This is a genomic window from Pseudomonas sp. 10-1B (assembly GCF_000935045.1).
Lineage (GTDB): Bacteria > Pseudomonadota > Gammaproteobacteria > Pseudomonadales > Pseudomonadaceae > Aquipseudomonas.
In genome coordinates, this window is sequence record NZ_JYKS01000005.1 from 112,919 (window position 1) to 169,189 (window position 56,271).

Annotated in this window: 52 protein-coding genes and 1 tRNA gene (2 of these 53 only partly in view); 25 read left to right on the forward strand and 28 right to left on the reverse strand. The window is 63.4% G+C overall.

Annotation, left to right across the window (positions count from 1 at the left end; translation table 11 throughout):
* On the reverse strand, window positions 1-433 hold the beginning of the coding sequence (locus tag TZ03_RS04230) for a PLP-dependent aminotransferase family protein (RefSeq protein WP_051096124.1). It extends 962 nt beyond the left edge of the window; the window shows 433 of its 1,395 coding nt (coding positions 1-433); the start codon lies at window positions 431-433; its stop codon lies beyond the left edge, outside the window.
* A 240-nt stretch (window positions 434-673) separates the two neighbouring features.
* Here TZ03_RS04230 and ehuB point away from each other — a divergent pair, with 240 nt between their 5' ends.
* The 4 genes from ehuB to ehuA all read left to right on the forward strand — a co-directional run bounded on the left by ehuB (window position 674) and on the right by ehuA (window position 3,757).
* On the forward strand, window positions 674-1,528 hold the full coding sequence (gene ehuB / locus TZ03_RS04235) for an ectoine/hydroxyectoine ABC transporter substrate-binding protein EhuB (RefSeq protein WP_051095959.1): 855 nt from the start codon (window positions 674-676) through the stop codon (window positions 1,526-1,528).
* Window positions 1,529-1,590: 62 nt separating this feature from the next.
* Window positions 1,591-2,250 carry an ectoine/hydroxyectoine ABC transporter permease subunit EhuC gene (gene ehuC / locus TZ03_RS04240; protein ID WP_051095961.1) on the forward strand — a complete coding sequence of 220 codons (660 nt, stop codon included), beginning with the start codon at window positions 1,591-1,593 and terminating at the stop codon, window positions 2,248-2,250.
* A complete protein-coding gene (ehuD, locus tag TZ03_RS04245; protein WP_051095963.1) occupies window positions 2,247-2,903 on the forward strand; it encodes an ectoine/hydroxyectoine ABC transporter permease subunit EhuD in 657 nt (218 codons plus the stop codon). The genes ehuC and ehuD overlap by 4 nt, the downstream gene beginning before the upstream one ends.
* A gap of 59 nt (window positions 2,904-2,962) precedes the next feature.
* Window positions 2,963-3,757: an ectoine/hydroxyectoine ABC transporter ATP-binding protein EhuA gene (gene ehuA, locus TZ03_RS04250; RefSeq protein WP_177328434.1), complete on the forward strand. Its 795-nt coding sequence runs from the start codon at window positions 2,963-2,965 to the stop codon at window positions 3,755-3,757.
* Window positions 3,758-3,772: 15 nt separating this feature from the next.
* Here ehuA and TZ03_RS04255 read toward each other — a convergent pair whose 3' ends face one another.
* The 4 genes from TZ03_RS04255 to TZ03_RS04270 form a co-directional block, all read right to left on the reverse strand.
* On the reverse strand, window positions 3,773-4,792 hold the full coding sequence (locus TZ03_RS04255; RefSeq protein ID WP_051095965.1) for a transporter: 1,020 nt from the start codon (window positions 4,790-4,792) through the stop codon (window positions 3,773-3,775).
* Window positions 4,793-5,028: 236 nt separating this feature from the next.
* Window positions 5,029-7,449, reverse strand: a complete 2,421-nt coding sequence (locus TZ03_RS04260; RefSeq protein ID WP_053388400.1) for a TonB-dependent siderophore receptor — start codon at window positions 7,447-7,449, stop codon at window positions 5,029-5,031.
* 241 nt (window positions 7,450-7,690) lie between these two features.
* The gene (locus TZ03_RS04265) at window positions 7,691-8,635 is read right to left on the reverse strand and encodes a FecR domain-containing protein (RefSeq protein ID WP_051095967.1); all 945 of its coding nucleotides are present in this window, start codon (window positions 8,633-8,635) and stop codon (window positions 7,691-7,693) included.
* Window positions 8,632-9,135: a sigma-70 family RNA polymerase sigma factor gene (locus TZ03_RS04270; RefSeq protein ID WP_051095968.1), complete on the reverse strand. Its 504-nt coding sequence runs from the start codon at window positions 9,133-9,135 to the stop codon at window positions 8,632-8,634. The genes TZ03_RS04265 and TZ03_RS04270 overlap by 4 nt, the downstream gene beginning before the upstream one ends.
* Window positions 9,136-9,384: 249 nt before the next feature.
* Here TZ03_RS04270 and TZ03_RS04275 point away from each other — a divergent pair, with 249 nt between their 5' ends.
* The 4 genes from TZ03_RS04275 (at window position 9,385) to TZ03_RS04290 (ending at window position 14,260) form a co-directional block, all read left to right on the forward strand.
* Window positions 9,385-9,774 (forward strand): YybH family protein, encoded by a 390-nt coding sequence (locus tag TZ03_RS04275; protein WP_051095969.1) that lies wholly within the window; start codon window positions 9,385-9,387, stop codon window positions 9,772-9,774.
* Window positions 9,775-9,869: 95 nt separating this feature from the next.
* On the forward strand, window positions 9,870-11,369 hold the full coding sequence (locus TZ03_RS04280; protein WP_051095970.1) for a purine-cytosine permease family protein: 1,500 nt from the start codon (window positions 9,870-9,872) through the stop codon (window positions 11,367-11,369).
* Window positions 11,370-11,382: 13 nt separating this feature from the next.
* Window positions 11,383-12,813: an aldehyde dehydrogenase family protein gene (locus TZ03_RS04285; RefSeq protein WP_051095971.1), complete on the forward strand. Its 1,431-nt coding sequence runs from the start codon at window positions 11,383-11,385 to the stop codon at window positions 12,811-12,813.
* A gap of 229 nt (window positions 12,814-13,042) precedes the next feature.
* The gene (locus tag TZ03_RS04290; RefSeq protein ID WP_051095972.1) at window positions 13,043-14,260 is read left to right on the forward strand and encodes a DUF3422 domain-containing protein; all 1,218 of its coding nucleotides are present in this window, start codon (window positions 13,043-13,045) and stop codon (window positions 14,258-14,260) included.
* A gap of 158 nt (window positions 14,261-14,418) precedes the next feature.
* Here the strand turns inward: TZ03_RS04290 and TZ03_RS04295 are convergent, their stop codons facing one another.
* From TZ03_RS04295 to TZ03_RS04305, 3 genes are all read right to left on the reverse strand, one after another.
* Window positions 14,419-16,830 (reverse strand): DUF3772 domain-containing protein, encoded by a 2,412-nt coding sequence (locus TZ03_RS04295; RefSeq protein ID WP_051095973.1) that lies wholly within the window; start codon window positions 16,828-16,830, stop codon window positions 14,419-14,421.
* Between the two features lie 56 nt (window positions 16,831-16,886).
* Window positions 16,887-17,945, reverse strand: coding sequence for a bifunctional DNA-binding transcriptional regulator/O6-methylguanine-DNA methyltransferase Ada (gene ada, locus TZ03_RS04300; protein ID WP_051095974.1), 1,059 nt, complete (start codon window positions 17,943-17,945; stop codon window positions 16,887-16,889).
* A 146-nt stretch (window positions 17,946-18,091) separates the two neighbouring features.
* The gene (locus tag TZ03_RS04305; protein ID WP_051095975.1) at window positions 18,092-18,718 is read right to left on the reverse strand and encodes a DNA-3-methyladenine glycosylase family protein; all 627 of its coding nucleotides are present in this window, start codon (window positions 18,716-18,718) and stop codon (window positions 18,092-18,094) included.
* Window positions 18,719-18,889: 171 nt separating this feature from the next.
* On the opposite strand from TZ03_RS04305, the gene TZ03_RS04310 reads away from it, so the two are divergent.
* Window positions 18,890-19,405, forward strand: coding sequence for a sigma-70 family RNA polymerase sigma factor (locus tag TZ03_RS04310; protein ID WP_051095976.1), 516 nt, complete (start codon window positions 18,890-18,892; stop codon window positions 19,403-19,405).
* Window positions 19,392-20,348: a FecR domain-containing protein gene (locus TZ03_RS04315; protein ID WP_051095977.1), complete on the forward strand. Its 957-nt coding sequence runs from the start codon at window positions 19,392-19,394 to the stop codon at window positions 20,346-20,348. Before TZ03_RS04310 ends, TZ03_RS04315 begins: the two co-directional genes overlap by 14 nt.
* Before the next feature lie 8 nt (window positions 20,349-20,356).
* On the opposite strand, the gene TZ03_RS04320 is transcribed toward TZ03_RS04315, so the two are convergent.
* The 3 genes from TZ03_RS04320 to TZ03_RS04325 all read right to left on the reverse strand — a co-directional run bounded on the left by TZ03_RS04320 (window position 20,357) and on the right by TZ03_RS04325 (window position 23,151).
* Window positions 20,357-21,514: an MFS transporter gene (locus TZ03_RS04320; RefSeq protein ID WP_051095978.1), complete on the reverse strand. Its 1,158-nt coding sequence runs from the start codon at window positions 21,512-21,514 to the stop codon at window positions 20,357-20,359.
* 78 nt (window positions 21,515-21,592) lie between these two features.
* Complete coding sequence (locus TZ03_RS31200) at window positions 21,593-21,736, reverse strand: hypothetical protein (protein ID WP_177328431.1); 144 nt, start codon at window positions 21,734-21,736, stop codon at window positions 21,593-21,595.
* Window positions 21,737-21,936: 200 nt separating this feature from the next.
* A complete protein-coding gene (locus TZ03_RS04325) occupies window positions 21,937-23,151 on the reverse strand; it encodes an MFS transporter (RefSeq protein WP_051095979.1) in 1,215 nt (404 codons plus the stop codon).
* A gap of 191 nt (window positions 23,152-23,342) precedes the next feature.
* On the opposite strand from TZ03_RS04325, the gene TZ03_RS04330 reads away from it, so the two are divergent.
* Together TZ03_RS04330 and TZ03_RS04335 are read left to right on the forward strand one after the other, a co-directional pair.
* On the forward strand, window positions 23,343-24,266 hold the full coding sequence (locus tag TZ03_RS04330) for a FecR family protein (RefSeq protein ID WP_051095980.1): 924 nt from the start codon (window positions 23,343-23,345) through the stop codon (window positions 24,264-24,266).
* A 95-nt stretch (window positions 24,267-24,361) separates the two neighbouring features.
* Window positions 24,362-24,438, forward strand: a tRNA-Met gene (locus tag TZ03_RS04335).
* A 128-nt stretch (window positions 24,439-24,566) separates the two neighbouring features.
* Here the strand turns inward: TZ03_RS04335 and TZ03_RS04340 are convergent.
* Complete coding sequence (locus TZ03_RS04340; protein WP_051095981.1) at window positions 24,567-25,181, reverse strand: LysE family translocator; 615 nt, start codon at window positions 25,179-25,181, stop codon at window positions 24,567-24,569.
* A 244-nt stretch (window positions 25,182-25,425) separates the two neighbouring features.
* On the opposite strand from TZ03_RS04340, the gene TZ03_RS04345 reads away from it, so the two are divergent.
* Window positions 25,426-26,343, forward strand: a complete 918-nt coding sequence (locus TZ03_RS04345; protein WP_051095982.1) for a LysR substrate-binding domain-containing protein — start codon at window positions 25,426-25,428, stop codon at window positions 26,341-26,343.
* On the opposite strand, the gene TZ03_RS04350 is transcribed toward TZ03_RS04345, so the two are convergent.
* The 4 genes from TZ03_RS04350 to TZ03_RS04365 are packed head-to-tail and all read right to left on the reverse strand — an operon-like array spanning window position 26,283 to window position 28,836.
* Window positions 26,283-26,858 (reverse strand): D-Ala-D-Ala carboxypeptidase family metallohydrolase, encoded by a 576-nt coding sequence (locus TZ03_RS04350; protein ID WP_051095983.1) that lies wholly within the window; start codon window positions 26,856-26,858, stop codon window positions 26,283-26,285. The two genes, TZ03_RS04345 and TZ03_RS04350, sit on opposite strands and share 61 nt — an antisense overlap.
* Before the next feature lie 46 nt (window positions 26,859-26,904).
* Entirely contained in the window at window positions 26,905-27,546 is a 642-nt protein-coding gene (gene can / locus TZ03_RS04355) for a carbonate dehydratase (RefSeq protein WP_051095984.1), read from the reverse strand.
* Window positions 27,547-27,598: 52 nt separating this feature from the next.
* Complete coding sequence (rimI, locus tag TZ03_RS04360) at window positions 27,599-28,054, reverse strand: ribosomal protein S18-alanine N-acetyltransferase (RefSeq protein WP_051095985.1); 456 nt, start codon at window positions 28,052-28,054, stop codon at window positions 27,599-27,601.
* Window positions 28,051-28,836, reverse strand: a complete 786-nt coding sequence (locus tag TZ03_RS04365) for a hypothetical protein (protein WP_051096128.1) — start codon at window positions 28,834-28,836, stop codon at window positions 28,051-28,053. The genes rimI and TZ03_RS04365 overlap by 4 nt, the downstream gene beginning before the upstream one ends.
* A 459-nt stretch (window positions 28,837-29,295) precedes the next feature.
* Here TZ03_RS04365 and mksB point away from each other — a divergent pair, with 459 nt between their 5' ends.
* Genes mksB through mksF form a run of 3 tightly spaced genes read left to right on the forward strand, consistent with a single transcriptional unit; the run spans window position 29,296 to window position 34,110 of the window.
* Complete coding sequence (mksB, locus tag TZ03_RS04370) at window positions 29,296-30,585, forward strand: Mks condensin complex protein MksB (RefSeq protein WP_051095986.1); 1,290 nt, start codon at window positions 29,296-29,298, stop codon at window positions 30,583-30,585.
* Window positions 30,575-31,282: an Mks condensin complex protein MksE gene (gene mksE / locus TZ03_RS04375; RefSeq protein WP_051095987.1), complete on the forward strand. Its 708-nt coding sequence runs from the start codon at window positions 30,575-30,577 to the stop codon at window positions 31,280-31,282. Before mksB ends, mksE begins: the two co-directional genes overlap by 11 nt.
* A complete protein-coding gene (mksF, locus tag TZ03_RS04380) occupies window positions 31,279-34,110 on the forward strand; it encodes an Mks condensin complex protein MksF (RefSeq protein WP_051095988.1) in 2,832 nt (943 codons plus the stop codon). The genes mksE and mksF overlap by 4 nt, the downstream gene beginning before the upstream one ends.
* 126 nt (window positions 34,111-34,236) lie before the next feature.
* Here mksF and TZ03_RS04385 read toward each other — a convergent pair whose 3' ends face one another.
* The 5 genes from TZ03_RS04385 to rplU all read right to left on the reverse strand — a co-directional run bounded on the left by TZ03_RS04385 (window position 34,237) and on the right by rplU (window position 37,922).
* On the reverse strand, window positions 34,237-34,680 hold the full coding sequence (locus TZ03_RS04385) for a CreA family protein (RefSeq protein WP_051095989.1): 444 nt from the start codon (window positions 34,678-34,680) through the stop codon (window positions 34,237-34,239).
* A 22-nt stretch (window positions 34,681-34,702) separates the two neighbouring features.
* Window positions 34,703-35,821: a glutamate 5-kinase gene (gene proB / locus TZ03_RS04390; RefSeq protein WP_051095990.1), complete on the reverse strand. Its 1,119-nt coding sequence runs from the start codon at window positions 35,819-35,821 to the stop codon at window positions 34,703-34,705.
* Window positions 35,822-35,896: 75 nt separating this feature from the next.
* Window positions 35,897-37,123 (reverse strand): Obg family GTPase CgtA, encoded by a 1,227-nt coding sequence (gene cgtA, locus TZ03_RS04395; protein WP_051095991.1) that lies wholly within the window; start codon window positions 37,121-37,123, stop codon window positions 35,897-35,899.
* Between the two features lie 188 nt (window positions 37,124-37,311).
* On the reverse strand, window positions 37,312-37,569 hold the full coding sequence (gene rpmA, locus TZ03_RS04400; RefSeq protein WP_003247464.1) for a 50S ribosomal protein L27: 258 nt from the start codon (window positions 37,567-37,569) through the stop codon (window positions 37,312-37,314).
* Window positions 37,570-37,607: 38 nt separating this feature from the next.
* Window positions 37,608-37,922, reverse strand: coding sequence for a 50S ribosomal protein L21 (gene rplU / locus TZ03_RS04405; protein WP_003247466.1), 315 nt, complete (start codon window positions 37,920-37,922; stop codon window positions 37,608-37,610).
* 244 nt (window positions 37,923-38,166) lie between these two features.
* Between rplU and TZ03_RS04410 the strand changes: the two genes are divergently transcribed.
* From TZ03_RS04410 to TZ03_RS04420, 3 genes are all read left to right on the forward strand, one after another.
* Window positions 38,167-39,135: a polyprenyl synthetase family protein gene (locus TZ03_RS04410; RefSeq protein ID WP_051095992.1), complete on the forward strand. Its 969-nt coding sequence runs from the start codon at window positions 38,167-38,169 to the stop codon at window positions 39,133-39,135.
* A gap of 165 nt (window positions 39,136-39,300) precedes the next feature.
* On the forward strand, window positions 39,301-39,642 hold the full coding sequence (locus tag TZ03_RS04415; protein WP_009686103.1) for a zinc ribbon domain-containing protein YjdM: 342 nt from the start codon (window positions 39,301-39,303) through the stop codon (window positions 39,640-39,642).
* Window positions 39,643-39,726: 84 nt separating this feature from the next.
* Window positions 39,727-39,972 (forward strand): hypothetical protein, encoded by a 246-nt coding sequence (locus tag TZ03_RS04420; protein WP_003256316.1) that lies wholly within the window; start codon window positions 39,727-39,729, stop codon window positions 39,970-39,972.
* Between the two features lie 126 nt (window positions 39,973-40,098).
* On the opposite strand, the gene TZ03_RS04425 is transcribed toward TZ03_RS04420, so the two are convergent.
* The 5 genes from TZ03_RS04425 to TZ03_RS04450 form a co-directional block, all read right to left on the reverse strand.
* Window positions 40,099-40,716: an FKBP-type peptidyl-prolyl cis-trans isomerase gene (locus TZ03_RS04425; RefSeq protein WP_051095993.1), complete on the reverse strand. Its 618-nt coding sequence runs from the start codon at window positions 40,714-40,716 to the stop codon at window positions 40,099-40,101.
* Window positions 40,717-40,801: 85 nt separating this feature from the next.
* Complete coding sequence (locus TZ03_RS04430) at window positions 40,802-41,107, reverse strand: DUF6482 family protein (protein WP_051095994.1); 306 nt, start codon at window positions 41,105-41,107, stop codon at window positions 40,802-40,804.
* A gap of 136 nt (window positions 41,108-41,243) precedes the next feature.
* Window positions 41,244-41,732: a TIGR00645 family protein gene (locus tag TZ03_RS04435; RefSeq protein ID WP_012270428.1), complete on the reverse strand. Its 489-nt coding sequence runs from the start codon at window positions 41,730-41,732 to the stop codon at window positions 41,244-41,246.
* Window positions 41,733-42,017: 285 nt separating this feature from the next.
* Window positions 42,018-42,356 (reverse strand): hypothetical protein, encoded by a 339-nt coding sequence (locus TZ03_RS04445; protein ID WP_003247487.1) that lies wholly within the window; start codon window positions 42,354-42,356, stop codon window positions 42,018-42,020.
* A gap of 162 nt (window positions 42,357-42,518) precedes the next feature.
* Window positions 42,519-44,957, reverse strand: a complete 2,439-nt coding sequence (locus TZ03_RS04450) for a Lon protease family protein (protein WP_051095996.1) — start codon at window positions 44,955-44,957, stop codon at window positions 42,519-42,521.
* A gap of 254 nt (window positions 44,958-45,211) precedes the next feature.
* Between TZ03_RS04450 and TZ03_RS04455 the strand changes: the two genes are divergently transcribed.
* The 3 genes from TZ03_RS04455 to TZ03_RS04465 all read left to right on the forward strand — a co-directional run bounded on the left by TZ03_RS04455 (window position 45,212) and on the right by TZ03_RS04465 (window position 48,264).
* Window positions 45,212-45,700: a DUF3015 domain-containing protein gene (locus TZ03_RS04455; protein WP_051095997.1), complete on the forward strand. Its 489-nt coding sequence runs from the start codon at window positions 45,212-45,214 to the stop codon at window positions 45,698-45,700.
* A 73-nt stretch (window positions 45,701-45,773) separates the two neighbouring features.
* Window positions 45,774-47,627, forward strand: coding sequence for a DUF4105 domain-containing protein (locus tag TZ03_RS04460; protein ID WP_051095998.1), 1,854 nt, complete (start codon window positions 45,774-45,776; stop codon window positions 47,625-47,627).
* Between the two features lie 139 nt (window positions 47,628-47,766).
* Window positions 47,767-48,264 (forward strand): GreA/GreB family elongation factor, encoded by a 498-nt coding sequence (locus TZ03_RS04465; RefSeq protein ID WP_051095999.1) that lies wholly within the window; start codon window positions 47,767-47,769, stop codon window positions 48,262-48,264.
* 130 nt (window positions 48,265-48,394) lie between these two features.
* Here the strand turns inward: TZ03_RS04465 and gdhA are convergent, their stop codons facing one another.
* Complete coding sequence (gene gdhA, locus TZ03_RS04470; protein WP_051096000.1) at window positions 48,395-49,735, reverse strand: NADP-specific glutamate dehydrogenase; 1,341 nt, start codon at window positions 49,733-49,735, stop codon at window positions 48,395-48,397.
* A gap of 314 nt (window positions 49,736-50,049) precedes the next feature.
* Window positions 50,050-51,744 carry an energy-dependent translational throttle protein EttA gene (ettA, locus tag TZ03_RS04475; protein ID WP_152645369.1) on the reverse strand — a complete coding sequence of 565 codons (1,695 nt, stop codon included), beginning with the start codon at window positions 51,742-51,744 and terminating at the stop codon, window positions 50,050-50,052.
* A 147-nt stretch (window positions 51,745-51,891) separates the two neighbouring features.
* On the opposite strand from ettA, the gene TZ03_RS04480 reads away from it, so the two are divergent.
* The 3 genes in view from TZ03_RS04480 to TZ03_RS04490 are tightly spaced (each overlapping or abutting the next) and all read left to right on the forward strand, a layout consistent with a single transcriptional unit that may run on beyond the window.
* Window positions 51,892-53,157, forward strand: coding sequence for a site-specific integrase (locus TZ03_RS04480; protein ID WP_051096002.1), 1,266 nt, complete (start codon window positions 51,892-51,894; stop codon window positions 53,155-53,157).
* Window positions 53,154-54,740: a tyrosine-type recombinase/integrase gene (locus tag TZ03_RS04485; protein ID WP_051096003.1), complete on the forward strand. Its 1,587-nt coding sequence runs from the start codon at window positions 53,154-53,156 to the stop codon at window positions 54,738-54,740. Before TZ03_RS04480 ends, TZ03_RS04485 begins: the two co-directional genes overlap by 4 nt.
* Window positions 54,737-56,271: the 5' portion of a hypothetical protein gene (locus TZ03_RS04490; protein ID WP_051096004.1), read on the forward strand. 703 nt of this gene lie beyond the right edge of the window; the window shows 1,535 of its 2,238 coding nt (coding positions 1-1,535); its start codon is at window positions 54,737-54,739; its stop codon lies off the right edge, out of view. Before TZ03_RS04485 ends, TZ03_RS04490 begins: the two co-directional genes overlap by 4 nt.

Genomic DNA, 56,271 nt, shown 5'->3' on the forward strand with positions numbered 1-56,271 from the left:
TCTCGAAACCGGCGATCGGCCGGTAGGCATGGATCCACGGCTGCTCTTCCTCCACCGCCAGTTCGGCGCAAGTGTCGCGCCAGATACGTTCATGCACCTGGGTGTGCAGGATGCGGGTGATGGAGAAGTCGACCAGGGTGCGCTCGGGCAGGTCGATGATGTCATCCGACACACGGTCGCTCATGCGCCGGCTGACGAAACTGCCACGGCCGATTTCGCAGCGCACCAGGCCTTGCCGCTCCAGTTCCTTGTAGGCATTGGTCACGGTCTGCACACTGATGCCCAGGGCATCGGCCACCTGGCGCTGCGGTGGCAAACGCTGGTCGTGCAGCAGCACACCGCGCTCGATCTCACCGGTGACCACCTGGACCAGAATCTTGTATTTGGATTCGCCGATGCGGGCGGCGTCGAGGGCTGCCTTCCAACTGTGCATCATGATGTTCGCTTCGCTTGCCTTGGCCAGGGCCACAGCATCACCCTAACAAGCTGTCTGGGCAATTGTCCTAGTGCAATGCCATCGCCGTTTCAGCTTTTGTATGCTCCGTCCAAGGTCGACAACCCGCTGCCTGGCAGCCTCGAACAAACGACCGACCCTGCTTTCGCTGTTTTGCTCCACTGCCTCCTAACACAGAGCCGTCGGCGACGGTCTTTATAACAAACAGGAGATTCATTGATGAGCCAGCCTTTCAACGTTCCACGCCCGTTCCAGCGCCTGCTGGTGGCCTGCGCTACCCTCGGCGTGCTTGCCAGCGCCCAGGCCGCCAGCCTGGAGCAGATCAAGGAAACCAGCCGCATCCGCATCGGCTACGCCAACGAAACCCCATTCGCCTTCACCGAAACCGACGGCCGGGTAACCGGGGAGTCGCCGGAAATCGCCAAGGTCATCTTCGAGAAGATGGGCATCAAGCAGGTCGATGGCGTGCTCACCGAGTGGGGCTCGCTGATCCCGGGCTTGCGTGCCGGGCGCTTCGATGTGATTGCCGCCGGCATGTACATCACCCCGGCTCGTTGCAAGCAGGTGATCTTCACCGATCCGCAATACGCCCTGCCCGACACCCTGTTGGTGGCCCAAGGCAACCCGAAGAACCTGCACAGTTACGCCGACATAGCCAAGAACCCCGACGTGAAGCTGGCGATCATGGCTGGTACGGTCAACCTCGCCTATGCCCGCGACTCGGGCGTCACGGATGCGCAGATCCTCCAGGTGCCAGACACCACCGCCCAACTGCAGGCCGTGCGCGCGGGCCGCGCCGATGCCGCCGTGGGCACCCAGCTGACCATGAAGGGCCTGGCCAAGAAAGGCGGTGACAAGGTCGAGGCGATCAGCGACTTCAGCGATGACCCGGCCCACACCGGCTACGGTGCCCTGGCCTTCCGCCCCGAGGACAAAGCCCTGCGCGATGCGGTCAACGCCGAGATGAAGCAGTGGCTGGGTAGCGAGGAACATCTGAAGACTGTCGCACCGTTCGGTTTCGACCGCTCCAACGTGACCGACAAGACCGCCGCCGAGCTCTGTGCCCAGCAGTGAATCGAAGTGGCATGGCGCTTGCCGTGCCATTCCCTGTGTCATCCGATTATGCAGGTCGAACCATGGGTGAATTGATACCGTTGTTACTGCAGGGCGCCTGGATCACCATCCAGGTCACCTTCTTCGGCTCGCTGCTGGCCATCGTCGCCGCGATCCTCGCCGCCCTGGGCCGGCGCTCGTCATGGCGGCCATTGAGCTGGCTGTGCGTGGCCTATATCGAACTGTTCCGGGGCACCTCGTTGCTGGTGCAATTGTTCTGGCTGTTCTTCGTGCTGCCGTTGCCACCGTTCAACCTCGAACTCAGCGCCTACACCGTGGCCATCGTCGGCCTCGGGCTGCATATCGGTGCCTACGGCGCCGAAGTGATGCGCGGGGCGATCAGTTCGGTAGCCAAGGGGCAGTACGAGGCCTGCACCGCGCTGAACATGCCGGCCGCCACCCGCTTCCGGCGGATCATCCTGCCCCAGGCGTTGCTGGCGGCCATCGCTCCCGGTACCAACCTGCTGATCGAACTGCTGAAGAACACCTCGCTGGTGTCGCTGATCACCCTGTCGGACCTGAGCTTCCGCGCCCGCCAGCTGGATCAGGCGACGTTCCAGACCCTGGAGATCTTCAGCCTTACCCTGCTGCTGTACTTCGTCCTGGCGCAGGTCATCAACTTCCTCATGCGCCGGGTCGAACGGCGCCTGAGCCGTGGTCGCCTGCGGGGGAGCCTGTCATGAATGTCTGGGACTGGAACTACGTCGCGCAGATCCTGCCCGACTTGCTGCAGGCGTCACTGAAAACCTTGGGCATCACCTTGGTGGGCTTTCTGATCGCGGTAGTGCTCGGCCTGTTCCTGGCCATCGCCCGGCGCAGCCGCCAGGCCTGGCTGTCGTGGCCGGTGGCGCTGGTGATCGAGTTCATCCGCAGCACGCCGCTGCTGATCCAGGTGTATTTCCTCTACTACGTGCTGCCCAACTACGGGGTCAACATGACCGCCATGCAGGCCGGCATCATCGGTATCGGCCTGCACTATGCCTGCTACCTGGCCGAGGTGTACCGCGGCGGCCTCGACTCGGTGGCGCGCAGCCAGTGGGAAGCGGTGGTCGCCCTGAACTTCGCGCCGTGGACCGCCTATCGAGTGGTCATCCTGCCCCAGGCGATCCGGCCAATCCTGCCGCCGCTGGGCAACTACCTGATCGCCATGCTCAAGGACACCCCGGTGCTGTCGGCCATCACCGTGGTGGAAATCATGCAGCAGGCCAAGAACGTCGGCTCCGAAAGCTTCCGCTACCTGGAGCCGATCACCCTGGTCGGTCTGTTCTTCCTGGCTTTGAGCGTCGCTCTGGCCTACCTCGTTCGGCGCCTTGAAGTGCGCCTGGAGCTCCGCTGATGATTGCGCCTGTGACCCACCTCGCCACTGCCACCACCACCCTGCCGCTGGACACCCGCATGCCCACCCCGGCCATCGCCCAACCCATCGTCAGCTTCAAGGACGTGACCAAACGCTACGGCAACTTTACCGTGCTCGATGGCCTCAACCTCGAGGTCGCACCCGGCGAGAAGGTGGCGATCATCGGCCCCAGCGGCTCGGGCAAGTCGACCTTGCTGCGGGTGCTGATGACGTTGGAAGGCATCGACCAGGGCATGATCGAAGTCGATGGCGAATCGCTCACCCACATGCCTGGGCGCAACGGTGCGCTGGTCGCCGCCAGCGAACGCCATGTACGCAAGGTGCGGGCGAAGATCGGCATGGTGTTCCAGAGCTTCAACCTGTTCCCGCACATGAGCGCTTTGCAGAACGTGATCGAGGCGCCGGTGCAGGTGCTGGGGGTCAAGCCGGCCGAAGCGCGGGAGCGCGCTGCCGAACTGCTGGAAATGGTTGGCCTGGGCAACAAGTTCGAGCATTACCCCTCGCAGTTGTCCGGCGGCCAGCAACAGCGCGTGGCGATTGCCCGGGCGCTGGCGATGCGGCCAAAAGTGATGCTGTTCGACGAAGTGACTTCGGCGCTGGACCCAGAGTTGTGTGGCGAAGTGCTGAATGTGATCCGCCGGCTGGGCAGCGAGCACAACCTGACCATGCTGATGGTGACGCACCAGATGGGCTTTGCCCGGGAGTTCGCTGATCGGGTGTGCTTCTTCTACAAGGGGCAGATCCATGAGCAGGGTACGCCGGCGCAGATCTACGAGAACCCTCAGCAGGAGCGGACCCGGGCGTTCTTGAGCGCAGTGCGGGAGGCGAACTGATCGAGGGGCGCGGTTTCAGTATTCGCGCCACTTGCTGAACGCCCAGCGCCCCGCCAGAACGGTAAAGGTCGCCACCAGCGCCACCAGCCCCCAGAAACCATGGGGGTCGTCCGCCAAGGGCACACCGCCGACGTTCATGCCGAAGAAGCCGGCGATGATGTTGATGGGCAGCGCCAGCACGGTCACTACCGTCAGGGTGAACAGGGTGCGGTTGGTCTGCTCGGTGAGCTTGGCGGCGATTTCTTCCTGCAGCAGCTTGATCCGCTCGCCCAGGGCGGTGAGGTCGCTGATCACCAGGGTGAATTCTTCGGTGGCCGCGCGCAGCTGGCGTATGTCCTGCTCCTGCAGCCACTCGGGCGGCCGGTTGAGCAGGCGCAGCAGCGCGCCCGGCTCCAGCGCCAGCAGGCGCTGCAAGCGCACCAGCACCCGGCGCATGCTGCCCAGCTCGGCGCGGTTGTCGCTCAGGCGCTGGGACAGCATCTGGTCTTCGATGCGGTCGACGCTGGTGGTGGTTTCGCGCACGATCTGGGTCAGCACATCGCCCTGGTCGCGCAGCAGGTGCACCAGCAGTTCGATGGACGAATGGAAGCGCTCGCCATGCTTGACCGAGGAGCGCAGCTTGTCCACCGAATGCAATGGCTGCAAGCGCGCGCTCACCAGCAACTGGCTGCTGGCGCAGGCCCACAGCGTGGAGATGTCCGACGAGACCAGGCCGAAGTTGAACACCACGTCGTTGACCACCGCCAGCAGCGCCGAGTCGGCGTGCTCGATACGGGTCGAGCGCGAGCCTTCGCGCAGGGTTTCGAAGAACGCCTCGGGCAACTGCAAATGCGTGCGCAACCAGCGCTCGCAGGCGGCATGGGCCAGGTTCAGGTGCACCCAGAGAAACTCGTCGGGCTCCAGCGGCTGACCAAGCTTGTGCAGCAACTGCGCCGAGTCGATTTCGCGCCCGGGCTGGCCAGGCTGGAAGGCGAAGGCGTAGAGCAGGCCGAACAGGTCGTGGTCCTGGGGCAGATGCAGTGCGGGATGGCCCATTCGAACTCGCAATGAGGCACGGGGAGATGGCAGAAATGTTGCTGAATATTCGTTGCAGCCAGATGACAGCAAAGGCTGCCGACACCATCCCTGTGGGAGCGGCCTTGCGTCGCGATAGGGCTGCGTAGCAGCCCCAGGTTTTTAGCTTCGCAGCAGAGATTGCTGGGGCCGCTGTGCGGCCCTTTCGCGACGCAAGGCCGCTCCCACAGTGGATACATCCCCGCTGATGCAGCGTGTTACCAACGATAGGTCGCCGTACCCAGCACCGTGCGCCCATTGCCATAGATGCAGCGGGTAGCGTCATAACAACCCGCCACGTACTCCTTGTCGGCCAGGTTGCTGGCATTCACCGCAAAGCGCCATGGCCCGGTTTCGTAATGCACGGCCGCGTCCAGCAAGGTGTACGCTGGCACGTTCAGCGAATTGTCCGCAGCCCCTGGGTTGCGCCCGGTGTAGCGCACGCCGGCGCCGAAACCCAGGCCCTTGAGCAAGCCATCGTGCAAGGTGTAGTCAGCCCACACCGAAGCCAGGTTGCGCGGTGTCGGAATGCTGATCGGCGTCTTGCCATCGCTCTCGTCGTTGGCCTTGGTCACCTTCACATCCTGGTAGGTATAGGTGGCAATCAGGTTGAGTTCGTTGCTCAAACTGGCCACCCCTTCCAGCTCGATGCCACGCGAGCGCACCTGGCCAGTCTGTACTTTGTCGTTGGGGTTGCCTGGCGCGGTGGTTAGCACATTATCCTGGGTAATCTCGAACACCGCGGCAGTTACCGAACTGTTCGAGCCCGGTGGCTGGTATTTGATACCCGCTTCATATTGCTTGGCTTCGGTCGGCTCGAACGGCTGATTGTTGGCGTCGGTGCCCGGGTTTGGCGTGAAGCCTTCGCTGTAGCTCAGGTAGGGCGCCAGGCCGTTGTCGGCCAGGTAGACCAGGCCAACCCGGCCACTGAACGCCTCGTCACGGGTATGTATTTCGGGATCGGAGCCGGCAACGGTCCAGTTGCGGGTTTCGGAGGTGGCCCAGTCATAGCGGCCACCCAGGGTCAGCACCCAGTGGTCGTCGAAACGCAACTGGTCTTGCAGGTACAATCCGGTCTGCCGGCTGGTCTGGTGGCTGTAGCTCCAAGTGTCCGGGGTGAACTGGCTGGGGTCGACCGGGCCGTAATCCGTACCGCCGTAGAGGTCGACGGGGGTGGTCAGGATGTAGGCCTGCGGGTCGGAAGTCTGCTGGCGCTGCCAATCCACGCCGATCAGCAGGGTATGGCCGACAGCGCCGGTGCTGAAGTCGGCCTGTGCCTGGTTATCCACAGCCCAGCGGCTGTACTTGGGGTTCTCGATGCCGGCGTAGCGCAGCAGCGTGCGCTCATCGCCGCCTTCCATGCCGTAGTAGGCGGTGGTGCCGACGCCGAAGACCATGTTGTCGTTCAGGTCCAGGTGCGAGTAGCGCAGGTTCTGGCGCAATTGCCAGACGTCGTTCAGGCGCGTTTCGAATTCGTAGCCGAGGCTGTATTGGGTCTTCTCATATTTGGAGAAGTGCTTGTCGCCAGTGAAGGTATCACGGCCAATCTTGCCGTAGGGCGAATGGGACAGCGTGCCCACCGCCGGCAGGAAGTTGTCCTGGGCGTTGGAATCGTCCGCCAGATAGCTGCCCAGCACAGTCAGCCGAGTATCTTCGGACGGCTGCCAGGTGAGCGCGGCGGATAGCGCCTGGCGCTTGTCTTCCCAAGGGGTGTCGCGAATGTTGGCTTCATGGCCGATGGCGGTGACGCGATAACTCCATACGCCCTCGTCATCCAGCGCACCGGTGCTGTCGAAGCCCAGCTGGCGGCGCGCGTCGGTACCGTACTGGGCCTGGATTTCGTGGCTGCTGACAGTGCTCGGGCGCTTGGATACCTGGTTGATCACCCCGCCTGGGTCGCCCTGGCCATACAGTACGCCAGCCGGGCCACGCAGCACTTCGACCCGTTCGAGCATGTAGGGGTCGACCATCCAGCTGGCCAGGTTGATCGTGGTCGGCAATTGCAGGCCGTCGAGGTAGGTGGTCGGCGAGAAGCCACGCACTACCGTGTACCAGTCGGAGCGGTTGTTGGCACCGTAGGAGGAAACACCGGGGGTGTAGCGCAAGGCCTCGTTGACCGACTGCACGCCCTGGGCCTCCATGCGTTCACGGGTCACCACAGAGATGGACTGTGGGGTCTCGTGGATCGGCGTGTCGGTCTTGGTCGCGGTGATGCTGCGCTTGGCCACGTAGCTGCCCACCGGCCCCAGCGGGTTCTCTTCGCCCATGGCGGAAATGGTCTGCGCCTGCAGGGTGACTGTGCTCTCGGCACCCGCGCGTACCAGGCGCCAGCTGCCATCGCTGCTGACCTCGGCGGCCAGCTCGGTATTGCCGAGCAATGTGGCGAAGCCTATCTCGATCGGGTAATCGCCCGACAGGCCGCGGCTGCTCAGGCCGCGCGTAAGTGCCGGGTCGAAGCTCAGCAACACACCCGCCTGACGGGCATAGGCGTTAAGGGCATTTTCAAGGCTGCCAGCCGGCACTTCGAAGTGATGGCCCGGCGCGGCCAGCGCTGGGCTGCCCAGGGGCAGGCTGACGCTCAGTCCCAGCAGGGCGATGCGCAGGGCTCGGGCAAGCGGGGTGTAGGGGGACGACGCCATGGGGTTTCCTTGTTGTCATGAGCGGAATTGCAAGGAGGCCGAGCCACGGCGAAAAAACTGCAAAAAGAAACTGAAAATAATTTTCTTGGCATTTGTGTGGGCCTTTTCGCGGGCAAGCCCGCTCCCATAGGTACGGTGGTTTGCCTGTGGAACATTCGCTGTCGCGCAGAGAACACAGCCAGTTGGGGCGCCGCATATCCTGTGGGAGCGGGCGCGCCCGCGAAAAGGCCCACGCGCTTTGTCAGGCTGGCTCCAGTGTCACCCACCACCGGGTAAGGTACCGAGCCCGCACCGGCAGGCTATGCCCCAACGCCGCCAGCGCCCGATCTGTCTCGCCCACCGGAAACACCCCGGAAATCAGCAAATCCGCAACCGTCGGGTCACAGCGCAGTACCCCGCTGCGATAGCGCCCAAGTTCGGCGCACAGCCGCGCCAAAGGCCACTGCCGGACCACCAGGTATCCTTCGCGCCACGCCAGCGCATCGCGGTCCAGCGGTTGCGCCGCGAACACGCCCTGGCGATCAAAACGCGCCTGCTCCCCGGCATGGACGACTGCCGCAGTCTGCTGCCCGGCGCTCGGCCGCACCGCCACGGCCCCCTCCTCCACGGCCAGCAACACGCTGTCTTCGCCCAGGCGCACCGTGAAGCCGGTACCCAACGCCTGCAAACGGCCCATGGGCGTGTCGACCCAGAACGGCCGCTCAGCCCCCTGTTTACCGGTCTGGATCATGATCTCCCCGGCCAACAGCCGCACCCGCCGCTGCTGGCTGTCGAATGCCAGGTCCAGCGCCGTACCACTGTTCATCTGCAGCCAGCCGCCGTCGGGCAGCGCCAGGCGCCGTCGTTCGCCGGTGGCCGTGCGCTGCTCGGCCAACCAGGGCGTGCCATGCAAGCCCAGGCTGGTACCCCCGGCCAGCGCCGTGCCCCCCAACAGCAATGCCAACCCCTTGAGCACCGTGCGCCGGTCGCGGTAGCGCAGGGCCTGGCTTGCCTGCGGTGGTGGCATGCCACCCAGGCGCCCATCGAACACCGCCAGACGCTGCCAGGCTTGTTCATGGCTCGGATGCAGCCGGCGCCAGCGCACACAGGCTTCCAGTTCCTCGACCGGGGCCAGCCCGGACGCCAGGCGCACTCGCCAGTCGATGGCTTGCGCCACCACCTCCGCTGTTGGCTCGGCCAGGCTCACGAATACAGCACCCGATAGCAATGGCCGAACGCCTGGGTCATGTACTGCTGCACCGAACTGAGCGAGATGCCAAGCTGCTCGGCGATTTGTGGATAGGTCAGGCCGTCGAGCTGCGACAGCAGGAACGCACTGCGCACCTTGGGCTTCAGCCCGTCGAGCATGCGGTCGATTTCCACCAGGGTTTCCAGTACCAGTACCCGCGCTTCGGCCGACGGGGCTTCAGGTTCGGGCAGCGCGGCCAGGCTGTCGAGCCAGGCCCGCTCCAGGCTCAGGCGGCGGTAATGATCCACCACCAGCCCCTTGGCGACGGTTGCCAGAAACGCCCGTGGCTCGCGCAGCCCGTGCAGAGTGTCACGCCCCAACAGGCGCAGGAACGTGTCCTGGGCCAGGTCGGCAGCCTGGTGCTGGCATTCCAGGCGTTTGAGCAACCAGCCACGCAGCCACGAATGATGGCCACGGTAGAGCTCGCCGACTTGAGCGTTGTGGGGCTGCGACGACACGGAAGTACCTCGGGGCAGGGTTACGCGAGGGCGTTAATGGGAAGCAGTATTATTTAGAAGCAGGGGCATTTCAATATCCGCTCAGCAACGGAGCAGACCAATGGCATTTGCTTTTACTTGGTCGGTTACTTGGCCGCTGCCATCACTTCACAAATTCCTGAACTGATTATTTGCCGCCAGCGATTTTTCTCCTCGCCAACCGCCACCAGAATCGCTCACCACAATCACAAGAACCGTGAGGCCACTCCCGTGGACCAGACACTCCAGGTACGGCAAGCCGCCGCCGACCTCGTTGCCGCGTTCGCCAGCAACGATACCGCCCGCTATTTCGCCTGCTTCAGCGAAGACGCCACCTTCCTTTTCCACACCTTGCCGCAACCGCTGCTGTCGCGCCGTGCCTACGAAGACCTCTGGGCCCAGTGGCAGGCCGAGGGCTTTGCCGTGCTCGCCTGCGAGTCGGGCAATGCCCAGGTGAGCCTGCAAGGTGATGTGGCGATCTTCATGCACGAGGTGGCCACCCACATCCGCATCGCCGGTGAAGAACACCGATTGAGCGAGCGCGAGACCATCGTCTTCCGCCGCCAGGCTGAACAGTGGCTGGCCTGTCACGAGCACCTGTCGGTCATATCGCCGACCTGAGCGTACTTTTTTAGCGGCCCTGCCGCCCTGCCATCGCACCCACAAGAAGGCCCGCGCACCGCGCCGGCCCACAACAACCGCGCTGGAGCATCACCATGAGCCACTCGACCGGTATCGAGACCAACGGCGTCGAACAGATCCCCGACGATCAACGCGACGCCTCCCCGCTGGACCTGTTCCGCCTGATCTTCGGCGGCGCCAATACCTTCGCCACTGCCGTGCTGGGCAGCTTCCCGGTGCTGTTCGGGCTGTCGTTCCAGGCCGGCGTATGGGCAATTCTGCTCGGCGTTGGCCTGGGCGCGCTGATCCTGGCGCCCATGGGCTTGTTCGGGGCGCTCAACGGTACCAACAACGCCGTCTCGTCAGGGGCGCACTTTGGTGTGCATGGGCGCATCGTCGGCTCGTTCCTGTCGCTGCTCACCGCGGTAGCGTTTTTCTCGCTGTCGGTGTGGAGCTCGGGCGATGCCCTGGTCGGCGGGGCCAAGCGCCTGGCCGGCCTGCCGGAAACCGACCTGACCCTGGGCCTGGCCTACGGCCTGTTCGCGGTGCTGGTGCTGGTGGTGTGTATCTTCGGCTTCCGCTTCATGCTGTGGGTCAACAAGATTGCCGTGTGGGCCTCGAGCCTGCTGTTCCTGCTGGGCATCGTCGCCTTTGCCGGGCCATTCGATGCCGGCTACGCGGGTAGCGTCAACCTGGGCCAGGCGGGCTTCTGGGCGGCGTTCGTCGGCGCAGCGATCCTGGCCATGAGCAACCCGGTGTCGTTCGGCGCCTTCCTGGGCGACTGGTCGCGCTACATCCCGCGTGAAACGCCCAAGGCGCGCATCATGCTGGCGGTGATCGCGGCACAGGGCGCAACCCTGATCCCGTTCCTGTTCGGCCTGTGCACCGCTACCCTGGTGGCCACCCAGGCACCGGACTACATCGCCGCCAACAACTACGTCGGTGGCCTGCTGGCGGTAGCGCCAAGCTGGTTCTTCCTGCCGGTGTGCCTGATTGCGGTGATCGGCGGCATGTCCACCGGCACCACGGCGCTGTACGGCACCGGCCTGGACATGTCCAGTGTGTTCCCGCGCCTGCTCAGCCGCGCCGGCGCCACGCTGCTGATCGGCGTACTGGCAATCGCCTTCATCTTCATTGGCCGCTTCACCTTCAACCTGGTGCAGAGCGTGTCGACCTTCGCCGTGCTGATCATCACCTGCACCAGCCCATGGATGGTGATCATGATCCTTGGGCTGGTCACCCGCCGTGGCTTCTACCACGCCGACGACCTGCAGGTGTTCACCCGTGGCCAGCGCGGCGGCCACTACTGGTTCCTGCACGGTTGGAACTGGCGCGGCATGGGGGCGTGGGTCCCCAGCGCAGCAGTCGGCCTGTGCTTCGTCAACCTGCCGGGGCAGTTCGTCGGCCCACTGGGCGACCTGGCCGGCGGCATCGACCTGAGCCTGCCGGTAACCCTGGGGCTGGCCGGCGTACTGTACCTGGCGCTGCTCAGCCTGTTCCCCGAACCTGCCGGCGTGTATGGCCCCAAGGGCCCGCGTTGGGTGCGCTGCAAAAGCACTGCGCGCACGCCGGTGACCACCGCCGAAATGGCCTGACTGGAAATCGACCATGACCACTTCCCACTACATTGCCGGCCGCTGGGTCGAAGGCCAAGGCAGCGACTGCATCAGCGTCAATGACCCTGCGCTCGGGCAACCGTTCGCCGAGTTGATGGCCGCCAGCGTTGCCCAGGTCGACCAGGCCGTGGCCGCCGCCCGCGGCGCCCTGCCCACCTGGAAAGCCACCAACGCCAGCGAGCGCGCTGCCTACCTGCGCGGCTTTGCCGAACAGCTCGGGCAACGCCGTGAAGCACTGATCACCTTGCAGATGCGCAACAACGGCAAGCCGCGCCACGAGGCCGAGATCGACCTGGATGACGCCATCGCCACCTTCAGTTATTACGCCGAACTGGCCGAGCAACTGCCGTCGAAAAACCGTGACGTAGCGCTGGCCGCCCCAGGATTCAGCGCCCGCACCCGCCTGGAGCCGGTGGGCGTGGTCGGCCTGATCGTGCCGTGGAACTTCCCGCTGGTGACCAGCGCCTGGAAACTCGCCCCGGCCCTGGCAGCCGGTTGCAGCGTGGTGCTCAAGCCCTCGGAAGTCACCCCGCTGATCGAACAGGCCTATGGCCAGATCGCCGACAGCCTGGGCTTGCCGGCCGGCGTGCTGAACATCGTCAACGGCAAGGCCGAGACCGGCGCCGCGCTGAGCAACCACAGCGGCCTGGACAAGCTGTCGTTCACTGGCAGCAACAGCGTCGGCAGCCAGGTGATGCGCAGCGCTTCGGCGCAGTGCCGGCCGGTGACTCTGGAGCTGGGCGGCAAGTCGGCTATCGTGGTGTTCGATGATTGCGATGTGGACCAGGCGGTGGAGTGGATCGTAGCCGGCATCACCTGGAATGCCGGGCAAATGTGTTCGGCCACTTCGCGGCTGCTGGTGCAGGACGGCATTGCCACTGCGCTGCTGCCGCGCTTGCAGGCGGCCCTGGAAAAGCTGCGGGTCGGTAATCCGTTGGCCGAAGAGGTCGACATGGGGCCGCTGACCAGCCAGGCACAGTGGCTGAAGGTGGCCAGCTACTTTGCCACGGCGCGGGAAGAGGGTTTGCAGTGCCTGGCCGGTGGCAAGGTGCTGGACCGTGAGGGCTGGTTCGTCAGCCCGACGTTGTATGCCGATGTACCGAAGGACAGCCGCCTGTGGACCGAGGAGATCTTTGGTCCGGTACTGTGCGCGCGGCGCTTCGCTACCGAAGAGCAGGCGATTGCCGAAGCCAACGACAGCCGCTTCGGGCTGGTGGCGACCGTATGTTCTGCCGACCTGGAGCGCGCCGAGCGGGTAGCCGATGCGCTGGAGGTTGGCCATGTGTGGATCAACTCGGTGCAGGCGGTGTTCGTCGAAACCTCGTGGGGCGGCACCAAGGGTAGCGGGATCGGCCGTGAGTTGGGGCCTTGGGGGTTGTCGGCCTTCCAGTCGGTGAAGCATGTGACGCGGTGTTTGGGCTGAGATTTCCGGGGCCGCTCTGCGGCCCTTTCGCCGGCAAGCCAGCTCCCACCCCGACCGTGCCGACTTCAAGTCATGTGCAGTGCCTGTGGGAGCGGTGGTGCGGCGATCCGATTCACCCGCGAAGAGGCCGCACAGGCAACACAAAACTCTGCCCCGCGTGACTTTCCCTTTCTCCAACAAAGTCCCACTTCCTGGTACCCCACAATCACAACACCAGGCCGGACCACCCATGCATCCTCAACGCACCGCCTTGCACAACGAACTGCACGCCCGCCCGTCGCTGTATTTCGACGGCCCGGCGCATGTCTTCCACCTGGCCCTGCTCGGCGGTGATGCTGCCTGTGCGGCACTGCTGCAACGCTGCTGCCCGGACGCCCTGGACAACGCAGCCGCCCAAGGCATCACCTACCTGGATGGCCACCCGTTCAAGTGGGAGCGGCACACCGAATTCTTCACCCTGACCCTGGTAGTGCCTTGCACTGCCGCTGACAGCGAGTGGCAAAGCCTGCCGCCGGTGCTGGCCGAAGCCATTGCCCCGCAAGCGGCACAGGTGATCAACGCGGTGCAGGTGCTGGTCCGTGACGAACAGGGCCTGGACCTGCCCCACTATGGTTTCAAGGACCCGTGCGGCTCGTGCGTCGGTGGTGGCGATGCGGTGGTGTGGAGCGATTTCCGCCTGACCGAGGATGGCACCAACCGCTTCCTGTTCATCAACCGCCGCCTCAATGCCTATCGCCAGGGCCGCATGATCCGCCGCCTTCTGGAGATCGAGACGTACCGCATGATGGCCTCGCTGACCCTGACCACGGCCAAGGAGCTGAGCCTGGAGCTGGACACCTTCGACAAGACCCTGGTCAGCCTGTCCGAGCGCAGTGCCGGGGGCGATGGCCATGATTCCAAGGGGCTGCTGGAAGCCATTGCCCATCTGTCACGCCAGGTGGTCAGCCGCACGGTGAAAACCCGCCACCGCTTCGGCGCCACGCAGGCCTATGCGCAACTGGTGTTCGAGCGCCTGGGCGAGCTGCGCGAAAGCCATGTGGGTGATTGCCAGCGCCTGGGGGTGTTCATCGAGCGCCGGTTCAAGCCGACGGTGCGCTACTGCGCGGCCACGGAGCAACGGCTGGAGCAACTGACGAAGAACGTGGCCAACCTGGGCGACCTGCTGCAAGCGCGAGTGCAGGTGGAGATGGAAGAGCAGAACGCCGGGATCCTGCGCAGCCTCAATGCCCGGGCCGATGCCCAGGTGAAAATCCAGCGGGCGGTGGAGGGGCTATCGATCATTGCCATCACCTACTACCTGCTGAATTTGTTCAAGCTGTTGTATGGCGGGCTGAATGTGCTGGGGTTGGGGCTGACGGCGCGCGATGGGTTGCTGGCCATGGCGCCGCCGGTGTTGCTGGTGCTGTTGGTGATTTTGCTGAGGATCAGGCAGGCCAAGCAGCATTGAGGGCATGGGGTAATGCCAGTCAGTTAAGCAATTTGGGGCCGCTTTGCGGCCCATCGCCGGCAAGCCAGCTCCCACAGGGACCGCGCAAAGCTTGAGATCTGCGCGATACCTGTGGGAGCTGGCTTGCCGGCGATGGGCTGCAAAGCAGCCCCCAAGGCTCACACCGACTCGTCAGCCGGCCGCGCCCCCTCTTGCACCAACACCATGCTCTGCGGCGAAGACAGGGCTATGCCTTCATCACGCAACCGCCCAAGGATGGTGAACAGCAGGTCGCTACGGGTACCTGACACCTGCCGCGGCCCGGCCACGTAACCACTCACGCCAATCACCATGCCACTGGCCGTCAGGTCCTTGAACGACACCGAAGTGGCCGGCGCATCCAGAATCGCCTCATGCTCGTGGTAGGCCGCCAGCAGCAGTTCACGCACGCGGTTGGCATCGGTATCCAGCGGCAGGGTCAGGGTAATGCCAACCACACCCAGGGCATTGCCCATGGTCACGTTGCGCACGTTCTGCGAGATGAATTGCGAGTTGGGCACGATCACTGTCGAACGGTCGGACATCTGGATCTCGGTGGCGCGCACGTTGATGCGGCGGATATCGCCCTCGACACCCGCCAGGCTGACCCAGTCGCCCACTTTCACCGGGCGTTCGGTCAGCAGGATCAGGCCAGAGATGAAGTTCTGCACGATCTGCTGCAAGCCGAAACCGATACCCACCGACAGGGCACTGACCACCCAGGTCAGGCTGGTGAGGTTGATGCGCAGGGTCGACATCACCAGCATGGCCAGGAACAGGAAGCCCAGGTAACCGACCAGGGTCACCAGCGAGGCACGCATGCCGGCGTCCATGTCGGTCTCTGGCAGCAGGCGCTCACTCAGCCAGCGCTTGACCACGCGGATGGCGAACAGGCCGCCGAGGAAGATCGCCAGGGCCAGCAGGATGTCCTGCGGCACGATGTTCAGGTTGCCGAGCAGCTTGCCACCGGTACCGTCCCAGTCGCCCAGGCTCAGCAGCAGTTCGCTGGGGCTGGTGCCCGAAGGCATCAGCGCCAGCAACAAAGCCAGGAACAGCACCACGGTACGGCCGATGCCGGCGAGGATGGTGCTGGCCTGCGCCTGGTGGCGTGGGGCCAAGCCCAAGGTCGAGGCCAGCGCCAGGCCGCCGGGCTGGCGCGGCGACAGCAAGGTTTCGCACAGGTCACCGAGGAAGGTGGTCAGCAAGTAGGCACAGGTGACCACCAGGCTGACCCACAGCAGCTTGGCGGTGAGGAAGTAGGCGAGCGTCAGGTAGCCAGTGAGCAAGGCCAGCAGGATCAGCGCCAGCCATATGACCATTACGAACGGGATCAACCCGGCCAGGCCCATGGGGCGCGCCAGGTCATGCTTGCGCAGGGTATGACGGTACCGCAGCAGCGCGCCGGCGAAGGTGACCGCCACCACCAGCGCGGTCAGGCCGTTTACGGCCACGGTCAGCGCCAGGCTGGCACCGATCACGCTGTTGATACGCTCCATGGTCATCATGACCATCAATGCCAGCGCCAGCACCTTCGGGAACCAGCCCAGCGCGCTGGCCACCTCGTCGTGAATCGCCGGCAGGCGCCAGGACGGGCGCTGCAGCATCAACATGGCGCGGCCCAGGCCAGTGATGAAGGCGCTGAACACCACCAGGGCGAGGATATGGTTGGCCAGACTGGCGATATCCGAGCCCAGTTCGGCGCTGCTCTCCAGCCCCCAGCGCAGCAACGACACCGAACCGGCAATGGTGCCCAGAGTGGCCAGGCTTACCCCTAGGGCCAAGGCGCTGCGGCGCAGGCGCCCCTCGGGCAGCCAGCTGACCATGGCACTGGCCAGCAAGCGTTCGAGTACGCGGCGCATCAGGGTCCAGACCAGGATCGCCGCCACCAGGCTGGCCATGAACAGCCAGCGGTGTTCCGCGCTGAAGGCACTGGCGATGGCATCGGCTGCCTCGCCGCGCAGGTCACGCAGGCGTGCCACGTCGTCCTGGGTGGGGCGGATGATGCTCTGCCAGAACGCCGGGGTCAGCGGCGAGGCCGCGCGGCTGGTGATCTGCGAGTTGAACTGGCTGCGGCGCAGGTTGACGATTTGCGTGGACAGGTCGCGCGCCGACTGGGTCAGCTTTATGGCTTGGTCCTGCTGGGCTACCAACGCCTTTTTCTCGGCCTCCAGCTCTTTGCGCTGCTGAGTCAGGGTAGCGGCCTCGTCCGGCTGAGCCGGGCCGACGACCTTGAGCTTGTCGTCGAGTTTTTCCACTTCCGCGGTGCGCTGGGCACTCAACGCGTCGGCCTGGCGCTGCACCTGCATAGCCGCCAGGCGCAGTTGCGACAGCAGGTCGTCGTTGGCCTCGCTGGTGACACCCTGGCGGATCTGGTCAAGCCGGTCGCTCAACTGTTCGACGCTGGCGTTTTCGTCCAGCACCGGCATTTCTGCCACTGCCAGGTTGGACAATGGCGTAGCGGGAGCCGACCAGGCCGGGCTGGCCAGTGCCAGCATCAGGGCCATCAGGACCATAAGGCCTGGACAATAACGAGTAAGGCAGACACGCCTCATCGAATATTCCTCTTTACAATTCGATTTGGCGGGGAATTCTACGCCGCTTGAGGCGATCAGGAGAGTGCCGTTTCTCGTTTGAGCAGCTGCTTTTTGCGCTCTACGCCCCAGCGATAGCCACTGATGTCACCGTCACGGCGAACCACCCGATGACAGGGGATGGCCACGGCGATGTGGTTGGCCGCGCAGGCCATGGCCACCGCGCGCACCGCCTTGGGCGCACCGATGCGCTCGGCGATGTCGGTGTAACTGACCCGGCTGCCGGCCGGCACCTCGCGCAGGGCCTGCCACACCCGTTCCTGGAAGGCCGTGCCTTGCACATCCAGCGGCAAGGCCAGGCCCAGCGCCGGGGCCTCGACGAAGCCAACCACTTCGGCAACCAGCTGTTCGTAGGCGCTGTCGCCGCCGATCAGGCGGGCCTTGGGGAACTGATCCTGCAAGTCGTACAGCAGGGCCTCGGGGTCGTCGCCGAGCAGGATCGCGCAAATGCCCTTCTCGCTCTGGGCCACCAGGATCGCGCCCAGCGAACACTGGCCGAGGGCGAAGTGGATGGTCGCCCCGGCGCCGCCGGCGCGGTACTGCCGGGGGCGCATGCCCAGACGCTGGTCGGCACTTTCGTAGAAGCGGCTGTTGGAGTTGTAGCCGGCATCGTAGATGGCGTCGGTGACCGAGCGCTGGCCGTCTTCCAGGTGCGCGCGCAGGCGCTGGGCACGGAAGGCGGTGGCGTAGGCCTTGGGGGTGAGGCCGGTTTCGGCCTTGAACAGGCGGTGCAGGTGGAACGGGCTGACGGCCAGTTGCGCACTGAGCTGCTCGAGGCTGGGGGCGGGGTCACTGGTTTCGATCAGGCGGCAGGCGCGGGTGACCAGTTGGCTGTGGCGGGTTGCGCTGGCGCGTGTGCTGGCGGAGCAACGTTTACAGGCGCGGTAGCCGGCGGCTTCGGCGGCAGCGGGGGTGCCGTAGAACTCGACGTTGCTGCGCTTGGCCATGCGCGACTTGCAGCCGGGGTGGCAGTAGATGCCGGTGGTGCGCACCGCGTAGACGAAGTGGCCGGCAGCGGCGAGGTCGCGGGATTCTACAGCTTGCCAGCGTTGATCGAGGGTGGTGTAGGGTTTCATCGGTGAGTTTCCAGTTAGTTGTTGCCGGTGCCGGCCCTTTCGCGGGCTTGCCCGCTCCCACCTCGACCGCATAGGCTTCAAGCCCTGTGCAGTACCTGTAGGAGCGGGTTTACCCGCGAAAGGGCCGACACAGGCAGTGCAAAACCTCAGGCCCGCCACAAGTACCAGGCCGCCACCGTGCGGTAAGGCCGCCAGCCGCCGCCCAGCGAGCGCATCTGCGCTGGGGTCGGTGCCTTGTCCAGCCCCTTCATCCGCCGATACCCCTCACGCACGCCAAAATCGTCCACCGGCAGAATGTCCGAACGCTCCAGGCAATAGATCAGCAGCATCTCCACCGTCCACCGCCCTACCCCGCGCAGCGCTACCAGGCGTTCGATCAAGGCCTCGTCGGCCATGGCCAATGCTTCCTCTCGGATCGGTACCAGGCCGTCCAGACGGGCTTGGGCAATGCCCTGCACAGTGGCCATCTTGCTCGCCGAAAAACCACAGGCGCGCATCGTTTCCGGGGTAACCGCCAACAACTGTTGCGGCGACGGGAACGCATCCTCCGGGAACAGCGCCAGCAATCGGCCAAGAATCGCCTCGGCCGCACGGGCATGCAGTTGCTGGTAGGCAATCGCCCGTACCAGCGCCTCGTAGGGCTCGCGCCCCGGTGTGGCCTGGTGCAGGCAGGGCCCGGTCGCCGCAATCAGCCGCGACCAGTCAGGGTCGAGTGCAGCCAGGTACTCAGTGGCCTCGCGATAGGCCCCAGGCGAAAGGTCGGCCAGAATCATGGCGCCTCCTTGAAGTCGAATGCGGGTCCAGCTTAGCCCAGCCATTCGTCGGGCAAACGCCGGATCTTGCGCGGCTAATTCCTGGAATACCATTGCTCCGCGCTATCGCCCCCGCATAGAATTGAGAACTATTCACAATCACATAATTCACGGGACTGGGCCTTCGCGACGATGCAGATCAACGACACGCTCAAGCCAACCGAGGTCGCTCTGCTCTATCAGGCCCACCATGCTTGGCTTCGCGGCTGGTTGCGCAGCCGGGTCGGCTGCAGCGAGCACGCCGCGGACCTGGCCCAGGATACCTTCGTGCGGCTGCTGCGGGCTCGCCAGGTGTCACCACTGAAGGAGCCCCGCGCCTACCTCAGCAGCATCGCCCGTGGCCTGATGATCGACCAGTTCCGCCGTCGCGCCCTGGAACGCGCCTACCAGGAAAGCCTAGCTAACCTGCCCGAGGCTGAAGTGCCCAGCGAAGAGCACCGGCTGGTCATCCTCGATGCCCTGGAACGCCTCGACCGCGCCCTGCACCAGTTGAAACCGCGTGCCCGCCAGGCGTTTCTGCTGGCCCAGCTAGACGGCTTGAGTATCGTGCAGATCGCCCAGCGCCTGGAAGTTTCCCGGGCTACCGTCGAACGCGACCTGGCCAAGGCCCTGGGCGTCTGCTACCGGTTGCGTTATGCCGACGCCTGATGACACGCCCGCGCAGGCACAGGTCGACCAGGCGATCGACTGGCTGGTGAAGCTGCGCTTCGATCGTCCCAGCCCACGTACCGAACAGCAATTCCAGCACTGGCTGGCCAGCCACCCGCACAACCCCCTGGCCTGGCAGCGGGTCAGCCATCTTGGCGACGAACTGGCCGGGTTGCCCAAGGACCTGAGCAGGCGCACCCTGGACGCCAGCCAGCGCCAGCGCGTCAGCCGCCGCGACCATCTCAAGCTGCTGACGCTGCTGGCCGTTGGCGGTAGCCTGGGCTGGGCCGCGCGCGAGCCCCTGGGCCTGCCGCAGTTGCTGGCCGACAGCAGCACCGCCACGGGTGAGCAGCGCCAGTTGCAAGGTAGCGATGGCAGCCGTATCCAGCTCAACACAGCCAGCGCCATCGACCTGCGCTACAGCGCCGAGCAACGCGAGCTGCAACTGGTACGCGGCGAGGTCAGCCTGGACAGTAACCCCAACGACATTCGCCCGTTCCGCATCGACACCCGTGTCGGCCCCCTGACGACCCTCGACGGCCAGCTGTTGCTACGCGAAAACGACCAGGGCCTGCTGCTGGCAGTGCGCCGTGGCGAGGTGACGCTGTTCCCCAGCTCGGCTTCGCCGCGGCAGGTACAGCCAGGCGAAATCTTGCAGGTATGGGCCAACGGCAGCGTCCAGGCGGTGAAACTGCACAGCGACCCTTGGGGCTGGACCGATGGCGTGCTCAGCGTGCAGCAGATGCCATTGGCCGAGTTCGTCGCCGAGCTCGGCCGTTACCGCCCAGGCCTGTTGCGTTGCGCCCCCGAGGTGGCGGCGTTGCTGGTATCGGGCACCTATCAGTTGGCCGACACCGGGCAAATCCTGCAATTGCTCAGCCGCAGCCTGCCAGTGCGAGTCGACTACAGAACGCGCTATTGGGTAAACATCGGCGCGGCCTGAAAACATCATCACTCCACCGCGGCCCGCAACCGCCCTGCATGCCGATACGATTGCCGGGCGAAGCACACGAACAACCCGGCCATCAGCGCCAGCGCCATGGGCAGGCCATGCGGCGCCACGTCCATCGCCGCACCACTGACCAGCGGCCCGACCAGGCTGCCCACGCCCCACAGCAAGCCCACGCTGGCATTGGCGGTGACCAGGTCCTGGCCCTTGAAGCGCTGCCCGATCAGCACCAGCGCCAGGGTATAGATCCCCCCCGCCACCGCCCCCAGCAGCACCAGCATCGGCCACAGCAACCAGGTCATGTTCAACAACCAGGGCAGGCCGATACCGATCGACATCGCCACCAGCCCGCACACCAGGTGCAGCCCAGTGCGCTCCACCCGGTCGGCCAACCAGCCCAGCGGCAACTGGAACAGCATGTCGCCGGCAAACACCACCGTCACCATCAGCGCCGCCACGCCCACGGCAAAGCCATGACTGCTGGCATATACCGGCAGCAACGACAGCACCACGGCATCGAAGAACGAGAAGAACAGCACCGCCACGCACAACGCCGGCGCCACACGGAAGAAGCCGGCCAGGCCGAAGCTCTTTTCGCCCTCTTCATGTTCGACATGGTCATTGGGTACGGTCAGCACGATGCACAGCAACGCCAGGCCATAGCAGGCGGTGACTACAGCAGTGATCCATGGGCTGTCGGCGCCCAGCACCGCCAGCATGGCCGGGCCGAGCACCTGGAAGCCGGTGAAGCTGGTGGCGTACAGGGCCATGATCTTGCCGCGGTTGTGCTCTGGACACAGCTCGTTGACCCACGACTCGCCGAGGATGATGGCGATACCCATGCCAAGCCCCAGGCCCAGGCGCAGCAGCGCCAGCAGCCACAGCGAGCCGAACGCCGACTCGAGCAAGGCGATGCTGACGGTGCACAGGCTGAAGCACAGCAGGTAGATGGTGCGCCGGGTGAGGTGGCGGCAGCAGGCGTCGACCAGGAATGCCGAGAGCATCATGCCCGCAGCAGGGATGGCCGAGATGATGCCGATTTCCAGGGTGCCCGCCCCGGCTTCATGCAGGCGCAACGACACCAGCGGCAGGCTGGCCCCCAGGCTGAAGCCCACGACCGAGACGGCGAACAACAGGCCCGCCAGCAAACGCATGTTCATGTACCACTCCTTGCAAACCGAAAAGACGTGCAGACACAGGCGCGCACGCCGGGGCGGCGAGCGACGCAAAAGCGCGGATCAGTTCAGGGCAAGGTGTGGCGAGAAGGTGAAGGCGAACAGCACGCTGCGGCGGCGCTTGAGCACCGTATCGCTCGGCCACGCACGACGCAGGGCCTGGAGGGCAGGCTGGCGAGCATGCGGGAGGGACTGGGTACGGCGCATTGCTGTGGTTACTACGCAGGTGGTTGGAAAAAGAGGCGGCACTCTAGGCCAAGGGTGGTCAGGTCGTCAATCGTCGGGGCCGCTGCGCGCCCCATCGCCGGCAAGCCAGCTCCCACCCCGACCGCATAGGCCTCAAGCCCTGTGCAGTACCTGTAGGAGCTGGCTTGCCGGCGATGGGCTGCAAAGCAGCCCCGGCAATATCAGCGCTTACCGGTACTCGGCAAGAACACCGCCAACAACCCGAACAATGGCAGGAACGAGCACAGCCCATATACATACTCGATACCACGCAGGTCCGCCACGTACCCCAGCAGCGCCGCGCCAATCCCGCCAAAACCGAACATCAGCCCGAAGAAGATCCCGGCGATCATGCCCACGCTGCCCGGCACCAGCTCTTGCGCATACACCACGATCGCGGAAAACGCCGAAGCCAGGATAAAGCCGATCACCACGCTCAAGACCGTGGTCCAGAACAGGTCGGCATACGGCAGTGCCAGGGTGAACGGCGCCACGCCCAGGATCGAGAACCAGATCACCGCCTTACGCCCGATGCGGTCACCGATCGGTCCGCCAAAGAAGGTGCCAGCCGCCACCGCGCCAAGGAACAGGAACAGGTGCAGCTGCGAGCTGGCCACCGACACGTCGAACTTCTCGATCAGGTAGAAGGTGAAGTAACTGGTGAAGCTGGCCATGTAGAAATACTTGGAGAACACCAGCAGGCCCAGCACGATCAGCGCCGCGATCACCCGCCCGCGGGAAATGCCGTGGCTCGCCTGCACCGCCTTGCGCGCCTTGGCCTGGTTGAGGTGCTCCTTGTACCAGCCGCGCAGCATCAGGGTCACGCCGAGGAAGAACAGCCCGGCCAGGCCGAACCAGGCCACGTGGGTCTGGCCGAACGGAATGACGATGGCCGCCGCCAGCAGCGGGCCCAGGGCCGAGCCGGTGTTGCCGCCCACCTGGAAGGTCGACTGGGCCAGGCCAAAGCGCCCGCCCGAGGCCAGGCGCGCAATACGCGAGGTTTCCGGGTGGAAGGTCGACGAACCGATCCCCACCAGCGCCGAGGCCAGCAGAATCATGGGGAAGCTGCCGACGAAGGCCAGCATCACGATACCCAGCAGGGTGCACAGGGTACCCAGCGGCAGCAGGTTCGGCGTTGGCCGGCGATCGGTGAAGAAGCCGACCCAGGGCTGCAGCAACGAAGCGGTGATCTGGAACGTCAGGGTGATCATGCCGATCTGGGCGAAGCTCAGGTCGTAGTTGGCCTTGAGCATCGGGTAGATCGCCGGCAGCACCGCCTGGATCAGGTCGTTGATCAGATGCGCCAGGGCGCAGAAACCGATGATGCGCATCACAAGTGGCGTGGCTTGGCTTGTCGCCGCGCTGGTGGACGCCGTGGAGGCGCTACTGATGGCCATGTGCCTGAATCTCCGTCCGCAGTTTGGGATCCGATTATCGGGAAACAAATAGATACATAGCTACCTTTTTTATCCCTCTGTCGAGACGTACTTGAAAATGGTTCTCAATATAATTAGCATCCTTTGCCTATACCCCTGTCATCGTTGGGCGAAAAGGCCCCTATCGTGAGCAGACCGATCCCATGAGCCCGATGCCCGCCAAGCAACTGCAGCCCGACCCACAGCAGGAAGCGCTGGAGTGGTTTTCGCTGTTGCGACAGCCCGGTTGCGACGAACCCCTGCGCCAGGCGTTCGCGGCCTGGTGCCAGGTGCAACAGAACGCCCAGGCCTACGCCGAGCTGGAAACCTTCTGGCAACAGCTGCAACCCCCTCCCGCCCGCCCTCGCCCACGGCAGGTCGCCGCACGCCGCAGCCACCTGGGCAAATGGCTGGCGTTGCTATTCCTGCTGGGGCTGGGTGCTGTCGCCTACCTGTACTGGCCACTGATGCAACGCCTGGGCAGCGAGCTGCACACCGATGTGGGTGAACGCCGCAGCATGCGCCTGGCCGATGGCACTACCCTGCACCTGGACAGCGCCAGTGCGATGAACGTCGACCTGCGTGGCCGCACGCGCCATCTACACCTGGTGCAGGGCCAGGTTTTCCTGGAAGTGATGCTCGACGGCCGGGCCATGGAGGTGGAGGTAGGCGATGCGCGCATCCAGGTATTCGGCACCCGTCTGCAGCTCGCCCGCCATGCCGGCCATGACGAACTGGTGGTGCTCAGTGGCAAGGCCATGGTCCTCCAGGGCGGCGATCAGCGCATGGTGTCGGCAGGCGAACGGGTGACCTTCGATGGCAAACGGATCGACCCGCTGCAGAAGGCCGACCTGAAAACCGCCGACAGTTGGCGCAGCGGGCGCCTGAAAGCCACCGACATGCCCTTGGGGCAAGTGCTGGAACGCCTTGCCGGCTACCAAGGGCAGCGGCTATGGATGATGGATGAACAAACCGCCCACCGGCGCGTGAGCGGCGACTTCAACCTCGATCGGCCTGGCGAAAGCCTGGAATCCCTGGCTGCCGCCCAGCATCTGAAGCTGCAAGGCGTGCTCGGGCACTGGCTGGTGGTGCGCTGAAACCGGCCCCTGCCGCTAAGTTTTTGAAAGCGTGCAAATTTTTTTTGAAATGAGTGTTGACAGAGGGGCCGTTCAAGAGAATAATGCGCGCCATCGGCTACATAGCTCAGTTGGTTAGAGCATAGCATTCATAATGCTGGGGTCCGGGGTTCAAGTCCCTGTGTAGCCACCAAACAAGACGAAGGGCTTACCGCAAGGTAAGCCCTTTTTCTTTGCCTGCGAAAAATCTAAACAGCTTGCGCGGTACATGTGGGAGCGGAGCGCCTGTCGAGTCTCACTTCGTACAAGGCAATCCCCACCTCAACGTATGCCGGTCACCGCCACCGCCAGGCCAAGCCCGATCAGCGCCACACCGATCACCCGATCCACCAGCAATTGCCGCTCTATCATCGCCTTGCGCAATGCCACGCTGGAGAAAAACACTGCGACCAGGCTGAACCACAGCCAATGGGCGAAGGACATGAACGCGCCGTAAGCGAAATCCAGCGCCAGCGGGCTGCCGGGTTGAACCACCTGGGTGAAGGCGCTGATGACGAACAACATCGTCTTGGGGTTGAGGGCATTGGTCAGGAAGCCCGTGCGCAGGGCCTGCATTACGCTGGCAGCGGATTGGTCAACGCCGTCAAGGCTGATGCGCTGGGTGCTGGTCAGCGATTGGTAGCCCAGGTAGATCAGATAACCCGCGCCCAGTACTTTCATGGCCAGGAACAGGGCTGGGCTCTGGCTGATGATCAATGCAATGCCCAGCACCGTGTACAGCACGTGCACCTGTACCCCCAGGGCGATGCCCACTGCGGCAGCCAGCCCGGCCTTGCGGCCCTGTGCATAACTGCTGCGGGTGACCATGGCGAAGTCGGCACCAGGGCTGATGACGGCGAGCAGGGTGAACAGGGCGACGGCAATGAGTTCGGTCATGCTGATGGCTCTCGATAGGCGATGGAAATGCACAGGCCGTGGATTATCGAGCGCTTATGGGCAAGGAAAAATCGATTTATAGTGAGGCATATCTGATAGTTTTTTTCACAGAGGTGTAGTGCCAGTACCGGCCTCTTCGCGGGCAAGCCCGCTCCTACAGGTACCCCACAGGGCCTGAATACTGTGGGATACCTGTAGGAGCGGGCTTGCCCGCGAAGAGGCCGGTACAGGTAAAGCCAATGCCATGAAACTGCCGCCACTCAACGCCTTCCGCTACTTCGACATCGCCGCCCAAACCGAGAGTTTCGTGCGCGCCGCCGAGCACCTGCACGTCACCCATGGCGCGGTCAGCCGCCAGGTACGCCAGCTTGAAGAAAGCCTTGGCGTGGAGCTGTTCGAGCGCCGCAACCGCGCCCTGTTCCTCACCCCTGCCGGCCGTGCCCTGCAGGGCACCACCCAGGCGATCTTCGAGCAGCTCGAAGGCGCCGTGCAGCGCTTGCAGCAACAGGCCCGCGACAATGTGCTGGTATTGTCCTGCGAGCCCACCATCGCCATGCGCTGGCTGATCCCGCGCCTGCCCCGCTTCCATGCCACCCATCCCGACCTGCAGTTGCACCTGGTGGCCGCAGGCGGGCCGTTGGACTTCGCCCGCAGCGGTGTCGACCTGGCACTACGCCGCGACGACTTCCACTGGGACCAGCAGCTGTACAACCTGAAAATCTGCGACGAATGGATTGGCCCGGTGTGCCGCCCCACCGCCCCCACCCAGCTCGATGGCCAACGCCTGCTGCACAGCAACACTCGCCCAGGTGCCTGGCCCACCTGGCTGCGCCTGAGTGGCCAGCAGGCCCGGCACACCGAGCGCAGCGACTACGAGCATTTCTATCTGTCGATCCAGGCCGCCAGTGCCGGCCTGGGCCTGGCCATGGCATCAGCCCTGATGGTGCGCGACGAAATCGACAGCGGCCAGTTGCAGGCGCCGTTCGGCTTTGTGCGCGACGGCTCCGCCTATCACCTGCTCAGCCCCCACGTCCTGGACGATGGTGGCAAGCGTCAGCGCTTCGCCGCGTGGGTGGTGGACGAATGCCAAGGCTGCCTGACTCATTTGGGCTTGATGCAGAACGACGACCCAGCGCCGCCATCGCCACCCCAGGTGCGATAGCCGGCAGTATCCAAATGGATGCGCCCGGACGGGTAGCGGCCCAGCCCCATGTTCCAGGCCTGGCCGTACTGCTGCCAGAAGCGGCACAGCGGGTTGGGATCGGCCCAGGCTGGCAACAGGATATCGACGGCGAAGGCACGGGTGTGGGCACTGTTGGCCGCCCCGCCGGCGCAGGCATTCAAACGCGGGTCACGGTAGGCTGAGACGACCTCGAACTGGCGCAGAATACCCTGGTCGTCGAGCGTCTTGATCAGCGAGAGAGTCGAACGTACCGCTGGCCAGTTGCTGGCAGGCGGCACGGCGAAAGGTGACGCGCGGCACAGCCTCCAGTCCGATGCCGAGCGTAGCAACTGGTGGATAGGCACTACGCCGTAAAGGCGCGCATCCACCAGCATTTCTCGGAAAGGACGGGTCTGATGGTCGCCAGCCCACTGGGCGAACATCCACAGGTCGCGTTGGTCGGCGTGGGCGGTGCCCGCTATCAGCAGGCTTGCCGCCAGAAGCAGTGCTTTCATCCGTTGACCATCCCTGTATTGAAACTGCTACACGCTGCTACGAACGCTATTGATCCAAAGCCCGCAACCGATACTGCGGCGGCAACTGGGCAAAACCGCTGATGGTAGTGTCCAGGCTCTTCCAGCGCCCATCCTTGATGCCATAGATACAGCCGTGCACCGACAGCTCCTGGCCGCGGTGCCAGGCGTTCTGCACGATGCTGGTGTGGGCCACGTTGGCCACCTGCTGGATGACATTCAGTTCGCACAGACGGTCGACCTTGGCCTCTTCACCGTCCAGTTTGGCCAGCTCGCCACGCTTTTCGTAATACAAATCGCGAATCGAGCGCAGCCAGCCATCGATCAGGCCCAACTGGCGGTCCTGCATGGCAGCGCGTACGCCACCACAACCGTAGTGGCCGGTGACCAGGATGTGCCGCACCTTCAGCACCTCCACCGCATACTGGATCACCGACAGGCAATTGAGGTCGGTGTGCAGCACCACGTTGGCGACGTTGCGGTGGACGAACAGGTCGCCCGGTAGCATGCCGACGATTTCGTTGGCCGGCACGCGGGCATCGGAGCAGCCGATCCAGAGGAACTCCGGGGTCTGCTGGCGGGCCAGTTTGGCGAAGAAGTCGGGGTCACGCTGGTTGATCGCGTCGGCCCAGCGGGCGTTGTTGTCGATCAGTTCCTGCAGGTCGTGCATGGTGGTTGCCTCATCAGGGTTTGCCTGTGTGACAGGGCCAGCCCCTGCAAGGTCACTCCTCGAGCAGGGTGCAGGCCATCACCAGGGCGTCTTCACGGCCACCGGCAATTGGATAATAGTCGCGGCGGCGGCCGATTTCGTTGAAACCGTAACGCTCGTACAAACGATAGGCCGACTGGTTGCTGGCGCGCACTTCCAGGAAACACTCGCGGCCATTGAGCTGGTAGGCCCGGGCCATCAGGTGCTCCAGCAAGCGCAAGCCCAGGCCACGGCCCTGGTTTTCCGGCTTGACGGTGATGTTGAGCAGGTGCGCCTCGTCGATGATCACGTTGATCACGCCGTGGCCTACCTGCTGCTGGCCATCGAACATCAGCCAGATCTCGTAAGACTTGAGCGCATCCTGAAAGATCCCGCGGGTCCAGGGATGACTGAACGCGGCATATTCAATCTTAAGTACGGCATCCAGATCCGCCTCGGTCATCGGGCGGAAGCTGATCGAGTCACTCATTCAACGCTCTTCCAGCGCGCCATCAGCTGGCGCATGGCTTTCCAGACGTCCGCCTTGCGCTGCGGCTCGTCCATCAACAGTTCAAGGCCCGGCAAGGCCCAGGCGTCGCCCAGGCCTTCGAGCTTCAGGGTTTGGTAATAGGCTTCGGCGTCGGCATTGGCGGCAAAGCGCAGCGCCGGCAGGCCGACCAGCCACAGGCAGGTACAGGGGGCGTCCTCCAGGCGGGCCTGGACAAAGCCCTGGACGAAATCGCGCGCGGCCTCCGGGCCCTGGTCCATGTTGCCGCGCACCAGCAGTGGCCAGCGCACCGGCTCGCCGATGATCTGCGGGGCGTCGGGCAGGCCGGCGGCGCGCAGCATGTCCTTGAGCAGCAGGTAGGACGGGTCGCGGCTCTGGAACGGCTGGCCGGTGGCCAGCTCCACCAGCAGCAGGCAATTGCCAGCACGCAGCAGTTGCAGCGAGAAGCGCGGTGGCGGCACCGGTGCCGGACGCGCTGGTGCGGCCTGCTCCTCGGCCTCGACGGGCTTGGCGGCCGGCTTGGGCGCACTGCCCGGGCGCGGGATCTCGATTTTTGGCCGCTCGCCGGAGCGCGCCTGGGGGGTAGCGGGCGCATCGTTGCCAGCCGGTGCCGGCCTGACCTCGAAATCCAGGTCCTCGACCGGCACCACCGGCAGCAGCAGCTCAGGCCGCGTCGGTGCGGCGAACGGCAGTTCGGCGCGCGGCAGCCAGTGCACCACTTGCATGGCGGAAAGGTAGGCGCGGCGACGGGGTTCGGTGAGCAAGGGGTGGATATCCGAGGGGTGGAGGCAGTTGGGCATTCTAACGTGTACGCCTTGGTTTTTGCAGCGCCTATCAGACCGAGCGCCGCCCGCGCGGCGCATCGCGACGCAAGGCCGCTCCCACATCTGTTTCGGGCCAATTACTCCTGAGCCCTTGGCGCGCGCACCCTGGGTGTATGACTGGAAATTGTAGAAAAGCAGCAGCGCAACCTTCGATATCGAAGGGGGCAAGCAAGGCGGGCAGCGATGACTTCACAGGAGGGACTGGCCCGAAACAGATGTGGGAGCGGCCTTGCGCCGCGATGCGCCGCGCGGGCGGCGCTCGGTCTCACTGTCACCACAAAAACCAAGCCATACACCCATGTGACATAAGGTTATCCCCCCATTACAGACCAAGGGGTGAAAACCTCCCCCCCGGATGCAGTACAATCGCCCCTTTTTCTTGGCAACGAGTCGCAGCCAATGATCGAACCCAAGCGCGTCCTGCGCGCCCTAGCCGAACACTGGGCCCTGATCGAGCCGCTGTGCGAGCGTTTCGACCAGGGCACCCTGAGCCTGGTCGAACTGCGCCAGCACGTGGCCCGCCAACAGGTCGAGAGCACCCCGCAGGACATCACCCAGTTGCTCGATGTGTGGATCCGCCTGGATATCCTGGTCCCGGTGGCCAAGAGCCCGAACCGTTTCGAGCTCAACGCCCAGATCCACGACTTCCTCGCCTACCTGCGCCGCGAACACCGGCTGGGCCTGTGCCTGGAGATCGAAGCCTACCTGCGCCACCTGGAGCGCCTGGCCGGGCATATCCAGGATGCCTTCGACAACCGCGACAGCGACGACCTGGCGCGCCAGCTGCGCCTGCTCGACATGCGTGTGCGCGATGTACTGAAGAAGCTCGACAACGACGAGCAGGCGCTGGTGGCCGTGGCCGAGCGGGCCAAGACCAGCAACCGGCAGATTCCGCTGCGCCAGCGTTATGCTGAAGTACTGGCCACCTGGGACGAGTACGTCGAGCCGATGATCCAACTGGTCAACGCCGATGGTGCGTTCGAGCAGGGCGTGCGCAAGGTCGAGACCGTGCTGCTGAAGCTGCTGGGTGAACAGGCACGCCTGGGCCACCTGGTCGACGACGACATGCTGCTGCGCACCCACGCGCGCATCCTGGAAATGCAGACCAACGCCCAGCTGACCCTGCGCCACGCCCGCGAACTGCTGCTGCCGCTGCGTGAAGAAGCGCGCCGGCACAACGCCGTGACCCGTGGCGCCGCGCTGGCCCTGTCGGTGATCCGGCGCAAGGGCATCGATGCCGTGCCGCAAGCGGCCATGCCGATGTTCACCCGCCCGCAAAGCACCTTCCTCGGCAGCGCCAGCCAGGTCGAGGCCTACGTATACGCCCTGGCCCGCTTCGAGCCCAAGCCGGCGCGCTTCCCCAAGGCCCACAAGACCCAGTCCGGCGCCCTGCCCCGTGCACCGCGCACGGTCAAGGAAATGGCCGAGCGCTGCGAACAGGCCCTGCCGCTGCCCGACCTGATGGTCTGGCTGCTGGAGCAGGAGCCCGAAGGCGCCACCGACGAGCTGCTGTACTGGTTCTCGCGCCTGTCGCGGGAAAAGCGCTTCAAGCGCGAACGCCTCGACCGCCGCGAATACACCACCCAGGAACACCTGGTCAGCCTGCGTTCGTTCGCCCTGACCTCCAGCCGCGAAGACGCCACCAGCGCGCCTACCGAACCCAACGCGAGCCCAGCCCATGCATCTTGATCTTTCCGAACTGTCCCAGCTCGCGCCGATCTTCCGCGAGCTGTTCAAAGGCTTCCACGTCAGCCGCCGCGACCCCGAGCTGTACGCCCAGCTGTCGAACTTCCAGGACCAGTACCGCACCCTGTTCAAGGCCCTGGGCTTCGAACTGGTATGCGACACCCGTGGTTTCTACTACTTCGTGCCGGACATGGCCGCCGCGCAGGTCAACAAGACCGCCCAGCGCCTGTCACTGTTCACCTTCATCCTGGTCGAGCACCTGGCCGACCAGGGCCGCGACCCAATGGCCGTGCTCGACGGCGGCAGCATCGGCCGTGACGAGCTGCCTTCGCTGCTGGACAAGTACCGCGACCTGTTCCTGCAGGCCGAAGTGCAGAGCGTGGACGAGCTGGAAGAAAAGATCCTGCGTCGCATGACCCAACTCGGCTTCGCCCATGAAGAAGGCGGCATCTACCGCTTCCTGCCGCCGATGCACCGCTTCCTCGATGTGTGCCTGGCCGTGCAGCAGGACCGCGACCTGGCGGCCACCCTGCACAGCGACCTGCCACTGCCGACCCCGGTGCTGGTCGAGGAAGAAAGCCCCGAAGAACTCAACCGCACCGACGACCCGCTCGACCTCAGCCCCTTCGAGGGCGAGGAAAGCGAAGAGGAAGCCCTGGCCCGGGCCATCCGCGAAGAGCAACAGGAGATTGACTCATGAGCCAGGAACGCTACGGCATCCGCCGCTTCGCACTGCTCAACACCGCCGGCTACAGCCTTGGCCTGTTCCCGCTGGAGCACCCGCTGTCGGTATACGGTGCCAACAACCTGGGTAAATCGGCGTCGATCAACGCCCTGCAGTTCCCGATCCTGGCGCGCATGTCGGACATGAGCTTCGGCAAGTACAGCCTGGAGCAATCGCGCCGCTTCTACTTCGCCAGCGACACTTCGTACATTCTCTGCGAACTGAGCCTGCCCCACGGCCCGCACGTGATCGGCGTGGTCGGCCGCGGCCCGGGCGGCGGTTTCGGCCACCAGTTCTTCGCCTACAAGGGCGAACTGGACCTGGCCCACTACCAGAAAAACGACACCTGCCTGCGCCAGAAAGAGCTGTTCACCAACCTCGAACGCTTGGGGATCAAGGCCTACGAGCTGAAGCCGGACGAGCTGCGCCGGCTGCTGGTCGGCGGCCACACGTCGGTGCCGCTGGACCTGACCATGATCCCGCTGCGCTCCACCAGCGAGCAAAGCCTGAAAACCTTCCGCGCGCTGTTCATCAACCTGCTGCACATGCGCGAAATCACCGCCGCCAAGCTCAAGCAGCTGTTCCTCGACGCCTTCGAGCACAGCTTGCGCTCGGGCAGCGTCGACTACATCGCCGCCTGCGAAGAAGCCTTCCGCGACGTGCGCCGCATGGAACAGGACTACAACGCCCTGGTCGCCGCCGGCCCGCTGGTCGAGGCCCTGGCTGGTGGCGTGGCCCAGCGCGACATTCTGCGCGGCAAGCTGCACCGCATTTCGCCGGTGCTCGACACCCTGCTGGGCACCTGGCAGGAATACGCCATGGCACGCAAGGAAGAGCTGGTCATCCAGGCCGAGCACTACCGTGGCGAGCAGGACCGCCTGCAGAACGACCAGCGCGGCGGCACCCAGGAGCTGATGCGCCTGGAGCGTGAAATCACCGGCATCCAGCGCTGGCTGGGCGAGCTGTCGGTGCTCAAGCACCGCTTCGCCCTGGTCGATGACGTCAAGGTCCTGGAGCAGCAACTGCTGGCGGCCAAGGACGCCCACGACGAACTGGCCGGCGCCCTGGCCCAGTCGCGGCAGTTCAGTGCCGAAGACCTCGACGAGCGCGTGCGCGACCTGGAAAAACGCCTGAAGCAGGTCAAGCAACAGCTCGACCACGCCGACAATAACAGCTACGCCCGCCTGCGCGAGGAATTCTCCCAACAGGACGTCGACCGCCTGATGCGCCTGTTCAACGGCGCGCTGTTCAGCCTGCCGCTGGGCGACCGTGGCATCGAGCTGGACGACAGCGACCTGTGGGTAAAATCGCTGGAAGCGGTGCTCGACGGCTTCAAGGGCGAACGCTTCGAAGCCCCGGGCCTGTCCATCGACCTGTCGCACATCGACCCGCCAGCGCTGCAAGCCTTGGCCGACCGTGCGGCCCTGCGCGACCAGAAAGAGCGCCTGGAAAAAGAGCTGAAACAGCTCAAGACCCAGCAGGCCGTGGCCGCCGACCGCTCCGCCTCCAAGGCGCAGACCGAAACCCTGTACCAGGAAGTGCTGGACGCGCAGAAGGCGCTGGAAGACTTCCGCCGCAGCGAAACCCTGGCCGCCGAAGAGCCCGAGAAGCTGGAACAGCTGTCACAGCTGGAAGCTGCCCAGGACGAACTGAAGCGCTCCAGCGACGCCTTCACCGAACGCGTCCAGCAACTGTCGGCCAAGCTGCAGCTGGTCGGCCGCCAGATCGGTGACCTCGAGGCCAAGCAACGCACCCTGGAAGACGCCCTGCGCCGTCGCCAGCTGCTGCCGGCCGACCTGCCCTACGGCACGCCGTACATGGAAGCCATCGACGACTCGATGGACAACCTGCTGCCGCTGCTCAACGACTACCAGGACAGCTGGCAGAGCCTGCAACGGGTGGATAACCAGATCGAGGCGCTGTATGCCCAGGTGCGCCTGAAAGGCGTGGCCAAGTTCGACAGCGAAGACGACATGGAACGCCGCCTGCAACTGCTGGTGAACGCCTACGCGCACCGCACCGACGAGGCCCTGACCCTGGCCAAGGCCCGCCGCGCCGCGGTCACCGACATCGCCCGGACCCTGCGCAACATCCGCAGCGACTACGACAGCCTCGAGCACCAGCTGGCCCTGTTCAACCGCGAGATCAACAAGCGCCAGGTGTCCAACCTGGAAAGCTTCCGCGTGGTACTGGCGCCGAACAAGGAAGCACTCAAGCACATCGACCAGATCATCCACAGCGCCGGCCAGTACGAAGAAGGCGAAACCCTGTCGGTGTTCGACCTGACCCAGAGCGCCGAGCAGGACAACAAGAACGAAGAGGCCAAGGAATACCTGGCACGGCTGGTGGCGGCCAACCACAACCAGCTGGGCCTGAAGGACCTGTTCGAGCTGGCGTTCGAGATCACCAAGGTCAACGGCCAGCCGGTGATCCACGCCGACATCGACGGCGCCGCATCCAACGGCACCACCATGACCATCAAGGCGCTGACCAACATGTACCTGTTGCTGCACCTGATGGACCGTGACCTGGCCGGGCGCATCCGCCTGCCGTACTACCTGGACGAAGCGGCGGACATCGACGAACGCAACCAGGCGGCACTGCTGGAGACCAGCCTGCAGTTGGGCTTCGTGCCGATTCTGGCGAGTGTGAAGCCGCAGGTATCGGCGCGCGTGGCAATCGACCTGGAAGGTGGCAGCGGGCCGAATGGCATCTACATCGACGAGGCGGACTGGAAGTTCATCAGCCGTCGCGATGAGGTGAAGGCGGTTGTGCGTGAGGATCAGGCCGAAGAGTTGGCCTGAGGCAGTTGGGGCCGCTTTGCGGCCCATTCGCGGGTAAACCCGCTCCTACAAGGTTACGCAGTCCCCTGTAGGAGCGGGTTTACCCGCGAATGGAGGCCAAAGGCCTCCCAGCAAGCTACCGGGCTATCAGTGAGCCCAAGGCAGGATCGGAATCGCCGTCACCGCATTCTGCGGGCTGCCTTCGATCATGCGGTCGCTGTACACCAGGTACACCAGCGTATTGCGCTTCTTGTCGAGAAAGCGCACCACCTGCATGGTCTTGAACACCAGCGAGGTACGTTCCTTGAACACTTCCTCGCCATCCTTGAGCTCACCCTTGAAGTTGATCGGCCCGACCTGACGGCAGGCAATCGATGCCTCCGCCCGGTCCTCCGCCAGCCCTAACCCACCCTTCACACCGCCAGTCTTGGCCCGCGACAGGTAGCAGGTCACGCCCTCCACCTTGGGGTCGTCGAACGCCTCGACCACAATGCGATCGTTCGGCCCGACGAACTTGAACACGGTGGACACCTGGCCGATTTCCTCGGCCCCAGCCAGCATCGGCAAGGCCAGTGCCAGCACGGCAATCATCCTTTTCAGCACGTGGCCGCCCTCAAACCAGAACCAGGTTGTCGCGGTGGACCAATTCCGGCTCCGCGATGTAGCCCAGGATGCTTTCGATGGCATCCGACGGCTGGCCAATGATCTTCTGCGCTTCCAGGGCGCTGTAGTTGGCCAGGCCGCGGGCCACTTCAACACCGTCCGGGCCGACGCACACCACCATCTCGCCACGGCGGAAGCTGCCCTGCACGGTCTTCACGCCGACCGGCAGCAGGCTCTTGTTGGCCTGGCGCAGGGCCTGCACGGCACCGGCGTCCAGCACCAGGGTGCCACGGGTTTGCAGGTGGCCGGCCAGCCACTGCTTGCGCGCGGCGAGCATGCCGCGCTCGGGCGACAGCAAGGTACCCAGGCGCTCGCCGGCCTTGAGGCGGTCCAGCACGCGTTCGATGCGGCCACCGATGATGATGGTATGGGCGCCAGAACGGGCCGCCAGGCGCGCGGCGCGCAGCTTGGTCTGCATGCCGCCACGGCCCAGGGCACCACCGGTACCGCCGGCCACGGCGTCCAGTGCCGGGTCGTCGGCACGGGCCTCGTAGATCAGCTGGGCTTCGGGGTTGTTGCGCGGGTCGGCGTCGAACATACCATCGCGGTCGGTGAGGATCACCAGCAGGTCGGCCTCGACCAGGTTGGCCACCAGTGCCGCCAGGGTGTCGTTGTCGCCGAAGCGGATCTCGTCGGTGACCACGGTGTCGTTTTCGTTGATCACGGGCACCACACCCAGGTCGACCAGCGTGCGCAGGGTGCTGCGGGCGTTCAGGTAGCGCTTGCGGTCGGACAGGTCGTCATGGGTCAGCAGGATCTGCGCGGTGTGCTTGCCGTGCTCGCCGAAGCTCGACTCCCAGGCCTGCACCAGGCGCATCTGGCCGAGCGAGGCAGCAGCCTGCAGCTCGTTCATCGCGCTCGGTCGCGAAGTCCAGCCCAGTTGGCTCATGCCGGCAGCCACGGCCCCGGAGGAGACCAGTACCAACTCCACGCCCGCCTCACGCAGCGCGACCATCTGCTCGACCCAAACGGCCATGGCACCGCGGTCGAGGCCCTTGCCATCGGCGGTCAGCAGAGCACTGCCAATCTTCACGACCCAGCGCTTGGCGCCCGTCACCTTGCTTCGCATCTTCTTCCAACCTATGTCGATCTGTAGATACCAAAACGCCGCTCCAGAGAGCGGCGTTTAGTGTACTGCAACCGGTCAGTCGCGCACGTAAATGATTTCCGGGCCGTCTTCGTCGTCCTCGAAATCATCGTCCCAACCGTCATCGTCGCCGATGTCGTGCACGCTCTTGACGCCGGTGCGGCGCAGGGTGCGCGCGTCGTCCAGGGCCTGCAACTGGGCGCGAGCCTCGTCTTCGATGCGCTGGTCGAGGTCGGCCAGTTCTTCGGCGTAGGCCGGGTCGTTGGCCAGGCGGTCGGCGCGGTCTTCGAGGTAGCGCATCAGGTCGTGGCTGAGTTTCTCGGTGCCCTGCTTGGAGATGGCCGAAATCACGTAGACCGGGCCTTCCCACTGCAGGCGCTCGACCACTTCCTTGACCCGCTCGTCGCGCTCGTCATCCATGACCATGTCGGCCTTGTTCAGCACCAGCCAGCGCTCACGCTCGGCCAGCGACGGGCTGAAGCGGGTCAGCTCGTTGACGATGACTTCGGCGGCATCGGCCGGGCTGCTTTCGTCCAGCGGCGCCATGTCGACCAGGTGCAGCAGCACACGGGTACGCGCCAGGTGCTTGAGGAAGCGGATACCCAGGCCGGCGCCTTCGGAAGCACCTTCGATCAGGCCGGGGATGTCGGCGATGACGAAGCTCTTCCAGCGGTCGACGCTGACCACGCCCAGGTTTGGCACCAGGGTGGTGAACGGGTAGTCGGCCACTTTAGGCTTGGCGGCCGAGACCGAGCGGATGAAGGTGCTCTTGCCCGCGTTCGGCAGACCCAGCAGGCCAACGTCGGCCAGCACTTTCATTTCCATCTTCAGGTCGCGCTGCTCACCCGGCTTGCCTGGGGTGGTCTGGCGCGGCGCACGGTTGGTGCTGGACTTGAAACGGGTGTTGCCCAGGCCGTGCCAGCCGCCCTGGGCGACCATCAGCTTCTGGCCAGGGGTGACCAGGTCACCGATCACTTCCTGGGTCGAGGCATCGATCACGGTGGTGCCGACCGGCACGCGCAGGAACAGGTCCTCGCCTTTCTTGCCGGTGCAGTCGGTGCTGCCACCGTTGGCGCCACGCTGGGCCTCGTGGTGACGGGTATAGCGATAGTCGACCAAGGTGTTGAGGTTTTCGTCAGCCACCATGAACACCGAGCCGCCGTCGCCACCGTCGCCACCGTTGGGGCCACCGTTCTCGATGAACTTTTCGCGACGGAAGCTCATGCAACCGTTGCCACCGTCACCGGCCTTGACCCGAATGGATACTTCGTCAACAAACTTCATTCAAAACCGCCTCTCGTCTTCCGACGAGCTGAATACTGATAAACCTGAGGCTCTTGCAAAAATGAGCGCGGCGGCCCCGTACGACCGTAGAAACCCACGCCGGCAGCCCATACAAACAGCTTTGCAAGAGGCTCACCACAAACGAAAAAGCCCCGTCGCATGACGGGGCTTCTGGAGCGACGTCGCGATTAAGCTGCGACGATGCTCACGTAACGGCGCATGAACTCGCCTTTCTTCTCGAACTTGATCACGCCTTCGATCTTGGCGAACAGGGTGTGATCCTTGCCCATGCCAACACCGTAGCCAGCGTGGAATTCGGTGCCGCGCTGACGGACGATGATGTTGCCTGGCTTGATAACCTGGCCGCCATACATCTTCACGCCAAGGCGTTTCGATTCTGAGTCGCGACCGTTACGAGTACTACCACCAGCCTTCTTGTGAGCCATGGTTCAATTCTCCAAATAAATTCAGGGGATCTAGGGGATTAAGCCTGGATGCCGGTGATTTTGATCTCGGTGAACCACTGGCGGTGGCCCATACGCTTCATGTGGTGCTTACGACGACGGAACTTGATGATGCGAACCTTGTCGTGGCGGCCTTGCGAAACGACTTCGGCCACTACTTTAGCGCCAGCAACGACTGGAGCACCGATGGTGACTTCTTCACCGTTGGCGACCAGCAGGACGCGATCGAAGGTCACGGATTCGCCAGTGGCGACTTCCAGTTTTTCGATCTTGAGGAATTCACCTTCAGCGACTTTGTACTGCTTGCCGCCGGTAACGATTACTGCGTAAGACATGGTATTTCTCCGATAATCCTGCTCACCCAGCGCTTTATATGATGAGTATTGGCTGGCATGGCTGCACAGGGCTGGAACGGCCCGGTGCAATTGCGTAAGGCAGGTGCTGCCCAGGAAGTTAGGGTGCGCGATTGTACGCAACCCCGGTTTTGCTTGCAAGTACCGCCCCCGGCCAGCCGGCACCGCGCCTTGACACACCGGGACCCGCGACCTAGCATGCCGCGCAACCTCACTGGAGCAGCCGATGCAACCCCAAACCTTCTACCGCGCGGTGGCTGATGATTTCAGCGCCGTCGACGAGATCATCAAGAAGCAGCTGACCTCGCGCGTGCCGCTGGTATCGAAGATCGGCGACTATATCACGTCCGCCGGTGGCAAGCGCCTGCGCCCCCTGCTGGTGCTGCTGTGTGGCAAGGCCCTGGGCCGCGAAGGCGACGACCTGCGCCTGCTGGCCGCCACCATCGAGTTCCTGCACACCGCCACCCTGCTGCACGACGACGTGGTCGACATGTCGGGCATGCGCCGTGGCCGTTCCACCGCCAATGCCCTGTGGGGCAACGCGCCGAGCGTGCTGGTGGGCGACTTCCTTTATTCGCGCTCGTTCGAGATGATGGTCGAACTGGGCTCGATGCCGGTCATGCAGATCCTGTCCAAGGCCACCCGCGTGATCGCCGAGGGTGAAGTGCTGCAGCTGTCGCGGGTACGCGACGCCAGCACCACCGAGGAAGTCTACATGGAGGTCATCCGCGGCAAGACCGCCATGCTGTTCGAAGCCTCGACCCACAGCGCCGCCGCGCTGGCCGACGCGAGCGAAGAGCAGCGTGAAGCCCTGCGTACCTTCGGTGACCACCTGGGCGTGGCCTTCCAGCTGGTCGACGACCTGCTGGACTACAAGGGCGACTCGCAGACCCTGGGCAAGAACGTCGGTGACGACCTGGCCGAAGGCAAGCCTACCCTGCCGCTGATCTACACCATGCGCGAAGGCACCGCCGAACAGGCTGCACTGGTGCGCCAGGCGATCCAGAAGGGTGGCCTGGAGGACCTGGAGCAGATTCGCCTGGCAGTCGAGGAATCGGGTGCGCTGGAGTACACCGCCCAGCTGGCGCGTGACTACGTGAAGCGTGCCATTGCGTGCCTCGAGGTGCTGCCGGCCAGTGAATACCGTGATGCGCTGGTTGAGCTGAGCGAGTTTGCGGTCGCGCGTACTCACTGACGGACCGAGTCGTCTTCATTCGCGGGCAAGCCCGCTCCTACAGGATGACGAAAGCCCTGTAGGAGCGGGCTTGCCCGCGAAGCTTTTTGTCCGGACATAATCACTTCAGGAAAAATACCTTCTACAATGTGGGCTTTTAACCGCCTGTCTGTTTGAGGAACCGAAGTGAGCACTCTGCCACCCTGCCCAAAATGCAACTCCGAATACACCTATGAGGATGGCACTCAGCTGATCTGCCCTGAATGCGCCCACGAGTGGTCGGCCAGCGGCGACGCTGAAGCGGCCAGCGATGAGGTGGTGAAGAAGGACTCGGTCGGCAACATCCTGCAGGACGGCGACACCGTCACCGTGATCAAGGACCTCAAGGTCAAGGGTTCGTCCCTGGTGGTCAAGGTCGGTACCAAGGTCAAGAACATCCGCCTGTGCGACGGCGACCACGACATCGACTGCAAAATCGACGGCATCGGCGCCATGAAGCTGAAGTCCGAGTTCGTCCGCAAAGTCTGATTACACAAAAATCTGCCAATTGGCGCTTGCTATTCTGATAATAAGAATTATTCTCATTGGAACTGCTATCCAAGGAGAATAGCCATGACTTATCTGATCGACGCCTGGCTGGACCGCCCTCACCCCTACCTGCGCATACTTCATCGCGAAACCGGCGAAGTGTGCGCCGTGCTTGAAGAAGAAGCGCTCGACGAGCTGCGTGACCAGGGCGACCTGGACATGAGCGGGCTGAATTCGAGTGAACCGGGGGTGCTCAAGGAGCTGGTGCGGAATTTGTTTCTGTTCTGCTATGCGCGGGCATTGCGCCCTGGGGGAACAGATTGGAATTGAGGCCAGCAGGGCCGGCCTCATCGCCGGCAAGCCAGCTCCCACAGGTACTGCACAAGCCTTGAAGGCTAATGCCGCATGTGGGAGCGGGCAAGCCCGCGAATGGGCCGCAAAGCGGCCCCAGCAGCCTTACAGAACGTCGAGCAACTCGACGTCGAACACCAGCACGCTGTGCGGCGGGATGCTGCCAACGCCTTGAGCGCCGTAGGCCAGCTCGCTCGGCACGTACAGGCGCCATTTGCTGCCAGCGTTCATCAGCTGCAGGGCTTCGGTCCAGCCAGCGATCACGCCACCTACCGGGAATTCAGCTGGCTGACCACGGTCGTAGGAGCTGTCGAACACAGTGCCGTCGATCAAGGTGCCGTGGTAGTGGGTACGCACGTTGCTTTCGCGGGTCGGCTTGGCGCCTTCGCCGGCAGTCAGTACTTCGAACTGCAGGCCCGAGGCCAGGGTGGTGATGCCGTCACGCTTGGCGTTTTCAGCCAGGAATTCCTTGCCAGCGGCAGCAGCGGCTTCGGCCTTGGCGGCAGCTTCGGCTTGCATCACTTCACGGATGACCTTGAAGCTGGCCGACAGGTCGGCTTCGCTAACGCGGCTGTCGGCACCGTTGAAGGCGTCGGTCAGGCCGGCCAGGATGGCTTCCAGGCTCACACCTGGTGGCGGGTTGTCGCGCAGCTGGCCACCCAGCTGACGGCCGATGCCGTAGCTGACGCGGGTTTCGTCGGTAGACAGGTTGAGTTCGGACATTGTCGTGCTCCACTGCAGGGCGCAGTGAAGCCGCGCCCTTGATGAAAAGGGCGAGCAGCCTAGCACACTGGGACGCTGCGAGCAGCTACCAGGCCGAGCGCTGGGAAATCGGCACCTTCAAGTCTTCTTCCGGGTGCGTGCCCATGCCGCACATTTCATCCTGCACCGACCAGTGCACCAGGTTCATCGAGACCAGGGGGATGGTTTGCAGCAGCTTGCGGGCATCTTCCACCGAATGCACGCGCAAGCGTTCACCGCGGGTGTCGGACAGTGGGTGAGCGTGGCCTTTGACCCGGGCCTCGAGCAGGTAGTCACCACCTTCGATGGCGATCAGGTTCAGTTCGTCGACATGGCCAGCCCTGGCCTCGGTATTGAGCTGATGCAGGTTCATGAGAGCACCTCGCGATGGGAACCACGCATGAGAGCTCATTTTTTGTACAGGAAGGGAGAATACACAAGGCAAGACTGACGCCGCTCGTCAGTTGAAAGCTGCGCGCCCCTTGTAGGAGCGCGCCAGCTGGCAGGACTCAGTGCTTGGTCAGCTTGTCGAGGTAGCCCATGCAGAACGCCGAGATCACGAAGGTCATGTGGATGATCACGTACCACATCAGGTAATCGGTGGAGATGTTCTGCGCATCCATGAACACCCGCAGCAGGTGAATGGACGAGATCGCCACGATCGACGCGGCAACCTTCATCTTCAACGACGAAGAGTCCATCTTGCCCAACCAGTTGAGCTTTTCCTTGCTCTCGTCGATGTCCAGTTGCGAGACGAAGTTCTCGTAGCCGGAGATCATCACCATCACCAGCAGGCCGCCCACCAGCGACATATCGATCAGCGACAGGATCACCAGGATCAGGTCGGCTTCGCTCAGGGCGAAGACGTTGGGCAGGACGTGGACCACTTCCTGGAAGAATTTCAACGCCAGGGCCAGCAGGCCGAGGGACAGGCCGAAGTAGATGGGGGCGAGCAGCCAGCGCGAGGCATACATCGCGTTTTCGAGGATACGTTCCATGAAGTTCAGGACTCATCAGGTGACTAGAAAAGCGACGGCGAGTATAGCCAGCCACCTGTTACAGCAAAAGCCCGGTGAATTGGGGGCTGCTTTGCAGCCCAATCGCCGGCAAGCCAGCTCCCACCTCGACCGCATAGGCCTCAAACCCTGTGCAAATACCTGTGGGAGCCGGCTTGCCGGCGATGAGGCCAGTCCAGGCAATACAAGACAGTTGCTCCCACAGGGGATCACTGACCTATGGCCTGTGTTTTACCTGTGGGAGCTGGTTTGCCAGCGATGAGGCCTTCAGGTCTCCGGATGAAACTGGTAATCCCCCAGGTTCCGGCAGCGCTCGCCATTGATCCGCCGCAACTGCGCCTGCAGGTGCAAGCACCAGATCTGCGGGTCCTCGGCCACCTGGTACCCATGCAGGGTCAAGCTGTCGACAATGGCATTGAGCACCGACTCGGCCACCAGCGGCCCGTGGAACGGCCCCTGGGCCTTGATCGCGGAGGGTTGTTCACCGGCCATGCCGGCGGCGAACAGTAGCGTCCACATGCCGTTGTCCCCGGCCAGCGGGCGAATACTGCATTCGATGCGGGTCACCAGGCCCAGGCACTGGCGTGTGAGGCTGAGGTTGCGCATGGCCGCGTCCCCTCCATAGAGCCTTGTTCAGCCTGAAAACCTCAGGCTGTTTCCATCCTGAACGCTGATACTGTCCTAAGTTCCAGCATAGAAGAACAGTACAAAAAGATGGAAAACCGGCGCTAAACGGTAGCACATCGCCTTCAGCGCCGGCTTATTGACTCAGGCCGGCTTGGCCTGGGCAATCACCTCCTCCAGGCGCTCCTTTTCCGCCTTCTCGATGTCTTCCTCGCTGATCATCTCGGCGATTTCACGCAGGCGCTCCACCACCCGGGCATTGACGCTGCCCTCGACGAACTGGCCCTTGTCGTCCATCCCCCCTGCTTCCTCCCCCACCAACAGGCTCAACGCCTCGTCGGCCTGGCTGACCGCGTAGACATGGAACATGCCGCTCTCCACCGCCTGCAGCACACGCTCGTCGAGCATCAGGGTGGCTACGTTGGCACGCGGAATGATCACCCCTTGCTCGCCGGTCAGGCCACGGGCCTCGCACAGGCGGAAGAAGCCTTCGATCTTCTCGTTGACCCCGCCCACCGCCTGCACTTCACCGAACTGGTTGATCGAACCGGTAATGGCGAAACACTGCTTGAGCGGCGTACGCGACAAGGCCGAGATCAGCGTACAGGCTTCACCCAGCGAGGCGCTGTCACCGTCCACATAGCCGTAGGACTGCTCCAGGGCGATGCTGGCGGAAATCGCCAATGGGAACTCCTGGGCATAGCGGCTGCCCAGGTAGCCGGTGAGGATCATCACGCCCTTGGAGTGGATCGGCTGGCCGAGGTTGACCTCGCGCTCGATGTCGACGATGCCGCTGCCGCCCGGGTAGACGGTGGCGGAGATACGCGCCGGCATACCGAACGCCGAGTCGCCCACTTCCAGCACGGTCAGGCCGTTGCACTTGCCGATGGCCGCGCCTTCGGTGTCGATCAGGATGATGCCGGCCAGCATGTCGTCCAGCACCCGCTGCGAAACACGGCCGGTGCGGGTGGCTTTGGCCCTGAGCGCGCGTTCGATGTGCCCGGCATCAGTCATTTCGTCGCTGGCCAGCTGACGGATGAAATCGGCCTCGCTGACCAGCTGGAACAGGTCGCCGATACGCGCCGACAGCCGCGACTGGTTCTCCGCCAGGCGAGCGCTGTAAGTGGCCAGGCGTGCCACCGCGTCACTGGTCAGCGGCGCCATGCCCTCCTCGTTGGTGCGGGTGCGCAACAGCTGGGCGAACTGCTCCAGGTTCTCGTCGACCATGGGCATGTCTTCGTCGAAGTCCACCAGCACCCGGAACATCTCCTGGAAGTCCGAGTCATGGTCCTGCAGCGCGTAGTACAGCTGGCGTGAACCGATGATGATCAGCTTGATGTTGAGCGGGATCATCTGCGGCGTCAGGCTGACGGTGGCCACCCGGCCCAGCTCGCCCAGTGGCGATTCCATCTTCAGCTTGCGCGACTGCAGGGCACGCTTGAGCGCGTCCCAGACGAACGGCTCACCGAGCATTTTCTCGGCTTCGAGGATCAGGAAGCCGCCATTGGCCCGGTGCAAGGCGCCCGGCCGCAGTTGCCGGTAGGAGGTATACAGGGCGCCCTGGTCGGTGCTGTATTCGATACGGCCGAACAGATTGTCGTAGGTTGGGTGCGGCTCGAACACCACCGGCGCGCCACCGTCGGCGTGGTGGCCGACCACCAGGCTGGGGGCGTATTGCTCTTCGAGCAGCTTGCGCGCCACCGCGTCGGTCTTGCTGTCATCGACCAGTTGCTCGACCAAGGTGCGCAGCAGGTTCAACTGCACCGACTGCAGGTAGGCGCAAACCGCCGCGTTCTCTGCGTACTTTTCCGACAGCGGCGCCAGCAGCGGTTGCAGGGCCAGGGTGATGGTTTCTTCGTTGAGCTGGCGCAACTGGTTGTTCGATTCGCGCTTCCACTGCGGCAAGCTGGCCAGCTCTTCGTTCAGGCGTTCCTCGAGCTGGGCGATGTCCTCGTGGAACTGCTCACGCACCTCTTCCGGCAACTGGGCGAATTCAGCCTCATCCAGCGCCTTGCCGTCGGCCATCGGGGTGAAGGCGACGTTGCTGGCGTCGCGGTACAAGGCCACGTCCTTTTCCAGCGAGGCGCGCTCGATCACATCTAGGGCACGGTCGTAGCGCTGGTTGAAGGCGCGGTCGATGGCCCCTTTCTTCTGCTGGTACGACGGGTGCTCGAACACCGCCGGGAAGGTCGACAACAGGTTGTCGATCAGCCCGTTCATGTCGGCGATGAACGCCCCGGCGCTGCCAGAGGGCAATTCCAGCGCGCGGGGTTCGCGGGTGTCATCGAAATGGTTGACGTAGACCCAGTCGGCCGGGGTCTGCTGGCGCTTGCCCTCGGCCTTGAGGTAGCGCTTGACGAACGAGAAACGGCCGGTGCCGGGCTCGCCCATCACGTACACGTTGTAACCGGGGCGCGGCATGGCCACGCCGAACTGCAGGGCCTCGACAGCACGTTCCTGGCCCAGGACTCCGCGAAACGGTTCCAGATCGTCGGTGTGGGTAAAGGCAAACTGCTCGGGCGAGAAACGCCGGGTCAGGGCTTCAGGCGCGAGACGCAGGCGCGCAGCGACAGGATCGGGCATTGGGTTTCCTTACTTCGGCGGGGCAGATACGCAGCATTCTGGCGCTGCCCGCGCGCGCCTTGCAAGGCTCGGCAGGACTTTATGTCGCAGCCAGTGCGGGTCATATAGCAGCAAATTTTTCGCAATCAACAACGCAACCTTTAGATCGTGCCTAAACTCCAAGCTGCGCGGGTGGGTTGAAATGCTTTCCCGACCTGGCAACCGAGTTGCCAGAAACCCTGACCCTTGGTTAAGTCAAATAGAGAACAAATGCTATGAAACGGATTCTTCTGGGTACTCTGTTCACCGTGGCTTCGTTGAACGCTATGGCCGAAGCGCCAGGCGGCCCGAACTGCGGCTGGGGCAACTTGCTGTTCGAAGGCCAGCGCGGCACTCCGGCGCACTTCCTGGCATCCACCACCAACGGCACCTCCGGTAACGCCACCTTCGGCATGACCTCCGGCACCAACGGCTGCTCCACCAAGGCTTCGCTGACCTACGGTGGCAAGTCCTGGTTCGCCATGAACGGCATGATGAACGAACTGTCCGAAGACATGGCCATGGGCCAGGGCGAAGCACTGACCACCTATGCCGTGGTCCTCGGTGTGGCCCCGGAAGACCGTGGCTACTTCGCATCGGTCACCCACCAGCACTTCAACCAGATCTTCAGCAGTGCCGACGTCACTGCCGAAACTGTCCACAGCAACACCTTGGCCGTTCTGAAAAACGACCCACGCCTGGCCAAATACGCAACCGAGGCCTAAACGCAGTTGCTCCCGCCCCACCTGTGGGGCGGGTTTCGCCTTTTTCGGCATCGTCAAGAAGTAGTTGCCCGATATGCTCAAACGCCTCGCTTTCCTGGCGCTGTGCGCCTGCGCCCCTGTTCATGCCGCGCCTGTGCTGGATCACGGCCGTCTCCAGCAATTGGCCAACACCCCTTACTGGATTGCCCTGGGCCACTATGAAACTGCCAAGCTAGGTGGCTGGCGCAGCTATGTGGACGATGATGCGTTCTTCCTCGCCGAGGACGGCGCGCACCACCCCGACCAGGAACTGCAAGCCACGGTCGAAGCGCTGTACGCCCCAGCCAGCCTCGGCGACAAGCATGCCCAGTGCGTGTTCCCGGCGCGCACCCGCTGGCTGCGCGAGCAGCTTGGCCTGCAGGGCCTGCCGCAACCGGACTGCCAGGAATTCAAGACCTGGTACCAGTCGATCGACCCGCACAGTGCCGCGCTGATCTTCCCGGCGGCCTACCTGAACAGCCCGTCTTCGATGTTCGGCCACACCTTGCTGCGCATCGACCAGTCCAATACCCGCAGCGACGACACCACGCTGCTGAGCTACGCGATCAACTTCGGTGCCTACATCGAAGGCAGCGACAACAGCATTCTCTATGCCTGGAAGGGCCTGATGGGGGGCTACCCGGGCCTGTTCGCGCTGATGCCCTACCAGGAAAAACTGTCCGAATACCGCAGCCTGGAAAACCGCGACCTGTGGGAGTACCAGCTGGACCTGACCCCGGAAGAAACCGGGCGTATGGTCGAGCATGTGTGGGAGCTGAAACAGATCCAGTTCGACTATTTCTTCTTCGACGAAAACTGCTCGTATCGCCTGCTGGAGCTGCTGCAAGTGGCCCGGCCGAGCCTGGACCTGACCTCGCAGTTCCCGTTGACCGCCATCCCTACCGACACAGTGAAGGCGGTGAAGCAGTCCGGCATAGTCGCCAGCGAAACTTACCGCCCCTCGCGCGAACGTGAGCTGCTGGCCCGTGCCGAGCCGCTGGACCACAACGAAAAGCGCCAGGTACTGGCCGTGAGCGCCGACACTGCACAATTGCAGAGCGCCGAATTCAAAGCCTTGCCCCGCGAACGCCAGGCGTTGGTACAGGATGCCGCGTATCGCCTGGAACGATACCGGGCCAATGGCCAGGAGCGCGACCCGGGCCAGGCAAAACGCAGCTTCGAGCTGCTGCGGGCGATCAACGGCAACCCGCCGCCGCCGCTGCAGGTCGAGCGCCCGGGCCTGCCGGAAGACGGCCATGACTCACGTACCTGGCAACTGGGCGTGGGCAGCCGTGAGGACCGCGCCTACGCCGAGTACGGCCTGCGCATGGCCTACCACGACCTGAATGACAACGCCTATGGCTTCCCGCTGGGCGCACAGATCGAGATCCTGCAACTGAAGGTGCGCCAGTACGAAGGCAATGACTGGCAAGTGCAGCGCCTGGACCTGGCCACCATCCGCTCGCTGACGCCACGCAACGAGCTGCTCAAGCCCTGGTCGTGGCAGGTGGCCGGCGGGCTGGAGCGGGTGCCGGGCAAGCATGATGACGAGGTGCTGGTCAGCCATGTGAATGGCGGGGCCGGTGGCACCTGGCAGTTGGCCGACGGCCTGCTGGGCTTTGCCCTGGGCACGCTGCGAGTCGAGCATCACAACGACTTCGCCCAGTTCATCGCTCCGGCGGCGGGCTTCAATGGCGGGCTGCTGTGGCGTAACGGGCTGGGCAACATGACACTGGAGGCCAAGGGCGACTACTTCACCAACGGCGAGGTGCGGCGCAGCGTGAGCCTGAACCAGCAGTGGGAAATCAGCCAGAATCTGGGGGTGCGCTTGAGTGCTTCGCGGCAGTTCAGCCACCTGGCTACGGCGCAGAATGAAGTGATGCTGGAACTGAAGTGGTATCACTACTGAAAGTTGCCAGTACAGGCAATACAAGACAGTTGCTCCCCCAGGGCTCCCTCAGGCTTCAAGGCCGGTGCAGTAGTCGCAAACGGACATTCCTTGAAACCTGTGGCCTGCCATGATGGTCCCTTGCACAAGGAGGCCCTGCATGAGCCGAGCATTCGTCAACGAAGACCAGGCCGCCGCCCAGGCCGAGCAACCGGTTGAGCGGCGCGTCAGCGAGCAACCCAACTATGTGACTGCCAGTGGCCTGCGCCAGTTGCAGGAACGCGTGGCCGCGCTGAATGCCTTGCGCAGCGAACTGCAGGCGCAGGGCGAGCGTGGTGACAAGCAGCGGCTGGCGGATGCCGAACGCGACCTGCGCTATTTCAGCGCACGAGTGCAGAGTGCCCAGGTGGTGCCGGCGGCGACTTCACGCAGCAAGGTGCAGATTGGTAGCCGGGTGCGGTTTGTCGATGCGCAGGACCAGGAGCATGTGGTGCGGCTGGTGGGCGAGGATGAGGCGGATGCCGGGCGGGGGTTGATCAACTGGGGGTCGCCGCTGGGGCGGGCGTTGCTCGGCGCGGAGCCGGGGGATGAAGTGGTGTGGCGGCGGCCGGTGGGCGAGCAGGTGATCGAGATCATCGAGATCGAGGGTGAACCCTAAGGGGGCCGCTATGCGGCCCATCGCCGGCAAGCCAGCTCCCACAGGTACGCCGCAGGTCTCGAGGGCAGTGATCCCTGTGGGAGCTGGCTTGCCGGCGATGGGGCTGCATCGCAGCCCCAAAGGTCTCGAATCAGACCACGCCTTGCGCCAACATCGCATCAGCCACTTTCACGAAGCCAGCGATATTCGCACCTTTGACGTAGTTGACGCGGCCATCGGCCTCTTCACCGTAATGCACGCAGGCATGGTGAATCGACTGCATGATGTTGTGCAGCTTGCTGTCCACTTCACCAGCGGTCCACAGCAGGCGCATGGCGTTCTGCGACATTTCCAGGCCCGACACGGCCACGCCGCCAGCGTTGGAGGCCTTGCCCGGGGCGTACAGGATGCCAGCCTCCAGGAAGATATCCACAGCCTCCAGGGTGGTTGGCATGTTGGCGCCTTCGGCCACGCAGATGCAGCCATTGCGCAGCAGGGTGCGAGCGTCTTCGGCGCCCAGTTCGTTCTGCGTGGCGCACGGCAGGGCGATGTCGCACGGCAGGCTCCACGGGGTCTGGCCCTTGCGGAACTCCAGGCCGTACTGCCCGGCCAGTTCGCTGATGCGGCCACGCTTGACGTTCTTCAGTTCCATCAGCGCGTCCCACTGGGCATCCGTCAGGCCAGCTTCGGCGTACAGGGTGCCTTCGGAGTCGGACAGCGAAATCACCTTGCCGCCCAGGTCCATGACCTTGCGCGCGGCATACTGGGCCACGTTGCCCGAACCGGAAATCGCCACGCGACGGCCATCGATACGCTTGTCCTGGCGCTTGAGCATTTCTTCGGCGAAGTACACGCAGCCGTAGCCGGTGGCTTCTGGACGGATCAGGCTGCCACCGTAGGCCATGCCCTTGCCGGTCAGCACCGAGGTGAACTGGTTGGCCAGGCGCTTGTACTGGCCGAACATGAAGCCGATTTCGCGGGCACCCACGCCGATGTCACCGGCCGGTACGTCGCAGTCGGCGCCGATGTGGCGGTACAGCTCGCTCATGAAGGCCTGGCAGAAGCGCATGACTTCAGCGTCGCTCTTGCCTTTCGGGTCGAAGTCCGAGCCACCCTTGCCGCCGCCCATGGGCAGCGAGGTGAGGGAGTTCTTGAACACCTGCTCGAAGGCCAGGAACTTCAACACGCTGAGGTTCACCGACGGATGGAAGCGCAGGCCGCCCTTGTACGGGCCGATGGCGCTGCTCATCTGGATGCGATAGCCGCGGTTGACCTGCACCTTGCCCTGGTCATCGACCCAGGACACACGGAACAGCACGGCACGCTCAGGCTCGACCATACGCTCGAGGATGCCCGATTGCAGATAGTGTGGATTGGCTTCAAGGAACGGCCACAGGGTGCGCAGCACCTCTTCCACCGCCTGGTGGAATTCCGGTTGGCCTGGGTCACGCTGCTGCAAGCGTGCAAGGAAATTGTCGACAGATTCGATCATGGTAGACATCTCACCAAGAGGATTGGACTTATTGGTTTTTTTCAGGAATGTACCAAGAAGCAATCGCACTGGAATAGGGCGATATGTCGTTTTTTTGAAATTATTTGGTGCGTTTTCTATAAATGTATACAAAACCGAGATTAGGTGGTGGCTTCTTCGCGGGCATGCCCGCTCCCACAGGTCTAGCACAAGTCCATAGATCACAGGATTCCTGTGGGAGCGGGCGCGCCCGCGAATGACGCCAGCACCGTTTTCCAGCCAGGCACAAAAATGGGGCCACCAAGGGCCCCATTCTTGTGCATCAATCAGCTGGCTTACTGGGCCAGCTTCTTGTGCCGTACACGGTGCGGCTGGGCAGCGGCATCGCCCAGGCGCTTCTTGCGGTCGGCTTCGTACTCGGTGTAGTTACCCTCGAAGAACACCACGTTCGAGTCGTCTTCGTACGCCAGGATGTGGGTAGCCACACGGTCCAGGAACCAACGGTCGTGGGAGATCACGATGGCGGCGCCCGGGAAGTCCAGCAGGGCTTCCTCCAGCGAACGCAGGGTTTCGACGTCGAGGTCGTTGGACGGTTCGTCGAGCAGCAGGACGTTGCCGCCCTCTTTCAAGGTCAGGGCCAGGTGCAGGCGGCCACGCTCACCACCGGACAGGTCCTTGACGAACTTCTGCTGGTCGCCACCTTTGAAGTTGAAGCGGCCAACGTAGGTACGCGACGGAATCTCATAGTTGCCGATGCGGATCATGTCGGAACCGTCGGAGATCTGCTGGAACACGGTCTTGGCACCGTCCAGGTCCTCACGGCTCTGGTCCACGCAGGCCAACTGCACGGTTTCACCGATCTCGATGCTGCCCGAGTCCGGCTGCTCCTTGCCCATCAGCATGCGGAACAGGGTCGACTTACCGGCACCGTTACCACCGATCACGCCAACGATGGCGCCCTTGGGCATGGCGAACGACAGGTTGTCGATCAGCACGCGGTCGCCGTAGCCCTTGGTGACGTTCTTGAACTCGATGACCTTGTCACCCAGGCGCGGGCCGGCCGGGATGTAGATCTCGTTGGTTTCGCTGCGCTTCTGGAATTCCTGCGACTGCATTTCTTCGAAGCGCTGCAGACGGGCCTTGGACTTGGACTGGCGGGCCTTGGCGCCTTTGCGCACCCACTCCAGTTCCTCTTTCATGGCCTTTTCGTGGGCGCTCTGCTGCTTGGATTCCTGCGCCAGGCGCTCGGACTTGGCTTCCAGCCAGCCGGAGTAGTTGCCTTCGTACGGGATACCGGCGCCGCGGTCCAGTTCCAGGATCCAGCCGGCGACGTTGTCGAGGAAGTAACGGTCGTGGGTAATCGCTACCACGGTGCCCGGGAAGTCGTGCAGGAAGCGCTCCAGCCAGGCCACCGAGTCGGCGTCCAGGTGGTTGGTCGGTTCGTCGAGCAGCAGCATGTCGGGGGCCGACAGCAGCAGGCGGCACAGGGCCACACGGCGCTTCTCGCCACCGGACAGGTGTTCGATGCGCGCGTCCCAGGCCGGCAGGCGCAGGGCGTCGGCGGCGACGTCCAGTTGGCGCTCCAGGTTGTGGCCGTCGGCGGCTTGCAGGATGGCCTCGAGCTTGGCCTGCTCGGCGGCCAGCTTGTCGAAGTCGGCATCCGGTTCGGCGTAGGCGGCATAGACCTCGTCCAGGCGCGCCTGGGCGTCCTTGATCACGCTGACCGCTTCCTCGACCACTTCACGCACCGACTTGTTCGGGTCCAGTTGCGGTTCCTGCGGCAGGTAGCCAACGTTGATGTCGGGCATCGGACGGGCTTCGCCGTCGAATTCCTTGTCGACGCCCGCCATGATCCGCAGCAGGGTCGACTTACCGGCGCCGTTCAGGCCGAGCACGCCAATCTTTGCGCCTGGGAAGAACGACAGGGAAATGTTCTTGAGAATTTCCCGCTTCGGCGGCACGACCTTGCTCAGCCGATGCATGGTGTAGACGTAAGAGCCTGTTTTGCCTGATTTGTCATTTTTTGACATGGTTTGATTCGCCTTTAATCCTGTATTTTCAGTGCTTTGAGGGTAGAGACAGGCGCTCAAACCCTGGAGAGTAAAACGTTAGGTTTTGCGTTGACCGCCCGATACCCCTGACTATACTTAGAAAAGTTATGTTTATGAGGGAGCATCATGGGTTTCCAGGTCATAGAGCAGGTAGTGAATGCTGCTCGAAGAAAGCTGTTGGTGCAAGACTACATCCCTGTGTACTACCCCAACCTATACATCACCATGGAGCACTCGGGCAGAGCCCTCGAAACAACCAAGAAATATCTTGAGCATCTAGCTGTGTTTGAGGAGTTTCTGGCGTTTTCCTCCATTGATCTGATTTCTCACCTCGAACAGCGCCCTCACAGCCGGTACCTAACAGACAGTGAGCTTTCCAGGTTTGTGTCGGACGCGGGGTTCGGCAAGGAAATCTTGGCCATGAAGTATGCGGGGATGCGATTGCATCCGACCGCCTACAAATCCGTTAGCAAAGTCCATGCGCAGCAGCGAATCGAGGCGGTACGCGACTATCTGGCCTTCCTCTATGACAAGTTGGGTGATCACTCAACACGATATGAGGCAGTTGACGATCTGAAGAAGCGCATAAACCGCAAGATCAAAGCGGCCAGGCTTGCGTGGAAAAAAACGCGAACGGACCAAATGAAGGGGCTTACTGCCCAGGAGCGAACCCGTTTGCTGGAAATCATGCATCCGGATAGCGCCGAGAATCCCTTTTCAGATGATGCCATCAGGCTGCGTAACTACATCATTTTGCTGTTGGGTCTCGACATGGGGCTGCGACGCTCCGAGATGTTGTTGATCAAGACCAAAGATATTCACTGGCACAGTCGTCAACTGGCGGTGATCAACCTGGAGGATGAGAGCATCGATCCACGAACCATGGCCCCGCAATTCAAAACCCACGAGCGCATGCTGGTGATGACCGATGACCTGTATGACGCGATCACTGAGTACGAATCGAAATATCGCCACAGAAAGGCCCGTAGCGGCACATCGCAAGCAAGGAAGCATCCGTTTTTGCTTGTGGCGCACAAGCGAAATGAGGGCGGGCCTCTAACCATCAAGGCAGTGGATGGCGTTCTGTCGAGGATTCGAGTAATAGCGCCGGAACTGGCTCATGTCCACCCGCATATTCTCAGGCATGACGCGGTCTACACCATGCTGGAAAGCATGCGTGAGGAACTGGCAGCGCTCACGCCGGAGGATCGTACCACGCAAGTTCAAAAGACTCTGACATGGATGTTCGGCTGGAGTCCCGAGTCGAACATGCCCGGCCTCTACGGCGCAAAGTTCTGGAAGGAGGAGGCAGACAAAGCGATACAGAAACGGGCCGAGCGGTTTACGTCCAGCCGTCAGAAGGCCGGCATGACACCAGGAGGTTCAGCGTGAACATCGCCGTCGAAGCACTTCAGGCCCCCACGAAGGACAGCCTCGATGCATGGCTGAGCACGCCTCGCCTGGCGAAATGTGGGGAGGTGTTCACACCGACTCACCCCATGTGGAAACCCGATAAATCGGCCAGAAACCCAGTCAACTGGAAAGCGGCCCTTGCCTGTGTTTCGCCGGATTGGCAGCCCTGGTTGCACGCCGCCCTGGCCTATCGAATGGCTGATCATGCAACGGGCTCGGTTGCTAAAGTCGGCAGTGTGTTGTCGCGGGCTGCTCAGGCCAGTCTTGACCCGCTCAACGAGGATCACCTAATCGCTCTGCGGGAGCGCTTTAACGTCAGCGAGTTCAGTCAGTTCGCCGCTTTCATGGCGTTTTGGTGCGACTGCGAGTCCCTCGAACAACGTCCGCCACAAGCCCTGATCGAGGCCTACCAGGCACTGCCCAGAAAAAAGAAATCCAGCCACGATGTGATCCTCAGCCTGGACCCCGAACAGGGTCCGTTCACCCAGGTGGAGCAGGACGCGCTGCACCAATGGATACATGAGCGGTTCTGTCACGGTCAGCTAGATCCCGAGCAATACCTGTATCTGCGCCTGTTGATGATTTACGGGCAGCGTGGCGCTCAGGTGCGCATGATGGTTTTTGGTGATTTCACGAAGACCGATAAGGGCTGCAAGGTCAGGTTTCATTGGGCAAAGCAAAAAGACGGCGAGGCGGGTTGGCGAGCAAAGTCCGAAATCTTCAGTCTGGATGAAGACCTGTACACCACCGTGCAGGCCTACAAGGCCATGGTTCTGGCGAAGCTCTGGCAAACCTATCCATACCGCGCCGACTGGGATGCAGCCATTGAGAATGTGCCGCTCTTTCGCCGGAAGATGGATGATGAAGCAGAATTTCCGAATCGGGTGAATCCCCCTATTTTACTCGATAGCCCCCTGCAAAAAGCCCTCGAAAAGGCGCCGCAGCCAATCTTTCATGTTGGAGCAGGCACGGTTCAGGCATGGCTTGATCGCATCGAGCGGATTGAGGGCTTTCCGATTTCGCCTCGCACCCATCAGCCGCTGAAAGTGACGCGGGGGCACCGGTTCAGGCACACCCTCGGCACGGACCTGTCCAATACCGGGCTGGATGAGTGGACGATGGCCAGCGCATTGATGCACAAGAATACTCGGACAGTGCGAAAGTACCGCCAGGTGTCGCCGGAGCTGCTGGCCTTGATCGACGCGAAGATGAGCGACCATCTGGCCTTGGTTGTGAATGCGTTCACCGGGATCATCGTCACGGATCGCACCTCAGCAAAAAACGGGGATCGAGCGGATCGACAAATCGAGGATCTGGCAGTGTGCGGTGCCAATGCCGCCTGCCATCTCGATGCGCCCTTTACCTGTTACGCATGCGGAAAATTCCAACCCCTTCTGGATGCCAATCACCGCGCTGTCCTTGAGCGACTGGAACGTCGGCGGGCGCAAACCATTGCCACGGATAAAACGACCGGCGTGCTCTGGGATCGGGCCATTCTGGCGTGCCGCAAGGTGATTCTGGATTGTGAGGCCACGCGCCAATCAGGGAGGAAAGGCGAATGACCGATGCGTTTGATTCTGAACTGACGAACAACATTGTTGATTTCGAGCCTAGGAGCCAACTGGCTGCGGAGGCTCAGCTCGCGGCGTTTATCGAATGGGCAAAACAGACCCTGCCGAAAGGCATTCCCAATCGCGTGCACTCGAGTATTTGCTGGGAGGACGGCAGTTGGCACAAGCATGGCGTCCAATTCTGTAGCTTCACGGCGCAGGGATCGACCAAGGCAGCCCCAAAGGCGATACAGGCACCCTTCACGGAGTTTGCCAAGGCTATCATGGTGTACCGACGGGTGTATTTGCAGAAAAAGGCAATTAAAGACTGGCTAAGTGCCCTGAAGGTGCTGGAAGCTGCCTTGGTCAAGCTGACCGGTACGCGGGATGTGACGCAGGTGTCCGCCGCTGCCTGCAATGAAGCGTGCGAGCAACTGAGTCGTCACTGGGCAAAAGGCAACAACGCATACTGTAGCAGCAAGGCACTTGAGGCCCTCATCTCACTGATGCGGGCCAAAAAACTGCTCAAGACAGATTTTCGGTGGACCTCTCCGCTGACGATGAAGCCGCGTGGCACGCTCAAGCAGCAAAAAGCGGATTGGGAACAGAAACTGCCCAACCCCGAAGCGATCAAAGCGCTCGGGGAAGTGTTCACTAACGATTTGACCCGCCCTCTGGATATCGTTGTGACATCCGCCTGTGCGCTGTTGCTGAGCGCCCCGAGTCGCGTGGGTGAGTTGGCGGATGTTGAATTGGATTGTCGGGTGTTCAAAGAGGATACCCACGGCAAACGGCGCATGTTCCTGCGCTGGTACGCGGAAAAGATAAACCAGGTTACGCTGAAGCCAGTCGTTAAGCCCGAGATGGAGCCGGTCGTCGAGCGGGTCATCACCTTGTTAAAACCGATCACCGATGAGGCGCGGGCTTACGCCGCCTGGCTGGAAGAGCATCCCGATGAGTTTCCGCCCCATGAAGGGCTGCCACCCAAGGGGCCTGATGAACCGCTCACCTTTGCCGAAGCCTGTGCCGCGCTGAAACTCAGTGTTCATGAGAACCACAACCCGCGAATTACATTCCAAAAGGGTTTCCTAAAACCCATGGAGCAGAACAAGGCTCTCAGCCCCGCCGCCCGAGCCCTTTTGGCCGAGATTCGTGATGGTTTGGATGCCATTAGAGGGACGCCGATATACGTGAAGGACAAGCCAGGAGTCCAGGGTGTTGAGTTGGACGGCCGGTGTGTGATCACGCTGCGCACGCTCAATGTGCTGCTGCGTGAGAAGTATCTCCCAAAGGATTTTCCCTACACCACGCCGTACACGGAGGGCAAGGCGCGGGTGAAGTTTCGTGATGCCTTATTCACCGTGCGCACGGGAGCGCTGGCTGAAGACGCAGGTGGCACTGCCGTGACGCACGGGTTTGGCGTAGAGATCGCGGCGAACCCTAACCGAATGAAGGCGCAATTAGCCAGTATGAACAACCCGGCAAGGAAAAGTCTGTTCGAGCGCCATGGCTACCCCGGTGTCAAGGTCAACACGCATGCGTT

Coding starts and splice junctions, on each gene's coding strand:
- ehuB (WP_051095959.1), top strand. CDS start 674: ATGAGCCAGCCTTTCAACGTTCCACGCCCGTTCCAGCGCCTGCTGGTG.
- ehuC (WP_051095961.1), top strand. CDS start 1,591: ATGGGTGAATTGATACCGTTGTTACTGCAGGGCGCCTGGATCACCATC.
- ehuD (WP_051095963.1), top strand. CDS start 2,247: ATGAATGTCTGGGACTGGAACTACGTCGCGCAGATCCTGCCCGACTTG.
- ehuA (WP_177328434.1), top strand. CDS start 2,963: ATGCCCACCCCGGCCATCGCCCAACCCATCGTCAGCTTCAAGGACGTG.
- TZ03_RS04255 (WP_051095965.1), bottom strand. CDS start 4,792: ATGGGCCATCCCGCACTGCATCTGCCCCAGGACCACGACCTGTTCGGC.
- TZ03_RS04260 (WP_053388400.1), bottom strand. CDS start 7,449: ATGGCGTCGTCCCCCTACACCCCGCTTGCCCGAGCCCTGCGCATCGCC.
- TZ03_RS04280 (WP_051095970.1), top strand. CDS start 9,870: ATGAGCCACTCGACCGGTATCGAGACCAACGGCGTCGAACAGATCCCC.
- TZ03_RS04285 (WP_051095971.1), top strand. CDS start 11,383: ATGACCACTTCCCACTACATTGCCGGCCGCTGGGTCGAAGGCCAAGGC.
- TZ03_RS04290 (WP_051095972.1), top strand. CDS start 13,043: ATGCATCCTCAACGCACCGCCTTGCACAACGAACTGCACGCCCGCCCG.
- TZ03_RS04295 (WP_051095973.1), bottom strand. CDS start 16,830: ATGAGGCGTGTCTGCCTTACTCGTTATTGTCCAGGCCTTATGGTCCTG.
- ada (WP_051095974.1), bottom strand. CDS start 17,945: ATGAAACCCTACACCACCCTCGATCAACGCTGGCAAGCTGTAGAATCC.
- TZ03_RS04305 (WP_051095975.1), bottom strand. CDS start 18,718: ATGATTCTGGCCGACCTTTCGCCTGGGGCCTATCGCGAGGCCACTGAG.
- TZ03_RS04310 (WP_051095976.1), top strand. CDS start 18,890: ATGCAGATCAACGACACGCTCAAGCCAACCGAGGTCGCTCTGCTCTAT.
- TZ03_RS04315 (WP_051095977.1), top strand. CDS start 19,392: ATGCCGACGCCTGATGACACGCCCGCGCAGGCACAGGTCGACCAGGCG.
- TZ03_RS04320 (WP_051095978.1), bottom strand. CDS start 21,514: ATGAACATGCGTTTGCTGGCGGGCCTGTTGTTCGCCGTCTCGGTCGTG.
- TZ03_RS31200 (WP_177328431.1), bottom strand. CDS start 21,736: ATGCGCCGTACCCAGTCCCTCCCGCATGCTCGCCAGCCTGCCCTCCAG.
- TZ03_RS04325 (WP_051095979.1), bottom strand. CDS start 23,151: ATGGCCATCAGTAGCGCCTCCACGGCGTCCACCAGCGCGGCGACAAGC.
- TZ03_RS04330 (WP_051095980.1), top strand. CDS start 23,343: ATGCCCGCCAAGCAACTGCAGCCCGACCCACAGCAGGAAGCGCTGGAG.
- TZ03_RS04340 (WP_051095981.1), bottom strand. CDS start 25,181: ATGACCGAACTCATTGCCGTCGCCCTGTTCACCCTGCTCGCCGTCATC.
- TZ03_RS04345 (WP_051095982.1), top strand. CDS start 25,426: ATGAAACTGCCGCCACTCAACGCCTTCCGCTACTTCGACATCGCCGCC.
- TZ03_RS04350 (WP_051095983.1), bottom strand. CDS start 26,858: ATGAAAGCACTGCTTCTGGCGGCAAGCCTGCTGATAGCGGGCACCGCC.
- can (WP_051095984.1), bottom strand. CDS start 27,546: ATGCACGACCTGCAGGAACTGATCGACAACAACGCCCGCTGGGCCGAC.
- rimI (WP_051095985.1), bottom strand. CDS start 28,054: ATGAGTGACTCGATCAGCTTCCGCCCGATGACCGAGGCGGATCTGGAT.
- mksB (WP_051095986.1), top strand. CDS start 29,296: ATGATCGAACCCAAGCGCGTCCTGCGCGCCCTAGCCGAACACTGGGCC.
- mksE (WP_051095987.1), top strand. CDS start 30,575: ATGCATCTTGATCTTTCCGAACTGTCCCAGCTCGCGCCGATCTTCCGC.
- mksF (WP_051095988.1), top strand. CDS start 31,279: ATGAGCCAGGAACGCTACGGCATCCGCCGCTTCGCACTGCTCAACACC.
- TZ03_RS04385 (WP_051095989.1), bottom strand. CDS start 34,680: ATGATTGCCGTGCTGGCACTGGCCTTGCCGATGCTGGCTGGGGCCGAG.
- proB (WP_051095990.1), bottom strand. CDS start 35,821: ATGCGAAGCAAGGTGACGGGCGCCAAGCGCTGGGTCGTGAAGATTGGC.
- cgtA (WP_051095991.1), bottom strand. CDS start 37,123: ATGAAGTTTGTTGACGAAGTATCCATTCGGGTCAAGGCCGGTGACGGT.
- rpmA (WP_003247464.1), bottom strand. CDS start 37,569: ATGGCTCACAAGAAGGCTGGTGGTAGTACTCGTAACGGTCGCGACTCA.
- rplU (WP_003247466.1), bottom strand. CDS start 37,922: ATGTCTTACGCAGTAATCGTTACCGGCGGCAAGCAGTACAAAGTCGCT.
- TZ03_RS04410 (WP_051095992.1), top strand. CDS start 38,167: ATGCAACCCCAAACCTTCTACCGCGCGGTGGCTGATGATTTCAGCGCC.
- TZ03_RS04420 (WP_003256316.1), top strand. CDS start 39,727: ATGACTTATCTGATCGACGCCTGGCTGGACCGCCCTCACCCCTACCTG.
- TZ03_RS04425 (WP_051095993.1), bottom strand. CDS start 40,716: ATGTCCGAACTCAACCTGTCTACCGACGAAACCCGCGTCAGCTACGGC.
- TZ03_RS04430 (WP_051095994.1), bottom strand. CDS start 41,107: ATGAACCTGCATCAGCTCAATACCGAGGCCAGGGCTGGCCATGTCGAC.
- TZ03_RS04435 (WP_012270428.1), bottom strand. CDS start 41,732: ATGGAACGTATCCTCGAAAACGCGATGTATGCCTCGCGCTGGCTGCTC.
- TZ03_RS04445 (WP_003247487.1), bottom strand. CDS start 42,356: ATGCGCAACCTCAGCCTCACACGCCAGTGCCTGGGCCTGGTGACCCGC.
- TZ03_RS04450 (WP_051095996.1), bottom strand. CDS start 44,957: ATGCCCGATCCTGTCGCTGCGCGCCTGCGTCTCGCGCCTGAAGCCCTG.
- TZ03_RS04455 (WP_051095997.1), top strand. CDS start 45,212: ATGAAACGGATTCTTCTGGGTACTCTGTTCACCGTGGCTTCGTTGAAC.
- TZ03_RS04460 (WP_051095998.1), top strand. CDS start 45,774: ATGCTCAAACGCCTCGCTTTCCTGGCGCTGTGCGCCTGCGCCCCTGTT.
- TZ03_RS04465 (WP_051095999.1), top strand. CDS start 47,767: ATGAGCCGAGCATTCGTCAACGAAGACCAGGCCGCCGCCCAGGCCGAG.
- gdhA (WP_051096000.1), bottom strand. CDS start 49,735: ATGATCGAATCTGTCGACAATTTCCTTGCACGCTTGCAGCAGCGTGAC.
- ettA (WP_152645369.1), bottom strand. CDS start 51,744: ATGTCAAAAAATGACAAATCAGGCAAAACAGGCTCTTACGTCTACACC.
- TZ03_RS04480 (WP_051096002.1), top strand. CDS start 51,892: ATGGGTTTCCAGGTCATAGAGCAGGTAGTGAATGCTGCTCGAAGAAAG.